The organism is Sinomonas soli (assembly GCF_054782415.1).
In genome coordinates this window covers 1-56,261 of record NZ_BAAGSN010000016.1, presented here as the reverse complement: position 1 = coordinate 56,261, position 56,261 = coordinate 1, and the positions used below count along the sequence as shown (strand labels likewise).

At 73.2% G+C, this 56,261-nt stretch carries 52 protein-coding genes and 1 pseudogene (1 of these 53 running past the window's edge); 40 read left to right on the top strand and 13 right to left on the bottom strand.

The window, feature by feature from the left end:
- The 4 genes from ACYVKZ_RS16115 to dapF form a co-directional block, all read left to right on the top strand.
- Window positions 1-1,071, top strand: the 3' portion of a protein-coding gene (locus ACYVKZ_RS16115) for an aggregation-promoting factor C-terminal-like domain-containing protein (RefSeq protein ID WP_460993243.1). The gene continues 270 nt to the left of window position 1, outside the view; 1,071 of the gene's 1,341 nt are visible here — the last part of the coding sequence; its start codon lies off the left edge, out of view; the stop codon is at window positions 1,069-1,071.
- 74 nt (window positions 1,072-1,145) lie between these two features.
- Window positions 1,146-2,678: a tRNA (N6-isopentenyl adenosine(37)-C2)-methylthiotransferase MiaB gene (gene miaB / locus ACYVKZ_RS16110; protein WP_460993242.1), complete on the top strand. Its 1,533-nt coding sequence runs from the start codon at window positions 1,146-1,148 to the stop codon at window positions 2,676-2,678.
- Between the two features lie 71 nt (window positions 2,679-2,749).
- Window positions 2,750-3,745 carry a tRNA (adenosine(37)-N6)-dimethylallyltransferase MiaA gene (miaA, locus tag ACYVKZ_RS16105; protein ID WP_460993241.1) on the top strand — a complete coding sequence of 332 codons (996 nt, stop codon included), beginning with the start codon at window positions 2,750-2,752 and terminating at the stop codon, window positions 3,743-3,745.
- A 10-nt stretch (window positions 3,746-3,755) separates the two neighbouring features.
- Complete coding sequence (gene dapF, locus ACYVKZ_RS16100) at window positions 3,756-4,697, top strand: diaminopimelate epimerase (protein ID WP_460993240.1); 942 nt, start codon at window positions 3,756-3,758, stop codon at window positions 4,695-4,697.
- Window positions 4,698-4,735: 38 nt separating this feature from the next.
- Here the strand turns inward: dapF and ACYVKZ_RS16095 are convergent, their stop codons facing one another.
- A complete protein-coding gene (locus tag ACYVKZ_RS16095) occupies window positions 4,736-5,278 on the bottom strand; it encodes a DUF488 domain-containing protein (RefSeq protein WP_460993239.1) in 543 nt (180 codons plus the stop codon).
- Between the two features lie 7 nt (window positions 5,279-5,285).
- A complete protein-coding gene (locus ACYVKZ_RS16090) occupies window positions 5,286-5,897 on the bottom strand; it encodes a class I SAM-dependent methyltransferase (RefSeq protein WP_460993238.1) in 612 nt (203 codons plus the stop codon).
- A gap of 331 nt (window positions 5,898-6,228) precedes the next feature.
- Here ACYVKZ_RS16090 and hflX point away from each other — a divergent pair, with 331 nt between their 5' ends.
- Window positions 6,229-7,830 carry a GTPase HflX gene (hflX, locus tag ACYVKZ_RS16085; protein ID WP_460993237.1) on the top strand — a complete coding sequence of 534 codons (1,602 nt, stop codon included), beginning with the start codon at window positions 6,229-6,231 and terminating at the stop codon, window positions 7,828-7,830.
- Complete coding sequence (locus ACYVKZ_RS16080) at window positions 7,823-9,907, top strand: ATP-dependent DNA helicase (protein WP_460993236.1); 2,085 nt, start codon at window positions 7,823-7,825, stop codon at window positions 9,905-9,907. Before hflX ends, ACYVKZ_RS16080 begins: the two co-directional genes overlap by 8 nt.
- A gap of 8 nt (window positions 9,908-9,915) precedes the next feature.
- On the opposite strand, the gene lexA is transcribed toward ACYVKZ_RS16080, so the two are convergent.
- Window positions 9,916-10,623, bottom strand: a complete 708-nt coding sequence (gene lexA / locus ACYVKZ_RS16075) for a transcriptional repressor LexA (RefSeq protein WP_066497283.1) — start codon at window positions 10,621-10,623, stop codon at window positions 9,916-9,918.
- 359 nt (window positions 10,624-10,982) lie between these two features.
- Here lexA and ACYVKZ_RS16070 point away from each other — a divergent pair, with 359 nt between their 5' ends.
- From ACYVKZ_RS16070 to ACYVKZ_RS16035, 8 genes are all read left to right on the top strand, one after another.
- Window positions 10,983-11,354, top strand: coding sequence for a LysM peptidoglycan-binding domain-containing protein (locus ACYVKZ_RS16070; protein ID WP_460993235.1), 372 nt, complete (start codon window positions 10,983-10,985; stop codon window positions 11,352-11,354).
- A gap of 89 nt (window positions 11,355-11,443) precedes the next feature.
- Window positions 11,444-12,565 (top strand): histidinol-phosphate transaminase, encoded by a 1,122-nt coding sequence (locus ACYVKZ_RS16065; RefSeq protein ID WP_460993234.1) that lies wholly within the window; start codon window positions 11,444-11,446, stop codon window positions 12,563-12,565.
- 47 nt (window positions 12,566-12,612) lie between these two features.
- Window positions 12,613-13,245: an imidazoleglycerol-phosphate dehydratase HisB gene (gene hisB, locus ACYVKZ_RS16060; protein WP_460993233.1), complete on the top strand. Its 633-nt coding sequence runs from the start codon at window positions 12,613-12,615 to the stop codon at window positions 13,243-13,245.
- Between the two features lie 83 nt (window positions 13,246-13,328).
- Complete coding sequence (gene hisH, locus ACYVKZ_RS16055) at window positions 13,329-14,000, top strand: imidazole glycerol phosphate synthase subunit HisH (protein WP_307006124.1); 672 nt, start codon at window positions 13,329-13,331, stop codon at window positions 13,998-14,000.
- 3 nt (window positions 14,001-14,003) lie between these two features.
- The gene (locus ACYVKZ_RS16050; protein WP_460993232.1) at window positions 14,004-14,162 is read left to right on the top strand and encodes a hypothetical protein; all 159 of its coding nucleotides are present in this window, start codon (window positions 14,004-14,006) and stop codon (window positions 14,160-14,162) included.
- 30 nt (window positions 14,163-14,192) lie between these two features.
- A complete protein-coding gene (priA, locus tag ACYVKZ_RS16045) occupies window positions 14,193-14,933 on the top strand; it encodes a bifunctional 1-(5-phosphoribosyl)-5-((5-phosphoribosylamino)methylideneamino)imidazole-4-carboxamide isomerase/phosphoribosylanthranilate isomerase PriA (RefSeq protein WP_460993231.1) in 741 nt (246 codons plus the stop codon).
- Window positions 14,934-15,824 carry an SseB family protein gene (locus tag ACYVKZ_RS16040; RefSeq protein WP_460993230.1) on the top strand — a complete coding sequence of 297 codons (891 nt, stop codon included), beginning with the start codon at window positions 14,934-14,936 and terminating at the stop codon, window positions 15,822-15,824. It begins immediately after the preceding gene.
- A 45-nt stretch (window positions 15,825-15,869) separates the two neighbouring features.
- Window positions 15,870-17,180: an MFS transporter gene (locus ACYVKZ_RS16035; protein ID WP_460993229.1), complete on the top strand. Its 1,311-nt coding sequence runs from the start codon at window positions 15,870-15,872 to the stop codon at window positions 17,178-17,180.
- 24 nt (window positions 17,181-17,204) lie between these two features.
- Here ACYVKZ_RS16035 and ACYVKZ_RS16030 read toward each other — a convergent pair whose 3' ends face one another.
- Complete coding sequence (locus tag ACYVKZ_RS16030) at window positions 17,205-17,621, bottom strand: DUF1844 domain-containing protein (RefSeq protein WP_460993228.1); 417 nt, start codon at window positions 17,619-17,621, stop codon at window positions 17,205-17,207.
- Window positions 17,622-17,942: 321 nt separating this feature from the next.
- Between ACYVKZ_RS16030 and infC the strand changes: the two genes are divergently transcribed.
- The 5 genes from infC to ACYVKZ_RS16005 all read left to right on the top strand — a co-directional run bounded on the left by infC (window position 17,943) and on the right by ACYVKZ_RS16005 (window position 22,120).
- Window positions 17,943-19,205: a translation initiation factor IF-3 gene (gene infC, locus ACYVKZ_RS16025; protein WP_460993227.1), complete on the top strand. Its 1,263-nt coding sequence runs from the start codon at window positions 17,943-17,945 to the stop codon at window positions 19,203-19,205.
- Between the two features lie 171 nt (window positions 19,206-19,376).
- Window positions 19,377-19,571 carry a 50S ribosomal protein L35 gene (gene rpmI / locus ACYVKZ_RS16020; protein ID WP_066497294.1) on the top strand — a complete coding sequence of 65 codons (195 nt, stop codon included), beginning with the start codon at window positions 19,377-19,379 and terminating at the stop codon, window positions 19,569-19,571.
- Between the two features lie 92 nt (window positions 19,572-19,663).
- A complete protein-coding gene (gene rplT / locus ACYVKZ_RS16015) occupies window positions 19,664-20,047 on the top strand; it encodes a 50S ribosomal protein L20 (protein ID WP_066497295.1) in 384 nt (127 codons plus the stop codon).
- 140 nt (window positions 20,048-20,187) lie between these two features.
- Window positions 20,188-21,051, top strand: coding sequence for a TrmH family RNA methyltransferase (locus ACYVKZ_RS16010; protein ID WP_460993226.1), 864 nt, complete (start codon window positions 20,188-20,190; stop codon window positions 21,049-21,051).
- 115 nt (window positions 21,052-21,166) lie between these two features.
- Entirely contained in the window at window positions 21,167-22,120 is a 954-nt protein-coding gene (locus ACYVKZ_RS16005; RefSeq protein WP_460993225.1) for a cation diffusion facilitator family transporter, read from the top strand.
- Between the two features lie 12 nt (window positions 22,121-22,132).
- Here ACYVKZ_RS16005 and ACYVKZ_RS16000 read toward each other — a convergent pair whose 3' ends face one another.
- The gene (locus tag ACYVKZ_RS16000) at window positions 22,133-23,272 is read right to left on the bottom strand and encodes an MFS transporter (protein WP_460993522.1); all 1,140 of its coding nucleotides are present in this window, start codon (window positions 23,270-23,272) and stop codon (window positions 22,133-22,135) included.
- A 357-nt stretch (window positions 23,273-23,629) separates the two neighbouring features.
- Between ACYVKZ_RS16000 and ACYVKZ_RS15995 the strand changes: the two genes are divergently transcribed.
- A complete protein-coding gene (locus ACYVKZ_RS15995; RefSeq protein WP_460993521.1) occupies window positions 23,630-24,010 on the top strand; it encodes an NUDIX domain-containing protein in 381 nt (126 codons plus the stop codon).
- 30 nt (window positions 24,011-24,040) lie between these two features.
- Here the strand turns inward: ACYVKZ_RS15995 and ACYVKZ_RS15990 are convergent, their stop codons facing one another.
- Window positions 24,041-25,117, bottom strand: a complete 1,077-nt coding sequence (locus tag ACYVKZ_RS15990) for an Rv2578c family radical SAM protein (RefSeq protein ID WP_460993224.1) — start codon at window positions 25,115-25,117, stop codon at window positions 24,041-24,043.
- Between the two features lie 60 nt (window positions 25,118-25,177).
- Entirely contained in the window at window positions 25,178-25,834 is a 657-nt protein-coding gene (locus ACYVKZ_RS15985; RefSeq protein ID WP_460993223.1) for an SIMPL domain-containing protein, read from the bottom strand.
- Window positions 25,835-25,954: 120 nt separating this feature from the next.
- Here ACYVKZ_RS15985 and pheS point away from each other — a divergent pair, with 120 nt between their 5' ends.
- The 3 genes from pheS to ACYVKZ_RS15970 are packed head-to-tail and all read left to right on the top strand — an operon-like array spanning window position 25,955 to window position 30,306.
- Window positions 25,955-27,004, top strand: a complete 1,050-nt coding sequence (gene pheS, locus ACYVKZ_RS15980; RefSeq protein WP_460993520.1) for a phenylalanine--tRNA ligase subunit alpha — start codon at window positions 25,955-25,957, stop codon at window positions 27,002-27,004.
- Window positions 27,005-27,008: 4 nt separating this feature from the next.
- The gene (gene pheT / locus ACYVKZ_RS15975; RefSeq protein ID WP_460993222.1) at window positions 27,009-29,558 is read left to right on the top strand and encodes a phenylalanine--tRNA ligase subunit beta; all 2,550 of its coding nucleotides are present in this window, start codon (window positions 27,009-27,011) and stop codon (window positions 29,556-29,558) included.
- A gap of 19 nt (window positions 29,559-29,577) precedes the next feature.
- Window positions 29,578-30,306: a 4'-phosphopantetheinyl transferase family protein gene (locus tag ACYVKZ_RS15970; protein ID WP_460993221.1), complete on the top strand. Its 729-nt coding sequence runs from the start codon at window positions 29,578-29,580 to the stop codon at window positions 30,304-30,306.
- 22 nt (window positions 30,307-30,328) lie between these two features.
- Here the strand turns inward: ACYVKZ_RS15970 and ACYVKZ_RS15965 are convergent, their stop codons facing one another.
- From ACYVKZ_RS15965 to ACYVKZ_RS15955, 3 genes are read right to left on the bottom strand one after another with little or no spacing between them, the layout of a single operon-like run.
- The gene (locus ACYVKZ_RS15965; protein WP_460993220.1) at window positions 30,329-31,699 is read right to left on the bottom strand and encodes a M1 family metallopeptidase; all 1,371 of its coding nucleotides are present in this window, start codon (window positions 31,697-31,699) and stop codon (window positions 30,329-30,331) included.
- Window positions 31,696-35,613, bottom strand: a complete 3,918-nt coding sequence (locus tag ACYVKZ_RS15960; RefSeq protein WP_460993218.1) for a Pls/PosA family non-ribosomal peptide synthetase — start codon at window positions 35,611-35,613, stop codon at window positions 31,696-31,698. Before ACYVKZ_RS15960 ends, ACYVKZ_RS15965 begins: the two co-directional genes overlap by 4 nt.
- 32 nt (window positions 35,614-35,645) lie before the next feature.
- Window positions 35,646-36,611, bottom strand: a complete 966-nt coding sequence (locus ACYVKZ_RS15955; RefSeq protein ID WP_460993217.1) for a quinone oxidoreductase family protein — start codon at window positions 36,609-36,611, stop codon at window positions 35,646-35,648.
- Window positions 36,612-36,736: 125 nt separating this feature from the next.
- Here ACYVKZ_RS15955 and argC point away from each other — a divergent pair, with 125 nt between their 5' ends.
- The 7 genes from argC to ACYVKZ_RS15920 are packed head-to-tail and all read left to right on the top strand — an operon-like array spanning window position 36,737 to window position 43,186.
- Window positions 36,737-37,801 carry an N-acetyl-gamma-glutamyl-phosphate reductase gene (gene argC, locus ACYVKZ_RS15950; protein ID WP_460993216.1) on the top strand — a complete coding sequence of 355 codons (1,065 nt, stop codon included), beginning with the start codon at window positions 36,737-36,739 and terminating at the stop codon, window positions 37,799-37,801.
- Window positions 37,798-38,964 carry a bifunctional glutamate N-acetyltransferase/amino-acid acetyltransferase ArgJ gene (gene argJ / locus ACYVKZ_RS15945; protein WP_460993215.1) on the top strand — a complete coding sequence of 389 codons (1,167 nt, stop codon included), beginning with the start codon at window positions 37,798-37,800 and terminating at the stop codon, window positions 38,962-38,964. Before argC ends, argJ begins: the two co-directional genes overlap by 4 nt.
- A gap of 5 nt (window positions 38,965-38,969) precedes the next feature.
- Entirely contained in the window at window positions 38,970-39,932 is a 963-nt protein-coding gene (argB, locus tag ACYVKZ_RS15940; RefSeq protein WP_460993214.1) for an acetylglutamate kinase, read from the top strand.
- Window positions 39,929-41,239 (top strand): acetylornithine transaminase, encoded by a 1,311-nt coding sequence (locus tag ACYVKZ_RS15935; protein WP_460993213.1) that lies wholly within the window; start codon window positions 39,929-39,931, stop codon window positions 41,237-41,239. Before argB ends, ACYVKZ_RS15935 begins: the two co-directional genes overlap by 4 nt.
- Window positions 41,236-42,207 (top strand): ornithine carbamoyltransferase, encoded by a 972-nt coding sequence (gene argF, locus ACYVKZ_RS15930; protein ID WP_460993212.1) that lies wholly within the window; start codon window positions 41,236-41,238, stop codon window positions 42,205-42,207. Before ACYVKZ_RS15935 ends, argF begins: the two co-directional genes overlap by 4 nt.
- Window positions 42,208-42,220: 13 nt before the next feature.
- Entirely contained in the window at window positions 42,221-42,739 is a 519-nt protein-coding gene (locus ACYVKZ_RS15925) for an arginine repressor (protein ID WP_307005877.1), read from the top strand.
- Between the two features lie 3 nt (window positions 42,740-42,742).
- Window positions 42,743-43,186, top strand: coding sequence for a VOC family protein (locus ACYVKZ_RS15920; protein WP_460993211.1), 444 nt, complete (start codon window positions 42,743-42,745; stop codon window positions 43,184-43,186).
- A gap of 202 nt (window positions 43,187-43,388) precedes the next feature.
- On the opposite strand, the pseudogene ACYVKZ_RS15915 reads toward ACYVKZ_RS15920, so the two are convergent.
- A pseudogene (locus ACYVKZ_RS15915) lies at window positions 43,389-43,974 on the bottom strand (DinB family protein).
- Between the two features lie 106 nt (window positions 43,975-44,080).
- Between ACYVKZ_RS15915 and ACYVKZ_RS15910 the strand changes: the two are divergent.
- Both ACYVKZ_RS15910 and ACYVKZ_RS15905 read left to right on the top strand, forming a co-directional pair.
- Complete coding sequence (locus ACYVKZ_RS15910) at window positions 44,081-44,545, top strand: phage tail protein (RefSeq protein ID WP_460993210.1); 465 nt, start codon at window positions 44,081-44,083, stop codon at window positions 44,543-44,545.
- A gap of 78 nt (window positions 44,546-44,623) precedes the next feature.
- Window positions 44,624-45,229: a GNAT family N-acetyltransferase gene (locus ACYVKZ_RS15905; protein ID WP_460993209.1), complete on the top strand. Its 606-nt coding sequence runs from the start codon at window positions 44,624-44,626 to the stop codon at window positions 45,227-45,229.
- Between the two features lie 48 nt (window positions 45,230-45,277).
- On the opposite strand, the gene ACYVKZ_RS15900 is transcribed toward ACYVKZ_RS15905, so the two are convergent.
- On the bottom strand, window positions 45,278-45,820 hold the full coding sequence (locus tag ACYVKZ_RS15900) for a DapH/DapD/GlmU-related protein (RefSeq protein WP_460993208.1): 543 nt from the start codon (window positions 45,818-45,820) through the stop codon (window positions 45,278-45,280).
- A 32-nt stretch (window positions 45,821-45,852) separates the two neighbouring features.
- The gene (locus ACYVKZ_RS15895; protein ID WP_460993207.1) at window positions 45,853-46,419 is read right to left on the bottom strand and encodes a GNAT family N-acetyltransferase; all 567 of its coding nucleotides are present in this window, start codon (window positions 46,417-46,419) and stop codon (window positions 45,853-45,855) included.
- Window positions 46,420-46,639: 220 nt separating this feature from the next.
- On the opposite strand from ACYVKZ_RS15895, the gene ACYVKZ_RS15890 reads away from it, so the two are divergent.
- From ACYVKZ_RS15890 to tyrS, 8 genes are all read left to right on the top strand, one after another.
- Window positions 46,640-47,845 (top strand): argininosuccinate synthase, encoded by a 1,206-nt coding sequence (locus ACYVKZ_RS15890; RefSeq protein WP_460993205.1) that lies wholly within the window; start codon window positions 46,640-46,642, stop codon window positions 47,843-47,845.
- Between the two features lie 6 nt (window positions 47,846-47,851).
- Complete coding sequence (gene argH, locus ACYVKZ_RS15885) at window positions 47,852-49,291, top strand: argininosuccinate lyase (RefSeq protein ID WP_460993204.1); 1,440 nt, start codon at window positions 47,852-47,854, stop codon at window positions 49,289-49,291.
- Between the two features lie 66 nt (window positions 49,292-49,357).
- Window positions 49,358-50,149: a PIG-L deacetylase family protein gene (locus ACYVKZ_RS15880; protein WP_460993203.1), complete on the top strand. Its 792-nt coding sequence runs from the start codon at window positions 49,358-49,360 to the stop codon at window positions 50,147-50,149.
- A 36-nt stretch (window positions 50,150-50,185) separates the two neighbouring features.
- Window positions 50,186-50,932 (top strand): maleylpyruvate isomerase family mycothiol-dependent enzyme, encoded by a 747-nt coding sequence (locus ACYVKZ_RS15875; protein ID WP_460993202.1) that lies wholly within the window; start codon window positions 50,186-50,188, stop codon window positions 50,930-50,932.
- Window positions 50,933-50,937: 5 nt separating this feature from the next.
- Complete coding sequence (locus ACYVKZ_RS15870) at window positions 50,938-51,576, top strand: DNA-3-methyladenine glycosylase (protein WP_460993201.1); 639 nt, start codon at window positions 50,938-50,940, stop codon at window positions 51,574-51,576.
- Window positions 51,577-51,738: 162 nt separating this feature from the next.
- Window positions 51,739-52,251: an adenine phosphoribosyltransferase gene (locus ACYVKZ_RS15865; RefSeq protein ID WP_460993519.1), complete on the top strand. Its 513-nt coding sequence runs from the start codon at window positions 51,739-51,741 to the stop codon at window positions 52,249-52,251.
- Between the two features lie 92 nt (window positions 52,252-52,343).
- On the top strand, window positions 52,344-54,605 hold the full coding sequence (locus ACYVKZ_RS15860; RefSeq protein ID WP_460993200.1) for a HelD family protein: 2,262 nt from the start codon (window positions 52,344-52,346) through the stop codon (window positions 54,603-54,605).
- The gene (gene tyrS / locus ACYVKZ_RS15855) at window positions 54,598-55,929 is read left to right on the top strand and encodes a tyrosine--tRNA ligase (RefSeq protein ID WP_460993199.1); all 1,332 of its coding nucleotides are present in this window, start codon (window positions 54,598-54,600) and stop codon (window positions 55,927-55,929) included. Before ACYVKZ_RS15860 ends, tyrS begins: the two co-directional genes overlap by 8 nt.
- The last annotated feature ends 332 nt before the right edge of the window (window positions 55,930-56,261 follow it).

The following is a 56,261-nucleotide window of genomic DNA, read 5'->3' as shown; positions in this document are numbered from 1 at the left end:
TCCGCGGGGGCCGCTTATGCCAAGGCCGCCCAGGCCGTCAAGGACCAGCAACAGGTGGTCGCCGCCCTCGAGCAGGAGTCGGCCAAGCGGGCCGCGGAGCGGGACGCCGCCCAGCGTACTGCGGGCCAGTTCGCGGCCGACTCGTACATGGGCGGCTCGCCCGGCGACCCCATCGAGACCCTCTCCGTCCTCGGCCAGCAGGACGGCATCGGCCGGCTCCAGACCCTGCAGGTGCTCGGCGACCAGGCAGCGCAGGCCGTCACCGACTACCGCGTAGCGGCCAACGCGGCGACGGCCGCCGAGCAGAAGTCGCGGGCGGCCAAGGACGCCCTCGCCGACCTCGCGGCGACCGCGGCCCAGCAGCTCAGCGCCGCCCAGGACGCCCAGAAGCGGGCCCAGGACGCCGTCTCCCAGACCCAGCAGCACGAGAACACGCTGCTCGCGCAGCTCGCCGACCTGAAGGGGACCTCGGCGAACGTCGAACGCGGCTACCGGGAAGGCCAGGCCGCGCAGGCCGCGTACGAGGCCGCCCAGGAGGCCAAGCGCCGCGCCGCCGAGCAGGCTGCCCTCGAGGCCCAGCGCCGGGCCGCCGCGGAGGCTGCCGCGCAGGCCGCCGCCCAGCGGGCCCAGCAGGCAGCCCAGCAGCAGGCCATCCAGCAGCAGAACGCCGCCGCCGCGGCCCAGCAGGCTGCCCCCGTCCCCGCGCCGGTCGTCATCCCGCCCCCGCCCCCGCCGGTCGTCAGCCCCGGGGTCGGGGTCGCGGACGACCCCGGGGGCGCTCAGGCCTACGCGTCCGGCCAGCTCGGTGGGTACGGCTGGGGCGGCGGCGAGTACGGCTGCCTCGTCAACCTCTGGAACAAGGAGTCCAGCTGGATGACGGACGCGACCAATCCCTCGAGCGGCGCCTACGGGATCGCCCAGGCCCTTCCGCCATCCAAGTACTCCACCGCGGGCAGCGACTGGCTCACGAGCTACCAGACCCAGATCACGTGGGGCCTCGGGTACATCAGGGACCGCTACGGCTCACCCTGCGGCGCCTGGGCCCACGAAGTCGCCAACAACTGGTACTGACGCCTCCACCCTGCACCGGGCACGGGTCCGGGCGGCATGCGGAGGCCCCGGTCCGCTGCCGGTACCCTTGACGGGTGAGTTCCACGCTGCCCGCCCCGACCGCCGAGCCCGCCGGCACGGCCGCACCGCGCTCCTACGAGGTGCGCACCTTCGGCTGCCAGATGAATGTCCACGATTCCGAGCGGATGTCCGGCCTCCTCGAGGCGGCCGGCTACGTGCGGGCCACCGAGGGCGCCGAGCCTGACGTGGTCGTGTTCAACACCTGCGCGGTCCGCGAGAACGCGGACAACCGGCTCTACGGGCACCTCGGGCAGCTGCGCCCGGTCAAGGAGCGGCACCCGGGCATGCAGATCGCCGTCGGCGGCTGCCTTGCCCAGAAGGACCGCGACACGATCCTCGCGAAGGCGCCGTGGGTCGACGCCGTCTTCGGCACCCACAACGTCGGCGCGCTCCCCGCGCTGCTCGAGCGGGCGCGCCACAACGACGAGGCCCAGCTCGAGATCCTCGAGTCGCTCGAGGTGTTCCCCTCGACCCTGCCCACCAAGCGGGACTCCGCCTACAGCGGCTGGGTCTCCATCTCAGTCGGCTGCAACAACACCTGCACGTTCTGCATCGTGCCCAGCCTGCGCGGCAAGGAGCGCGACCGCCGCCCCGGTGAGATCCTCGCGGAGGTCCAGGCCCTCGTCGACGACGGCGCGATCGAGGTCACCCTCCTGGGCCAGAACGTCAACTCCTACGGCGTCGAATTCGGCGACCGGCTCGCCTTCGGCAAGCTCCTGCGCGCCTGCGGCGACATCGAGGGCCTCGAGCGGGTGCGGTTCACGAGCCCGCACCCGGCCGCCTTCACGGACGACGTCATCGAGGCCATGGCCGAGACGCCCAACGTCATGCCCCAGCTGCACATGCCGCTCCAGTCGGGCTCCGACAGGATCCTGCGTGAGATGCGCCGCTCCTACCGCAGCGCGAAGTTCCTCGGCATCCTGGACAGGGTCCGCGAGCGGATCCCGCACGCGGCCATCACCACCGACATCATCGTGGGCTTCCCGGGGGAGACCGAGGAGGACTTCCAGGCGACCCTCGACGTCGTCGAGCGCTCCCGCTTCTCGAGCGCCTTCACGTTCCAGTACTCCCAGCGCCCCGGCACCCCGGCGGCGACGATGGCGGACCAGCTGCCCAAGGCCGTGGTCCAGGAGCGCTACGAGCGCCTCATCGCGCTCCAGGACCGGATCGCCGCGGAGGAGAACGCCGCGCAGGTTGGCCGCACCCTCGAGGTCATGGCCACGGCGCAGGCCGGCCGCAAGGCGGGGGAGACCCACCGCCTCTCCGGCCGGGCGCGGGACAACCGCCTGGTGCACTTCTCCGTCCCCGGGGGCGCCCAGGCGCCCCGGCCGGGCGACCTGGTCACCGTCACGGTGACCGAGGCGGCCGCCTTCCACCTCATCGCGGACCCCGCCGGCCCCGCCGACTACTCGCTGCGCCGCTCGCGCGCGGGCGACGCGTGGGAGCGCGCGCAGGCCGACTCGTGCGGGGTGCCCGCGCCGGGGGCCGGTTCCACGGGCCGCGGCGTCAGCCTCGGAATGCCGGCGCTGCCCGTCCGCGGCGCATGACCCCAGCGGGACAGGCGGCGCCGCGCGAGCAGGGAGGTCCAGCGGACGACGCCGGCCGCCCACCCGCCGTTGTGCCCCCACCCGAGGCGCCGGCCGGTGGTGCGCCCGTCCCGGCCCCGCCGGTCATCGCGGTCGTCGGGCCGACCGGCTCGGGCAAGTCGGACCTCGCCGTGGACCTCGCGCTCGCCCTGGACGGCGAGGTGGTCAACGCCGACGCGCTGCAGTTCTACCGCGGCATGGACATCGGCACGGCCAAGGCCACCCTGCGGGAGCGCCGCGGCGTCCCGCACCACCTCCTCGACGTGCTCGAGGTGACCGAGGAGGCCTCGGTCTCGCGCTTCCAGGGCTGGGCGCGGAACGCGATCGCGGACATCCACGCCCGCGGCCGGCGCGCGGTCCTCGCCGGCGGATCCGGCCTCTACGTCCGCGCCGCGCTCGACGTCCTCGAGTTCCCCGGCACCGACCCCGCGGTCCGCGCGCGCCTCGAGGCCGAGGCCCGGGAACGCGGACTGGAGCCGCTGCGCGAGAGGCTGCGCCGCGTCGACCCCGTCTCGGCGGGGCGGCTGGGCGACGCACGGCGGGTCATCCGCGCCCTCGAGGTGCATGAGCTCACGGGGCGCCCGTTCAGCTCGTTCATGCCCGAGCGCCGGTACGCCGCCCCGGCCGTCCAGATCGGCCTCGACCTCGACCGGGCCGAGCTGCACCGGCGGCTCGCCGCCCGCGTCCACCGCATGGTCGACGCCGGCCTGCCGGCGGAGGTCGCCCGGCTCGCCGCCGCGGGGCTCCGGGAGGGCCGGACCGCCTCGCGCGCGCTGGGCTACGGCCAGTTCCTCGCGGTCCTCGACGGGACCGCGACCGCCGAGCAGGCCACGGAGGAGACCATCGTCGCGACCCGGCAGTTCGCGCGCCGGCAGCTGACCTGGTTCCGCGCGGACCCCCGGGTGCACTGGCTCGACGCGCAGGCCCCGGACCTCCTGGACCAGGCGCTCGCCGTCGTGCGCGAGGCGGATGCCGCCCGCCCGGCGTCCGCCCACTCCCGGCCCGGGGCCTCCGGGGCGGCCCGGTAGGCTTGGGCGCATGACCGTTCCGGCGACCTCGGCCCCCCATGTCCTCGCATCCCTCAAGGGCGTGCCCTTCGTCAAGGGGCACGGCACCGGCAACGACTTCGTTCTCGTCGCCGACCCCGACGGTGCGCTGCACCTCGGGGAGGCCGAGGCCGCGGCCCTCTGCGACCGGCACCAGGGCCTCGGTGCCGACGGCCTGATCCGCGCCATCCGCTCGCGCCGCCTCCCCGAGGGCGAGGCGGTGCTCGTCCAGGAGCCGGCGGCCGAGTGGTTCATGGACTACCGCAACGCGGACGGGTCCCTCTCGGAGATGTGCGGCAACGGGGTGCGCGTCTTCGTCGCGTTCCTGCTCGACGCCGGCCTCGTCGAACTCGCACCCGGCGAGATCCTCCCCATCGGGACGCGGGCCGGGGTGAAGCGCGTGGAGCGGCGGGAGGACGGCTTCGCGGTCGACATGGGCCCATGGACGTTCATCCACCCCGAGCAGGCCGCCGCAGAGGCCAGCGATGCGACCGTGACGGCCGTGGGCCTCGACGTCGCCCGTCCCGGCCTGAGCGTGAGCATGGGCAACCCCCACACCGTGGTGGCCCTCGCCGAACCGGGCGAGCTGGCCGGACTCGGCCTCCACACGGCCCCGCTCGTCGACCCCATGCCGCCGCACGGGACCAATGTCGAGTTCGTCGTGCCCTCGGACCCGCTCGTGGCGTCCGGCGTGGGCAGCATCACCATGCGCGTGCACGAGCGCGGAGTCGGCGAGACCCAGTCCTGCGGGACCGGCGCCTGCGCGGCCGCGGTCGCGATCCGCTACTGGGCCGGCGCCGGCGCCCCCGACCGCTGGGCGGTGGCCGTCCCGGGCGGCACGGTCGGGGTCGCGTTCGTGCCGGGCACGGACGGCCGCGAGCACGTCGAGCTCTCCGGACCGGCCGTCATCGTGGCGCGCGGGACGCTCGCCTGAGGCCTCGCCCATCCTCGGGCAGGGTGTCAGGCAGGGGCTCAGCCTGAGCCAGCCCCGTCCGGGGGCGGGTAGGTGATGCGCCCGTCCGCGTCGACCCGGGCGAACGGGGTGAGCCGGGCCCGCTCGTGGGACGTGGGCGAGATGAGGTGCACCACCTCGGCGCCGGCCACGAGCAGTGCGTCGGTGATGAGCCTGCGGTGGCAGCGCCACGGGACCGCCTCGCTGCACATGATCGCCGGGACGCGCTCCTCGGCCAGCCCGAGGAGTTCCGTGAGGCCCTCGTGGAACTCGCTGCCGGCCATGTAGTCGGCGTAGTCGCGGAAGCCCTTGACCCGCCACCCGCCGTTGGGGGTCGGGGTGCCGGCAGGGGTGTGCCGGCGGCCGCCCAGGGCCGGCAGCCACCGGTAGCCGAGCCCCGCGGGGAGGCCCTCGCGGACCGCCTCCTGGTTCCACTGCGGGTGCTTCCTCGAGGCCGGGAACGAGCGCACGTCCACCAGCTCCGTCACCCCGTGCGGGCGCAGCATGGCCACGAGCTCGGAGAGCTGGCGGGTCGAGTGGCCGATCGTGAAGACCTCCGTCACGGTGTCCCTAGCGGCGGCGGGTGAGGCGCAGCACGCGGAAGCCCTTCGACGTCGCCGGCCGCTCGACGTCGAACGCGTCACCGAGCTCCTCCGCGAGCCAGCGGGCGAGCGAGTCCGCCCCGAGGTTCTTCTGCACCACGAGCCACGCCTCGCCGCCCACCTCGAGCCGGGGAAGCCACGTGCCCAGCAGCTCGTGCAGGGCGGCCTTGCCGATGCGGATGGGCGGGTTGGACCAGATGGTGGCGAAGCGGATGCCGGGGTCGACCTCGCCCGGGAGCTCGGCCGCCACATTCGCGAGCCCGAGCAGGCCGGCGTTCTCGGCGGTGAGGGACAGGCTGCGGGTGTTGACGTCCACCGCGTGGACGCGCGCCGCGGGGGAGCGCAGGGCCATGGTGAGGGCGATCGGGCCCCAGCCGCAGCCGATGTCGAGCAGGTGGCCTTCGCGGGCCGGGTCGGGCGCCTCGGCCAGGAGCACCGCCGTGCCCTTGTCGATCCCGTCCGGGCTGAAGATGCCAGCCGAGGTCCGCAGCGTCACCTCGCGCCCGTCCAGGACGACGGCGAGCGGCCGGCGCACGTCCGGGGTGTCCGGGTCGGCGTTGAAGTAGTGAGCCTGGTCCATGGGAATCGAGCCTAGTGCGAATCCCTCGGGTGCGTGAGCCGTGCACAGTGCGGCCCAGCGCGTCCGCTCCACGGCGTCCGGTATACTTGATCCATGCGCCTGTTCAAGTGACCCGATGACGCCTCCTGCTGCCCCCGAAGGGCTGCGCAGCGGGGGATTTCCGGGCGATCCCCGAGCCGATGGACCTTCCGGCCGGACCCACGAACAGAGACATCCAAGGAGCACCGTGCTACCCGAGCACCCTCAGGGCGCTTCTCCACAGCCCACCACGCCTCGCAGTGGCGCCTCCGCGCGCCCGCACTATTCTGGAACTGCATCCTCGAAGGAGACCATGACCGACGAACAGCACACCACGGGTTCCTCCCGTGCAGCAGGGGGCAGCGACGCGCCCCAGGACCTCAGCCCCGCCGACATCCAGGCGGTGATCGACAGGATCCTCGCGAAGGAGGAGGCCGCGACGGCCAAGGGCGCCGAGCAGCGCCCCGAGCGACCGCGGAGCGCGCTCGGCGACGGCCGGGCGCTGGCGATCTCCGACGTCGAGACCGAGCACGGCGACTATGACGGCGACCAGCAGGACCTCGCCGAGCGGCGCGCACTGCGGCGCGTGGCGGGCCTGTCGACCGAACTCGAGGACATCACCGAGGTCGAGTACCGGCAGCTGCGCCTCGAGCGCGTCGTGCTCGCCGGGCTCTGGTCCGAGGGCACGCTCGAGGACGCCGAGAACTCCCTCCGCGAGCTCGCCGCGCTCGCAGAGACGGCCGGCTCCGAGGTGCTCGACGGCGTCGTCCAGCGCCGCCAGAAGCCCGACGCGGGGACGTTCCTCGGCTCGGGCAAGGCGCTCGAGCTGCGCGACATCGTCGCCGCGACCGGCGCCGACACGGTGGTCGTGGACTCGGAGCTCTCCCCGTCGCAGCGCCGCGGGCTGGAGGACATCGTCAAGGTCAAGGTCATCGACCGGACCGCGCTCATCCTCGACATCTTCGCCCAGCACGCGAAGAGCCGCGAGGGCAAGGCCCAGGTCGAGCTGGCCCAGCTCGAGTACCTGCTCCCGCGCCTGCGCGGCTGGGGTGAATCGATGTCCCGGCAGGCCGGCGGCCGCGTCGGAGCCGCGGGCGGCGGCATCGGCTCCCGCGGACCGGGCGAGACGAAGATCGAGCTCGACCGGCGGCGCATCCGCACCCGCATGGCCAAGCTGCGCCGCGAGATCGCGGGCATGAAGCCGGCCCGCGAGACCAAGAGGGCCAACCGCAAGCGCAACGAGGTCCCGTCGGTGGCGATCGCCGGCTACACGAACGCCGGCAAGTCCTCGCTGCTCAACCGCCTCACCGACGCGGGCGTGCTCGTGCAGAACGCCCTGTTCGCGACCCTCGACCCCACCGTGCGCCGGGCCGAGACGCCGGACGGGCTGCCGTACACGCTCGCGGACACGGTCGGGTTCGTCCGCTCGCTGCCCACGCAGCTCGTGGAGGCGTTCCGCTCGACTCTGGAGGAGGTCGCCGACGCCGACCTGATCCTCCATGTCGTGGACGCGTCGCACCCTGATCCCGAGGGGCAGATCGCCGCGGTGCGTGCGGTCCTGGCGGACGTCGATGCCCGGAAGGTCCCGGAGATCATCGTCCTGAACAAGGCCGATGCCGCGGACCCGTTCGTCCTCGAGCGGCTCCGCCAGCGCGAGCCGCGCCATGTCGTCGTCTCGGCCCGGACCGGGCAGGGCATCGCCGAGCTGAAGGAGGCCATCAGCGACGCGATCCCGCGCCCCGACGTGGCCCTGACGATCCTGGTGCCCTACAGCCGCGGCGACATCCTCAACCGGCTGCACACCTCGAGCTCGGAGATCCGGTCCCTCGAGCACGTCGAGGCGGGCACGCGCGTCGAGGTCGTGGTGCGGAAGGAGTTCGCGGCCGAGCTCGAGCCGTTCGTCGTCCATGACTGATCCCGTCCACACCGCAGGGCACGACGGCGGGGGCGCGGCCGCCGTCGTGCGCCCGCCGTCCGCAGGCTCGGAAGGGGAGCGCGAGGCCCTCGGCCTGCTGGACGCGGCGGTCGCCGCGATGGGCGGCCAGCAGCGCGACGGCCAGCACGAGATGGCCCGCCAGGTCGCCCGGGCGATCGCCGACGGCCAGCACCTCCTCGTCCAGGCCGGCACCGGCACCGGCAAGTCGCTCGCGTACCTCGTGCCGCTGATCGCCCACGCCCAGGCCAGCGAGCGCCCGGCCGTCGTGGCGACAGCGACGCTCGCCCTCCAGGCCCAGATCGTGGGCCGCGACCTGCCACGGCTCCTCGAGGCGGTCACGCCGCACCTGGACCGGCCGGTCGACGTCGCGCTCGTCAAGGGCCGCTCGAACTACCTCTGCCGGCACAAGCTCGAGGGCGGGTTCCCGACCGACGAGCCGGCCGAGGGCCAGCTCTTCTCCCTCGGCGAGGACGCGGTCGCCCACCCCGGTGCCGGGCCGGCGACCCAGCTCGGCCGCGAGGTTCAGCGGCTGCGCGAGTGGGCGGGGGAGACGGACACGGGAGACCGCGACGACCTCGTCCCGGGCGTGACCGACCGCGCGTGGCGGCAGGTGTCCGTCACGGCGCTCGAGTGCCTCGGATCCCAGAAGTGCCCCTTCGCCGCCGAGTGCTTCAGCGAGCTCGCCCGCCAGCGCGGGTCCGAGGCCGACCTCGTGGTGACCAACCATGCGATGCTCGCCATCAACGCCTTCGAGGGCCTCAACGTCCTGCCCGAGTACGACGTGGTGGTCGTGGACGAGGCCCATGAGCTCGCCGACCGCGTCACCGGCGCCGTGAGCGCCCAGCTGTCCGGGCAGATGATCCAGGCCGCGGCCTCGAGCGCGCGGCGGCACTGCGCAATCTCGGTCGAGGCGCTCCAGGGCGCCGCGGCCGCACTCGAGCTCTCCCTGACCTCGGCGCCCACCGGCCTCCTCCCACGGGGCCTGAACGAGGAGCAGTCCCAGAACGTCGCCCTCGTCCGGGACGCCTGCCGCGTGGCCCTCTCCGAGTCGAAGCCCGGCGACTCCCAGTCTGCTGACGGAGCCCGCCAGGTCGCGCGGTCCCGGCTCATGGCGGTGCTCGAGGTCTGCGAGCGGCTCCTCGATGCCGAGGCCAACCGCGAGGTCGTCTGGGTCACCCGCATGGGCGCCCCGGACCCGGTCACGGGCTACTCCGCGCCCGACGACGAGGCGCCGGCGATGCTCCACATCGCCCCGCTGAGCATCGGGGGCAGGCTCCGCGACGGGCTGTTCGACGGGCACACCGTGGTGCTCACGAGCGCGACGCTCGCCATCGGCTCCGCCTTCGAGCCCACGGCGGGCGCCCTCGGCCTCCTCGGCCCGGGGGCGCCCACCTGGACCGGCGTGGACGTGGGCTCGCCGTTCGACTACCCGAAGCAGGGCATGCTGTACGTCGCCCGGCACCTCCCCAAGCCCGGCCGCGGCGTCTCACCCGAGGCGCTGGACGAGCTCGAGGCGCTCCTCGCGGCCTCGCACGGCGGGGCGCTGTGCCTCTTCTCCTCGCGGCGCGCGGCCGAGGAGGCCGCAGACGAGCTGCGCACGCGGCTCGACACCACGATCCTGTGCCAGGGCGAGTCGTCCATGAGCGCGCTCGTGAAGCAGTTCGCGGCAGAGCCGGACACCTGCCTGTTCGGGACCATGTCCCTGTGGCAGGGGGTCGACGTCCCCGGCCAGTCGTGCCGGCTCGTCGTGATCGACCGGATCCCGTTCCCCCGTCCTGACGACCCGCTCATGTCTGCCCGCTCGCGGGCGGTCGCGCAGGCAGGGGGGAACGGCTTCATGAGCGTCTCCGCGACCCACGCCGCGGTCCGCCTCGCCCAGGGCGCCGGGCGGCTCATCCGCACGACGGCGGACCGCGGGGTCGTCGCCGTGCTCGACTCGCGTCTCGCTACCGAGCGCTACGGCGCCTTCCTGCGCGGGGCGCTGCCGCCGCTGTGGGGGACCACCGACCGCCGGGTCGTGCTGGATGCGCTCGGAAGGCTCGCGCAGGCGGGCTGACGCCGGGCTCAGACGGAGCGCAGCACCGAGACGACCTTGCCCATGACGGTCGCCTCGTCGCCCAGGATGGGCTCGTAGCGGGTGTTCTGCGGCAGGAGCCACGTGTGCCCGTCCCGCTGCCGGAACGTCTTGACCGTGGCCTCGTCATCGAGCAGGGCGGCGACGATGTCGCCGTTCTCGGCGCTGTTCTGCCGCCGGACCACGACCCAGTCGCCGTCGCAGATCGCCGCGTCGATCATCGAGTCGCCCTTGACGCGGAGCATGAACAGCTCCCCGTAGCCCACGAGCTGGCGGGGAAGCGGCATGACATCCTCGACCGCCTGGTCCGCGAGGATCGGCCCGCCGGCGGCGATGCGGCCGACGAGCGGGACCATGGCCGTGTCGGCTGCGGACGCCATCGTCTCCAGCGTGGCCCCGCCGGCGCCGAGCAGCGCCGCGGCGCCCTCGCCGCTGACGCTGAGCTCGCCCTCGTCGAGCGTGAGCGGCATCAGCACCTCCATGGCGCGCGGCCGCTTGGGGTCGCGCCGCAGGTAGCCGAGCTTCTCGAGCTGGGACAGCTGGTGGGTGACGCTCGAGAGGCTCGCGAGTCCGACCGTGTCGCCGATCTCGCGCATCGAGGGCGGATACCCCTTGAGCTGTACGGAGCGCTGGATCGTCTCGAGGATCCTCTTCTGGCGCGCGGTCAGCCCCTTCGCCGCCTTAGTCCGTGGTGCCATGCCGTCCCTGTCCCTTCGCCCGCCCGCGGGATTCCGCGGCCTGTGCCGGCTCGGGACCAGAACTGTCGGACCCCCTCCGCACCATGGATCCATGGCCTCCGGAGGGAGCAGCCGGACCGATGTTCGGGCCCGTGCCCCGTGCTGCTCCCACCGTAGGACAGTTCAGGGCACCTTTCAAACACATGTTCGAGCGAGTCTGGACATGCTTCGCCGACAGGTGCTAAGAAGGATCACAACAGTTCGAAGATGCATTCGAAAAAACTGCACATCCGGACTCCGGCCCTGCGTCGGAGCTTCGAAGAACATGGTTCGGAGGCCGCGCGTTGGCGGGGCCCGGGTCGTGCAGGGGAAGGCAGACCATGGCACACGCGATCCATCTCGGCACGCTCCCGGCGCCCCGCACGGCGCGGGCCCCCCGTCCGGCACTGCGCCTGACGCGGCGGGGCCGCATCGTCCTCGTCGTCATCCCGCTCTTCCTCGCGACCCTGGCGGTGCTCGTCGCGTGGGCGGCGCTCACTGCGCCAGCCCAGGCCTCCGCCCAGCCCCTCACCGGCCCCGGCGGCGCCGTGACGGTGACGGTGCAGCCGGGGGAGTCCCTGTGGACGATCGCGGCGCGGCGCGTGCCGAACCAGGACCCTCGGGTCACCATCAGCCAGATCCAGGACCTCAACGGGCTCACGGGCGTCCGCGTGCTCCCCGGCGAGCAGATCCTCGTCCCGGTCCTGCGGTAGCCGCGCCCGCTCCGGCGGGAGCGTCACGGACGCCCCTCCCGGCCGCCCCCGAATGGGGACGGCCGAGGGCGCTGGCGTAGGCTGGAGCGGTGGACGACCAGCTTCAACGACTCAACCGGCTTCCCCTTCGCGATGACCTCCGCGGCCAGCATCCCTACGGCGCGCCGCAGATCGACGTCCCCATCCAGCTCAACGTCAACGAGAACACCCACGGGGTCCCGCAGGACGTCCAGGATGCCATCGTCGAGGCCGTCCGCGGGGTGGTCGGAGGCCTGAACCGGTACCCCGACCGGGAATTCACCCGGCTGCGCGAGTCCCTCGCGGAGTACCTCGGTCATGGCCTCGTCCCCGAGCAGCTCTGGGCAGCCAACGGCTCGAACGAGGTGCTGCAGCAGATCCTCCAGGCCTTCGGCGGCCCGGGACGTTCGGCGCTCGGCTTCCCTCCCACCTACTCGATGTATCCGCTGCTCGCCGCCGGCACCGGCACCGCGTATCTGAAGGGCACCCGCGAGGAGGACTTCGAGCTCACGGCGGCCTCGGCTGCCCGCCAGGTGCGCGAGCTCGCGCCCCATGTGGTCTTCCTGTGCTCGCCCAACAACCCGACCGGCACGGCGCTCGGCCTCGACGTCGTCGAGGCCGTCTACGAGGCAGGCGAGGCGAGCCAGGCCATCGTCATCGTCGACGAGGCGTACGCCGAGTTCGCACAGCTCGGCACCCGCAGTGCTCTGACGCTCCTGCCCGGCCGCCCCCGGCTGATCGTCACCCGCACGATGAGCAAGGCCTTCGCCCTCGCCGGAGCCCGGCTCGGCTACCTCGCCGCAGCGCCCGAGGTCATCGACGCCCTGCGCCTCGTCCGGCTGCCCTACCACCTCTCGGCCGTCACCCAGGCCACCGCACTCGCCGCGCTCGAACACCGCGCCTCACTCATGGCGGAGGTCGAGGAGATCAAGCACCAGCGGGACCGCATCGTGAAGGAACTCGAGCGGATGGGCCTCGCCCCGGCGTCCTCGGACTCGAACTTCGTCTTCTTCACGGGCCTCGACGACCCGCAGAGGACCTGGCAGGGGCTGCTCGAGGCCGGCGTGATCGTTCGCGACGTCGGAATCCCGGGCAGCCTCCGGGTCACCGCGGGCACCGAGCGGGAGACGACTGCGTTCCTCACCCGCCTCGAGGAGCTCCTCGCCGCGGACGGGCGCCTGCCCGCCGCCTAGAATAGAGAAGCACCCCCCGCAGACGCCTGATCGAAGGACACACACCCATGAGTACCGAGCTGCAGACCGCGCCCGTGACCCAGCGGACCGCGCGGATGGAGCGCACCACGAGCGAGTCGTCGGTCCTCGTCGAGGTCAACCTCGACGGTACCGGCCGCTCCGAGATCTCCAGCAGCGTCCCGTTCTACGACCACATGCTCACGGCGCTGTCCAAGCACTCGCTGATCGACCTGACCGTGAAGGCGACCGGGGACACCCACATCGATGTGCACCACACGGTCGAGGACATCGCGATCACGTTCGGCGAGGTCCTCAAGCAGGCACTCGGGAACAAGGCCGGCATCCGCCGCTTCGGCGAGGCCTCGGTGCCGCTCGACGAGGCGCTCGCGCACGCTGTCGTCGACGTCTCGGGACGGCCCTACCTCGTCCACAGCGGCGAGCCTGCTGGGCAGGAGTACCACCTCATCGGCGGCCACTTCACCGGCTCGCTCACGCGGCACGTGTTCGAGGCCATCACGCTGCACGCCGGGATCTGCCTGCACATGAACGTCCTCGCGGGCCGCGACCCGCACCACATCGTGGAGGCCCAGTTCAAGGCCTTCGCCCGTGCACTGCGCGCGGCCGTCGAGCCGGACCCGCGCATCGGCGATGCCATCCCGTCCACCAAGGGGGCCCTGTGACCACCGCGCCCGACGCGCTTCCGCCGGCCCCCGAGGGCACCCCGGGCGCGGTCGTCGTCGATCCGCGGCACGCCGCGGAGAAGGTGCCGGACCCGCAGGGGCGCCCCACCGTCGTCGTGCTCGACTACGGGTCCGGGAACGTGCGCTCGGCGGTCCGCGCCCTGGAGCGCGCCGGCGCCGCCGTGACGCTGAGCGCCAAGGCCGAGGACGCGCTCGCCGCGGACGGCCTCGTCGTGCCCGGCGTCGGGGCCTTCGCCACCGTCATGAAGGAGCTCGCCGCGGTCGACGGCCTGCGCATCATCGGCCGCCGCGTCGCCGGGGGACGGCCCGTCCTGGCCATCTGCGTCGGCCTGCAGATCATGTTCGAGCGCGGCATCGAGCACGGCGTCGAGGCCGAGGGCCTCGGCGAATGGCCCGGCACCGTCGAGCTGCTGCCCGCCGAGGTGGTCCCGCACATGGGCTGGAACACCGTCAAGGTGCCCGAGGGCTCCACGCTGTTCGCCGGGGTCGAGGACGAGCGCTTCTACTTCGTGCACTCCTACGGGGTGCAGAAGTGGGACTTCGAGGTCGCCCAGCCGCGCATGGCGCCCCCTCTCGTGACCTGGAGCGAGCACGGCGCGCCGTTCATCGCCGCCGTCGAGAACGGCCCCCTGTGCGCCACCCAGTTCCACCCCGAGAAGTCGGGCGATGCCGGAGCCCGGCTCCTGCGCAACTGGGTCGAGTCGCTCGCCAAGCCTGCCGCCGGAGCGTCCTGACGCATGTGGTCCGTGCTGCTGTTCGGCCTCGCGGGGCTGCTCGTGGGCGGCGCCGTCTCGTTCCGCCGCCAGGGCCTGCCGAACTGGACCTGGATCGCGTTCGGGGCGCTCGCCGCGGCCGCCCTCGTGGCGGCGTACCTGCTGACCCTGCCGGCCTCGTGAGCCGGCCGAGACGACACTGAGGGAGACACCATGACCGACGAGGCCCCCATCCTCGAACTGCTGCCCGCCGTCGACATCGTCGACGGCCAGGCCGTCCGGCTGGTCCAGGGCGAGGCCGGCAGCGAGACCGGCTACGGCTCGCCGCTGGACGCGGCCCACGCATGGCAGGACGCCGGCGCCGAATGGGTCCACCTGGTGGACCTCGATGCGGCGTTCGGCCGCGGCGACAACCGCGCGCTCATCGCGGAGGTCGTGCGCGGCCTCTCGCTCAAGGTCGAGCTCTCGGGCGGCCTGCGCGACGACGCCTCCCTCGAGGCGGCCCTGGAGCTGGGGGTGGCACGGGTGAACCTGGGCACGGCGGCGATCGAGGACCCCGAGTGGACCGCCAAGGCGATCGCCCGCCACGGCGAGCGGATCGCCGTCGGCCTCGATGTGCGCGGCACGACCCTCGCCGGCCGAGGCTGGACCAAGGAGGGCGGGGACCTCTGGGAGGTGCTCGCACAGCTCGAGGACGCCGGCTGCGCCCGCTATGTGGTCACGGACGTCACCAAGGACGGCACGCTCCGCGGACCGAACGTGGAGCTCCTGCAGCAGATGTGCGCCCGCACGGACAAGCCTGTCGTCGCCTCCGGCGGCATCTCCAGCCTGGACGACCTGCGCGCCCTGCGCGGCCTCGTGCCCCTCGGCGTCGAGGGTGCGATCGTGGGCAAGGCGCTGTATTCCGGCCAGTTCACGTTGCCGGAGGCGCTCGACGTCGCCGGGCGGCGCTGAGTGGCCCGGACGCACGACGACGGCCCGTCGGCGGCGCCGGGACGTCACCTGCCCGGCCACATCGCCGCGGCGCTGGCCCGCGCGGGAAGCGGCGCCGACTCCGCCGGCCAGCCCTGGGAAGGACGTGACCTGAGCGGCGACGGCAACCCCCTCCACCAGTTCGACACCGACGACGGCCGGCCCGACCCCGCCGTGGCCGCCGCGGTCGCCGACCTCGTTGCAGGCACCGGCGGCGAGGACGGCGTCCATCGCGCCCTCGCCGCGGCGCGCGTGTTCGTCGCCGTCGTGGCGAGCCTCGCCGAGGGAGGGCTCGGGGAGCACGGCTTCGCCGAGGACAAGGAGGCGGACATGGCCCTCGTGACCGTCGCCGCCCCCGACGGCCGCAAGGCGCTGCCGGTGTTCACCTCGGTAGAACGCCTCGAAGCGTGGCACCGGGACGCGCGCCCCGTCGCCGTCTTCGCGCCCCGTGCGGCGCTCTCCGCAGTCTCGGAAGGGGCCGAGCTGCTGGTCCTCGACCCGGGCGCGGACTTCACCCTCGTGCTGCGGCGCCCCGCCGTCTGGGCGCTCGCCCAGCAGAAGGAGTGGACCCCCTCCTACGCCGACCCGGCCCTCGTGGACGAGGTCGGGAAGGCCGCCGAAGGGCTCGCCCCGGTCCGGGGCATCGCGATCTCCGCGGGCGCAGGGGTGGCGTCGCGGGACGCGGCGGGGCGCGTCGTGGCGGGCGGCGGCTCCGGGCCCGAGCTCCGCCTCACCGTCTCCCTCGCCCCGGGTTTGCCAGCGGAGGCGGTGCGTGAGACGGTGTCAGAGCTGAACGGCAGGCTCGCCGCCAGCGCGCGCTTCGCGGAAGCCGTCGACTCCATCGAGGTCAAGCTCCGCGCTGCGGATGGCTGAGTTCCGCCCTGCCACCGCCGGGCGGTGCGCACGGAAGAGGGACCCATGGACTTCGCCCAGTACGGGCACCTGTGGCGCCGGAAAGAGGTCCGGCGCCTGCTGCTCGTGGCGATGGTCGCCCGGCTGCCGCACTCTGCGGCCGGCGTGCTCCTGACCCTCCACGTCGTCCAGACCCTCGGCCTCGGCTACGCGGCAGCGGGCGCCGTCGCGGCGGTGCTGACCATCGGGATCGCCCTCGGCGCACCCTGGCGCGGCCGCCGGGTCGACACGGCCGGGCTGCGGACCGCGCTCATCCCCTCGATCGTGGCCGAGGCCGTCGTCTGGGGCGTCGCCCCCCACCTGGACTACCCGTGGCTGCTCGTCGCCGCGCTCGTCGGCGGGCTCTTCGCCCTCCCGATCTTCTCCGTGGTGCGCCAGTCCCTCGGCGTCATGACCCACGCGGGGCAGCGCCGCACGGCCTTCGCCCTGGACTCGATCTGCACCGAGGTCACCTTCATGGTCGGCCCCGCGCTGGCCGCCTTCGTCGCCGTCAACGTCTCCACCGTCTGGGGGCTCACGGGGGTCGGGGCCTCGGCCGCGCTGGCAGGCCTGTCCCTGCTGTGGTTCAACCCGCCCACGCGCACGGGGCAGCCCGGCGCGGTGCCCGGCGCCGGAGCCGACGATGCCGAGCTCGTCGAGGTGGCCTCCGGACCGGAGTCGGCGGAGTCGCCGGCCCCCACCGAGGTCGCCGCCGGGCAGGCGGACGGCGCCTCCGGCCTCCGGCGCCTCCTCGGGCGCGCCCGGGGCGGTCCCGCGTGGGCGGGCGTCGCCGTCGTCGTCGTCATGGCCGTCGCCGCCGGCGCCGGCATGGTCCTCTCCGGCACCGACGTGGGCATCGTGGCGATCCTGCGCGAGCACGGCCAGGGGGGCGAGCTCGGCGTAGTGTTCTTCTTCTGGTGCTTCGCCTCGCTCGTGGGCGGGCTGCTCTACGGGGCGATGCACCGCCCGGTCTCCCCGCTGGTCCTGCTCACGGCGATGAGCGTGCTGACCATCCCGATGGGCCTCGCGCACGACACCGTGACCCTGAGCCTGCTCTCGGTGCTGCCCGGACTCCTGTGCGCACCGACCCTGTCCGCAGCGTCGGAGCGGGTCGCCGAGCTCGTCCCGGAGCGCCGCCGCGGGGAGGCGATGGGCTGGTACGGCTCCGCGCTCACGGCGGGGACGGCGCTGGGCTCGCCCCTGACCGGCACCCTGATCGACGCCGTCGGGCCGTGGTCCGGCTTCGTGGGCATCGGGGCCGCCGGCACCCTCCTGTGCGTGGGCGGCATCGTCGCGCAGAGCGCACGACGACGCCGCTCGCCGCAGTCGGTCGGCTGAATCACCCGGACGGGCGCGCCGCGGTCAGTTGACGGGGCCGGTGTACTTCTCGCCCGGGCCCTTGCCCGGCTCGTCCTGGATCACGGACGCCTCGCGGAAGGCGAGCTGGAGGGAGCGGAGGCCGTCCCGCAACGGACCCGCGTGCTGCGAGCCGATCTCGGGGGCTGCGGCGGTCACGAGGCCGGCGAGTGCCGTGATGAGCTTGCGGGCCTCGTCGAGGTCCTTGAGCTCCGCGGCGTCCGCGCCGTCGGCCAGCCCGCACTTGACCGCGGCCGCGCTCATGAGGTGGACTGCCGTGGTCGTGATGACCTCCACGGCCGCGACCTCGGCGATGTCGCGCACCTGGGCGTCGACGTCCGGGGCGCCGGAGGGGGCCGTGTCGAAGCTGTGGCGGTGGGCGCCGTCGGAGGGCATGGGGGCGTTGGGGCTGGTGCTGCTCATGCTGATAAGCTTGGCACAGACCGACTGGATGTCGTTATTCACGCGCGAGCCGCTCGGAAACCCGGCCAGCCCCCTCCGTGGGCGCTGGTGAGGGTTTTTGTGCGCCTACCCTGTATACTTGACTGACAGTTTGCAAGCGGAGATCACCTCCCACCTGTCGGCGTCCGGGCCTCACGGCCGGAAAGCTGCCGGGTACCAGGTTGGCCGGTCCGGCATCACGCCGGGCCGAGAAGGCTCGCCCCGACGGGGAGGGCGCCATCCGAGGCCTCCGATTGCACCGGCAATCGGGGGCCTTCCTTGTTGCCGGGGCACTTCCGTCACATGTACAGGAGCTTGAACATTAGCGATCCACGCATCAATGAGCGAATCCGCGTTCCCGAGGTTCGCCTCGTAGGCCCTGCGGGCGAGCAGGTGGGCATCGTACGCATCGAAGATGCGCTGCGACTGGCTACGGAGTCAGACCTCGACCTCGTCGAGGTGGCGCCCCAGGCCAAGCCACCGGTATGCAAGCTGATGGACTTCGGCAAGTACAAGTACGAGGCCGCGGTCAAGGCACGCGAGGCGCGGAAGAACCAGACGAACACCGTTCTGAAGGAGATCCGGTTCCGCCTCAAGATCGACAAGCACGACTACGAGACGAAGAAGGGCCACGCGCTCCGCTTCCTCGGCGCCGGCGACAAGGTCAAGGCCATGATCCAGTTCCGCGGCCGTGAGCAGCAGCGCCCTGAGATGGGCATCCGGCTGCTCCAGCGGTTCGCGGAGGACGTCGCCGAGGTCGGTTTGATCGAGTCCACGCCGCGCATCGATGGCCGCAACATGGTCATGGTGATCGGCCCCCTGAAGAACAAGGCGGAGGCGAAGGCAGAGGCCCGCCGCTCGGCGCAGCGCGCTGCCGACAAGGCCAAGGCAGAGGAGGCGAAGTCCGCATCGGTCACGGCCGGGCAGGCGCCGCTGACCCAGTCGCTGGGCGACGCCATCCCGGCCGAGTTCCTCCAGGCCGCCCAGGCCCGCGAGAACGCTGAGCCGGAAGCGGCCGAGGCACCGGAGGAATCCGTCGCCCCAGCAGCCGAGGCCGAGGAGGCTCCCAAGGCTGAGGCCGCTGCCCCCGAGGCTGAGGCGCCCAAGGCCGCTGCCCCCGAGGCTGAGGCGCCCAAGGCCGCTGCCCCCGAGGCTGAGGCGCCCAAGGCCGCTGCCCCCGAGGCTGAGGCCCCGAAGGCTGAGGCTCCGAAGGCTGAGGCTCCCAAGGCCGCTGCCCCCGAGGCTGAGGCCCCGAAGGCTGAGGCTCCGAAGGCTGAGGCTCCGAAGGCTGAGGCTCCGAAGGCTGAGGCTCCCAAGGCCGCTGCCCCCAAGGCTGAGGCGCCCAAGGCCGCTGCCCCCAAGCAGCCGGGCGCGCCGAAGCCGGCGGCTGAGGCCGCCCCGAAGCCGGCCCAGTCCGCACCGCGGCCGGCGGCGGCGCCCAAGCCGGTGGCAGCACCCAAGCCGTCGGTCCCGAAGCCGGGTGCGCCTCGCCCGTCGTCGGCGGCGCCCAAGCCGTCTGCCCCGAAGCCGACGGCGCCCCGGCCGTCCGGCCGCCGGGGCAACTAGACCAGACCCGGCCGGGCCGGGCCGCTCGCCCCTGGCGAGCGGGCTGCCCGCCGAGTCCGCCGCCGCGGGCCCAGCGCCCGCGGGCGGCACGCAACGAGTCGGCCTGCGCGAGCAGGCCGCCAACGAAATCCGCGGCCCCGTGCCGCGGGAAGCAAAAGGAGATCGGTTCCCATGCCGAAGATGAAGACGCACAGCGGCGCCAAGAAGCGCTTCAAGCTGACCGGTTCCGGCAAGCTCAAGCGCCAGCAGGCCAACCGCCGCCACTACCTCGAGCACAAGCCGACGACGCTCACGCGCCGCCTCGCCGCGGACAAGATCGTCTCGGGCGGCGACGCCAAGGTCATCAAGCGCATGCTCGGCATCTGATTTCTTCCACCCACCGGCCCTGAGAGGGGCCACGAGCCATCCCGGCCGGGCAGAGCCCGGGTGTCTGGGAGAGATTCAAAAGGAGTACGCACGTGGCACGTGTGAAGCGGGCAGTCAACGCCCTGAAGAAGCGCCGTACCGTCCTCGATCGGGCGTCCGGCTACCGTGGTCAGCGCTCGCGCCTGTACCGCAAGGCCAAGGAACAGCTGCTGCACTCGTTCGTGTACAGCTACCAGGACCGCCACAAGCGGAAGGGCGACTTCCGCCGCCTGTGGATCCAGCGCATCAACGCTGCCTCCCGCGCCAACGGCCTGACCTACAACCGCCTCATCCAGGGCCTCAAGGCCGCTGAGGTCGAGGTGGACCGCCGCATGCTCGCCGAGCTGGCTGTCTCCGACGCCGCCGCGTTCGCGGCCCTCGTCGAGGTTGCGAAGAAGGCCCTCCCGGCCGACGTCAACGCCCCGGTCGCCAAGTAGCACCGCAGGGCAGCCCTGCCGGGCACGCCCCGGCGGAAGCGCCCTCCGCCCAGCGCCCGCACAGCCCCAGGCTGTGCGGGCGCTGCCGCGTCCGGGGCCGGACGGCTCGCTAGAGTTGGTGCGTGATACCGAGTCCGACCATGACCAATCCTCGCGCCGACCGCGTCCGCGATGTCGCCAAGCTGGCCACCCGGGCCGCTCGGAACCGCCGGCGGCAGTTCCTCGCCGAGGGCCCCCAGGCCGTGCGCGAGGCGCTCCGGCTGGACGCCGAGCGCCGCGCCCAGGGGGCCGCACCGGTCGTCGTCGAGCTCTACGCGAGCGAGCCCTGCCTCTCCCGCCATCCCGAGATCGCCCACCTCGCCGAGGCCACCGGCAGGCTGCGCCTCGCGGACGACGAGGTCCTCGCGGCCATGGCGGACACAGTGAATCCCCAGGGCATCGTCGCCGTGTGCACCATGCTCGACGTCCCGCTCGCCTCCGTCCTCGCACCGCGGCCCCGGCTGCTCGCCGTCATGTGCCGGGTGCAGGACCCGGGCAACGCGGGCACGATCCTGCGCGCCGCAGACTCCGCCGGCGCCGACGCCGTGGTCCTCACCGCCGGGAGCGTCGACATCTACAACCCCAAGGCCGTCCGCAGCACCGCGGGCTCGATCTTCCACGTGCCGGTGGTGCTCGGCGTCGATCCGTCGGACTTCGCTGCCGCGGCCCGCGCTGCGGGCCTCGGCATCCTCGCGGCGGACGGCGGCGGGCCGCTCGACCTCGACAGTCTCCAGGACGCCGCGGCCGGGCGCAGGGCCGGCGGGGACGGGGACGCGGGGGAGTACCGCCTCGAGGACCCCACCGCGTGGCTCTTCGGCAATGAGGCGCAGGGCCTCAGCGAGGCCGAGAAGGGCCTCGCCGACCACCGGGTCGCGGTCCCCCTGTACGGACGGGCCGAGAGCCTCAACGTCGGCACCGCCGCGACGGTCTGCCTGTACGCGAGCGCCAGGAGCCAGCGGCGCTGAGCGGGGGGGCGGGTGCCCGTAGGGTAGGACCGAGCCGCCCGTGCGCACCTCACGGGACCGGCAAGCACATCAGTCTGGGTCCAGCACCTCAGTGCGGACCGTGAAGGAGGGGACCATGTCGTCCGGTGGTGGGACCAAGGCCGTCGTGGCGGCGCTGACAGCGAACCTGTCGATCGCGGTGATGAAGTTCCTCGCCTTCGCGCTCACGGCGTCCTCGTCGATGCTCGCCGAGGCGATCCACTCGGTGGCCGACTCAGGCAACCAGCTCCTCCTCCTCGTCGGCGGGAAGCGCTCCCGCAAGCAGGCGAACCCGGAGCACCCGTTCGGCTACGGGCGAGAGCGGTACATCTACGGGTTCATCGTCTCGATCGTGCTGTTCAGCGTCGGCGGCCTGTTCGCCCTCTTCGAGGCCTGGGAGAAGTTCAAGGACCCCCACGGCATCGAGGGACCCTGGTGGTGGGTGCCCCTCGTCATCCTCGTGGGAGCCGCGACGGCGGAGGGCCTCTCCTTCCGCACTGCTGTCCGGGAGGCGCACCATCTCCGCGGCGGCCAGTCCTGGGTGGCCTTCGTCCGCAACGCGAAGCAGCCCGAGCTGCCCGTGATCCTCCTCGAGGACTTCGGCGCACTCCTCGGCCTCCTCTTCGCCCTCGTCGGCGTCTCCCTCACGCTCGTGACGGGCAACGGCCTCTGGGACGCTGCGGGGACGGCCATGATCGGACTGCTCCTCGTGGTGATCGCCGCCGTGCTCGCCCTCGAGACCAGCTCGCTCCTGCTCGGCGAATCGGCCACCCGCTCGGACGTGCGGCGGATCGAGGCGGCGATCATCGCCGACGGGACCCGGATCATCCATCTGCGCACCATGCACCTGGGCCCGGACGAGCTGCTAGTCGGTGCCAAGATCAGCGTGGCCCGCGGGGCGAGCGGCGCGGAGATCGCCCGGACGATCGACGAGGCCGAAGCCCGGATCAGGGCCTCGGTCCCGAGCGCACGGGTCATCTACCTCGAGCCGGACATCCACCGGGACGGGGACGCGCGGCCCCCGGCCATCACGGAACCGCCCGCCGGATAGCGCCCGGCGCCCTCAGCGGGCCTTGCGCCGCTCGAGGGCGCCGCTCAGCAGCGCGATCCCGAGGCCCAGCACTGCGAGGACCGCCCCGACGTACGCGGGCGCGACGAAGCCCCAACCCGCCGCGATGACCGCTCCTCCGAGGAACGCGCCGAGGGCGTTGGCCACGTTGAGGGCCGAGTGGCTCAGCGAGGTGGCGAGGGTCGCGGCGCCTGGGGCGGAGTCCAGCAGCCGCGCCTGGAGCGCGGGGATGAGGATCGAGCCGGAGCCTCCCACCACAAACACCATGAGCAGGGCGAGCGGCCAGACGGGCGCGGCGAGGCCGTAGAGCACCATCACCCCGGCCACGGCGGCGAGCGCCCAGTAGATCGTGCCCATCACGGAGCGGTCGGCGAGGCGGCCGCCGGCCATATTGCCCGCGACCATCCCGAGCCCGTACAGCGCCACGACCACCGGCATCAGCGCCTCGGGCAGCCCGGCGACGGACGTCATCGTGTGGGCGATGTACGTGTAGGTGGCGAAGAAGCCGCCGAAGCCCACGACGCCGACGGCGAGGGCGAGCCACAGCTGCCCCCGGCGGAGCGCCGAGAGCTCCCTGCGGATGCTCGCCTCCGGATGCGGCGGCTCGTACGGGACGAAGCGGGCGACCATCGCCACGCAGGCGACGGCGATCACCGCGGTCACGACGAACAGCAGGCGCCAGCCCAGCGACTGCCCGAGCCAGGTGGCCGCGGGCACCCCGAGGACGTTCGCGATCGTCAGGCCGGACATGACCGTGGCGATGGCCCATCCCCTCTTCGTGGGCGCCACGAGCGAGGCTGCGATGACCGCGGCCGTGCCGAAGTAGGCCCCGTGCGGAAGGCCCGCGGCGAAGCGCGAGAGGAGCATCGCGCCGTAGCCGGCGGCCACGAACGAGGACAGATTCGCGAGCGCGTAGAACGCCATGAGGCCGAGGACCAGGGCCTTGCGCGGAAGCCGGGCGCCGACCGCGGCCAGCAGCGGTGCACCCACCACGACGCCGAGGGCGTACGCGGAGATGAGCTGGCCGGCCTGCGGGGTGCTGATGGCGAGCCCGCGCTCGATCTCCTTGAGCAGCCCCATGGTCGCGAACTCGACGGTCCCGATCGCGAAGCCGCCGAGGCCGAGGGCCAGCATGGCCCAGAAGAGGGGCTTGGGGGCGAGCAGCGTGGAGCGATGCCCCGCCACCGCCCCGGGGTGGCCGGTGGGGCTGGCAGGGGGGACGCCCTCGGCGGGCGCCGTGGGGGCGTGCGGGAGGGCGGGCGGTTCGGGCGTGGGCACGGTGGCATTCCTGGTGTCGGGGGCCGGATGAGGTCTGGGGAGGATCGCCGTCGGCCCTCGTCTCGTGCCAACAGTACGGGAGGCGCTCCCATTCCGTACGGCCCCTGGACCGGGCCCTAGACTGGGCCGGTGCAGACGCAGACCGACGGAGCCGGCCCCCAGTTCGTCCAAGTGGTCGGGGGAGCGATCGTCGATTCGCTCGAGCAGCCCACCATGCTCTTGGCGGCGCGCAGGACGGCGCCGCCGGCCTTTGCGGGCCTCTGGGAGTTCCCGGGGGGAAAGGTCGAGGACGGAGAGTCGGCCGAGGAGGGCCTGCGCCGCGAGCTGGACGAGGAACTCGGCGTGGCCGTGGCCCTCGGGCCCGAGGTGCCCGGCCCGCTGCCTCAGGGGTGGCCCCTCAACGACCGGGCGGCGATGCGGGTGTGGCTCGCCGAGGTGCGCGCGGGCGTGCCCGAGCCCCTGCAGGACCATGACGAGCTGAGGTGGGTCGGACTCGAGGGGGATGCCCTGACGGAGCTGGACTGGATCCCCGCGGACTTCCCGATCGTGGACGCGGTCCGCCGCCGCGCCGTCCGCCGCCGCGCCGTCCGCTGACACTCCGGGCCGCAGCGCTCCTGCCCGGGATCAGAAGAGGGCATCCTGCCGCGGGGTGCGGGCGGACTCTTGCGCCGCCGGGCCCCCGGCGGCGAGGACATCCCCGTCGCGGTGGCCGAAGGCCTCATCGCGCTCGAAGCCCCGGCCGAAGCCATGGCGGGCCTTGGCGGCCGCGACGCGCCGGCCCAGCCACGCGCGGTACTCGGACGGGGCGTAGGAGCCCTTCGCGTAGAGCCTGCGGTAGCGGCCGACCAGCTGCGGGTGCGTCTTCGCGAGCCATCCCATGAACCACTCGCGGGTCCCCGGGCGCAGGTGGAGCGCGCCGGCCGTGACCCCGGTCGCACCGGCCTCGGCGAGCTTGCCCATGAGCGCGTCGAGGTGCTCCTCGGAGTCGGTGAGCCAGGGGAGGATGGGCATCGCCATGACCCCGCACGGCAGGCCCGCGTCGCGCAGCCTCGACACCAGGTGCAGCCGGGCGCCGGGGGAGGGTGTCCCGGGCTCGAGGGCGGACTGGAGCTCGGGGTCGAGGACGGCGAGGGAGATCCCGGCGCCGATCGGCACCTGGGCCGCAGCTGCCTTCAGGAGCGGGATGTCACGGGCGAGCAGCGTTCCCTTGGTCAGGATGGAGAACGGGGTTCCGGAGTCCGCGAGGGCGCGGATGATCCCGGGCATCAGGGCGTAGCGGCCCTCGGCACGCTGGTAGGGGTCGGTGTTGGTCCCGAGCGCCACGTGCTCCCGCGCCCAGGAGCGCCTCGAGACCTCGGCCCGCAGCACCTCGCCGACGTTGACCTTGACCACGAGCTGCCGGTCGAAGTCGAGGCCGGAATCGAGGTCGAGGTACGTGTGGGTCTTGCGTGCGAAGCAGTAGACGCAGGCATGGCTGCACCCGCGGTAGGGATTGACGGTCCAGTGGAACGGCATGGAGGACGCCGGCGGGACCTTGTTGAGCGCCGATTTCGCGGCGACCTCGTGGAAGGTGATTCCCTGGAACTCCGGCGTCCTCACCGTGCGCAGCGCGCCCGCAAGGGACAGGAGGGGCGGCTGGGCCGGGGTGCCGTCGTCCGGCCCGGAGAGCGGCTCGGCGACCGACTGCGTGTTCCATCGCATGCCACTCATTCGAATACATCTTCGAATCAGTGTCAAGGGGCGCTGGGGCCGAGGCCGCCGCTACGCCTCCTCCGCCAGGGTCCAGGTCACCGTCACGCTCGCCCGCACCTCGGTCTCGCCGGCCTCGAGCGGTGCGCTCGGCTCGGCTGCGGTGAAGGAGGCCCGCCGCAGCGGCATGGGTGCCCCCGGCGGCGCGGCGGCCGGCGCCCCGCCGGCGTCGATGCGGACTGCGGCGCCCAGCGCCCGCCCGGCCAGGGCGGCGAGCCGCCTGGCCGCCCCCTCGGCCTCGTGGAAGGCGGCGGCCTGGGCCGAGGCCTCCGCGGCCGAGGGGTCCGAGACTCCGAGGGAGATGCCGTGGATGCGCACCGCGCCGCCGCCGGCCGCGACGACCGCGTCGAGGAGCTCGCCCGTGCGGGCCAGGTCCCGGGCCCCGATCGTCAGCCCCCGGCTCGCGACGTAGCCCACGAGCTGCTGGCCGCGGCCCTCCTCCCAGGTCAGCTCCGGCGCCACCGAAAGCGAGGAGGAGACGATGTCGGAGCGCGTCACCCCGGAACGCAGCGCCGCGGCGACGATCGACTCGGAAGCCCGGGAGGCGCCGTCGTACGCCTCGCCCAGGCGGGGGGAGCGGACCTCTGCACCCACGCGGAGCACCGCGATGTCGGGAACCACGGTCACCGCTCCGGTGCCGGTGACGGTGATGGAATGCGGACTGCTCATGGCTATCAGGTCCTTCCGCCGGCGGCGGCGCGCCCCGGCGCGCACAGGGGCATCGTAGCCGTGAACTAGACTTGACGGGTGCCCGAGACTACGCCCCCATCCGCCGAGACAGAGCTTCCCGTGAGCGAGACGAGCGTCCCCGACCCCGTGGACGAGGCCGCCGTCGCCGCCGCCGTCGAGAGGGCCCTCGAGGCCGTCGCGGGTGCCGCCGACCTCGATGCGCTCAAGTCGGCGCGCATCGCCCACACCGGGGAGAAGTCTCCCCTCGCCCTCGCCAACCGCGCGATCGGCTCCCTCCCCAAGGAGTCGAAGGCCGCGGCCGGCAAGCTGGTCGGCGGGGCCCGGGGGAGGGTCAACAAGGCCATCGCCGAGCGGCAGTCCGTGCTCGAGGCCGAGGACGCGGCCCGCATCCTCGTCGAGGAGACCGTCGACGTCACGGCGGCGCCCCGGCGCAGGCGCGCCGGCGCCCGGCACCCGCTCTCGACACTGCAGGACCGGGTCAGCGACATCTTCGTGGGCATGGGCTGGGAGATCGCCGAGGGGCCCGAGCTCGAGTCCGAGTGGTTCAACTTCGACGCCCTCAACTTCAAGCCCGACCACCCCGCGCGCGAGATGCAGGACACGTTCTTCGTCGACCCGCCCGAGGCGCACCTGCTCCTGCGCACGCACACGTCGCCGGTGCAGGTCCGCTCGATGCTCGAGCGAGAGGTCCCCCTCTACGTGCTCTGCCCCGGCAAGGTGTTCCGCACGGACGAGCTCGACGCGACCCACACCCCGGTGTTCCACCAGTTCGAGGGCCTCGCGATCGACAAGGGCCTGTCGATGGCGGACCTGCGCGGGACCCTCGAGCACTTCGCGCGGCTGATGTTCGGGGCCGAGGCCCAGATCCGCCTGCGTCCCAACTACTTCCCGTTCACCGAGCCGAGCGCCGAGCTGGACATCTGGCACCCCGGCGCGAAGGGCGGGCCCGCCTGGATCGAGTGGGGCGGGTGCGGGATGGTCAACCCGAACGTCCTGCGGGCGGCGGGCATCGACCCCGAGCAGTACTCGGGGTTCGCGTTCGGGATGGGCATCGAGCGCACCCTCATGTTCCGCAACGAGGTCGCCGACATGCACGACATGATCGAGGGCGACGTCCGCTTCAGCCAGCACTTCGGGATGGAGATCTAGTCCAATGCGAATCCCCCTTTCGTGGCTGCGCGAGTACACGCAGCTACCCGCGGACGCGACCGCCGAGGACCTCATGGCCGACCTCGTCAAGGTCGGCCTCGAGGAAGAGGCCGTCCACCGGCCCGCCGACTCGATCCGCGGTCCCATCGTGGTCGGCCAGGTGCTCAGCGCGGTCAAGGAGCCGCAGAGCAACGGGAAGACCATCAACTGGTGCCAGGTGCGCGTGGTCCCCGAGGGCCAGGAGCAGACCCTCACGGGCAAGGGCATCGAGCCGTCGGGCGTCCAGGGGATCGTGTGCGGCGCGCACAACTTCGCCCCGGGGGACAAGGTCGTCGTGACCCTGCCCGGGGCCACGCTTCCCGGCGACTTCCACATCGCCGCCCGCAAGACCTACGGCCACGTCTCGGCCGGGATGATCGCCTCCGTGCGCGAGCTCGGGATCGGCGACGACCACGACGGCATCCTCGTCCTCTCCCGCATCGGGCTCGACCCGGAGGTCGGGACGGACGCCCTCGAGCTCCTCGGGCTCACCGACGAGGCCGCCGAGATCAACGTCACCCCGGACCGCGCCTACTGCTTCTCCATCCGGGGGATCGCCCGCGAGTACTCGCACGCGACCGGCACCGAGTTCACCGACCCGGCCGAGCTCGTGGAGGCGCCCCAGACGCTCGCGGGCGGCTACGACGTGGTGCTCGACGACCGGGCGCCGATCTACGGCGTGCCCGGCTGCGACCGCTTCGTGGCGCGCACCGTCCGCGGCATCGACCCGACCCGGCCCACCCCCCAGTGGATGGTCTCGCGGCTGCGCCTCGCCGGCGTCCGGTCGATCTCCCTGCCCGTGGACATCTCGAACTACGTCATGTTCGAGCTCGGCCAGCCCACGCACTGCTACGACCTCGACACGCTCACCGGGCCCATCACGGTCCGCCGCGCCGCGCCGGGGGAGAAGATCACCACGCTCGACGACAAGGTCCGGGCCCTCGATCCCGAGGACCTGCTCATCACGGACGAGTCCGGCCCGATCGGCATCGCCGGCGTCATGGGCGGCGCCGCGACCGAGTGCTCCGACGCGACCGTGAACGTCCTCATCGAGGCCGCCCACTTCGACACCGTGAGCATCGCCCGCTCGCGCCGCCGCCACAAGCTGCCCTCGGAGGCGTCCAAGCGCTTCGAGCGGGGCGTCGACTGGAACGTCGCCGGGGTCGCCGCGCAGCGCGTCGTCGACCTCCTGGTCCAGTACGGCGGCGGGGTCGCCGACGAGGCGGGCACCGACGTCGGGACCGCGCCCACCCCCGTGCGGATCGAGCTGCCCGCCGGGTTCGCGTCCTCGCGGATCGGCATGGAGTTCAGCGAGGAGCTCATCACGCGCGCCCTCGGCGACCTCGGCGCCGACGTCGAGCGTGCCGGCGAGGACTTCATGGTCACCCCGCCGAGCTGGCGCAACGACCTCGAGACCAAGGAAGACCTGTCCGAGGAGATCGCCCGGCTCGTCGGCTACGACAAGATCCCGGCGACCCTGCCGACCGCGCCCCCGGGCCGCGGGTTCACCCGCAGCCAGCAGCAGCGCCGCCGGCTCGTCCAGGCCCTGGCCGACGCGGGCCTGACCGAGGTGCTCGCGTACCCCTTCGCCACGAAGGCCGAGAACGAGACCTTCGGCGTGCCAGCGGAGGGCGCCCCGCGGCCCGCCGTCAAGCTCGCCAACCCGCTCAGCGAGGAGCGCGGCTGGTTGCGCACCTCCCTGCTGCCGGGGCTCCTGGAGACCGCCCGGCGCAACCACGGGCGCGGCTTCCGCGACCTGGCACTCTACGAGGCCGGCCTCGTCTTCCTCCCCGGGGACGGGCCGCTCGGCACCGCCGTCATCCCGCCCCTGGGCGTGCGCCCCGCGGACGAGGTCCTCGACTCCCTCTACAACGGGCTCCCGGACCAGCCGCTCCACGTCGCGGGCGTGTTCACCGGCAAGGACATGCCCGAGGCCCCTGGCAGCGCGCCGCGGGCCTGGGACTGGGCCGACGCACTGGACTACGCCCGCATGGCCGGCGAGGTCCTCGGCGTGGAGCTCGTGGTCTCGCAGGGCTCGCACCAGGCGTTCCACCCCGGCCGGACGGCCCAGCTGGCCCTGCGCTCCGGCGAGACGGTGGGCTATGCCGGAGAGCTGCACCCGAAGGTCCTGGCCGGCCTCGACCTCCCCGCCCGGTCCGTGGCCTTCGAGCTCGACGCCGACGCCCTCTTCGAGGCCGCCGCGGACGTCGTCGTGGCCCGCCACCTCTCGACGTTCCCCGTGGCGACGCAGGACGTCGCGCTCATCGTCGACGCGGCGCTCCCTGCCGACGCCGTGCTCGGCGCCCTCCGCGAGGGTGCCGGCGACCTCCTCGAGGACGTCCATCTGTTCGATGTGTACACCGGCAAGGGCATTGACGAGGGCAAGAAGTCCCTCGCGTTCGGCCTGCGGTTCCGCGCCGACGACCGCACGCTGACGGCCGACGAGGCCTCCGAGGCGCGCGCCGGTGCCGTGGCACGCGCCGCCGAGCGGTTCGGCGCGGTCCAGCGCGGCTAGACGCCGCTCCGCCGCCGCGATGCGCCTGCGGGCAGTTCCGCTCGGTCACCCCGGGTCGGGGCTGCCCGCCGGCGTCTGCACTCCGGGCGAGCTCGAGCGGGCCGCGGCGATCCTCGACCCGGTCCGCAGCCGCGAGTACGTCGCGGGACGGCTCGCGCTGCGGTGCCTCGTCGCCGAGCTCGCCAGGACGGATCCGCGGCTCGTCGTCCCCGCCTACCGCTGCCCCGCGTGCGGGCCGGGGGAGCACGGCGCGCCGGGATTCGCCCTCGTCCGAGAGGCTCCGTGCGCCGGGGCGGACACCGCGCACGACGACGGGGTGCGGCTCCCGCTGGACGTCGCCGCGAGCGTGTCCCGGGCCGGCGGGTGGGCCCTCCTGGCCGCCGAGGTCGCTCCGTGGGAGCGCGAGGTCGCTCCGTGGGAGCGCGAGGCCGCCCCGTGGGGGCGCGAGGTCGGGGCCACCCCGGCGCGGATCGGCGTCGATCTGGCCCACGTCGCGGACTTCCGGGGGACGCTGCCGGACGCGGCCTTCACGGCGGACGAGGGCCGCCGCGTCTGGTCGGCACCGGATCCGCCGGCTGAGGCGGCGCGGCTGTGGGTGCGCAAGGAGGCCCTGCTCAAGGCCATGGGGACTGGCCTCCGCACCGATCCGGCAGCGGTCAGCACCAGCGGCGACCCGCGTGTGCGCGACCTGGATGCGGTGGAGCTCGGCCTTCCGGAGGGCTTCGTCGCCGCCGTCGCCCGGACCTGATCCCGGGCCTGTGGGGGAGGGACTACGCCGGCAGGGGCGGCAGCGGACCCTCGAACAGCCACGGGCGCAGGACCGCGTGCGCCTCGAAGCCGGGCGCCCCGGCGCCCACGCGGTCGAGGAGCTCGAGGAAGTCTGCCGTGGACGCGTTCGCGTGCCGGTTCTCCTCGCAGAAGGCCCGCAGGGCACGGAAGAACCTGTCGTCCCCGAGCACGCGCCGCACGGCATGCAGGGCGAGGGCGCCGCGCTTGTACACGCGGTCGTCGAACATCATCGCCGCCCCGGGAGCGCCGACCAGGAGGTCCTGCCGCTGCGTCGCCACGAGCGTCCAGGCTGCCGCGGCCCGCGAGGCCACGGAGCCCTGGCCCGCGTGCTCGCTCCAGAGCCACTCCGCGTAGCACGCGAATCCCTCGTGGAGCCAGATGTCCTCCCACGTCCTGGCGGTGACGGAATTGCCGAACCACTGGTGCGCGAGCTCGTGAGCGAGGAGCCGCTGCGACTCCCAGCTGCGGGTGATGTGGTTGCGGCCCACGATGGAGAGCGTCTGCGCCTCGAGCGGGATCTCGAGCTCGTCCTCGGTCACCACCACGGTGTAGTCGCGGAAGGGGTAGGGCCCGAAGAGGTCGGTGAACAGGGCGAGCATGGCCTGCTGGTCGCGCAGCCCTGTGAGCGCGTCCTGGCGCAGGGCCGGCGGGACGGCCGCGAACACCCCGACCGCGGGGGACTCCCGGCGGGGGAGGCGCCCGAGCTCGAGCAGCTGGAACCGGCCGATCAGCAGGGTGGCCAGGTAGGGCGCCATCGGCTCGTGGACCTCGTAGATCCAGGTCTCCCGGCTGGCCTTGCGCCGGTGCCCCACCACGAGGCCGTTCGAGACGACGCGGTACCCGGCGTCGGCCGAGGCGGAGATGCGGAAGGTGGCCTTCTGGCTGGGGTGGTCGTTGCAGGGGAACCACGTGGGCGCGCCGATGGGCTGACCCGCGACGAGGATGCCGTCCTCGAGCTCTTCCCAGCCCACATCGCCCCACTCGCCGTCGGTGGGGCCCGGGCTGCCCTCGTACCGGACCTCGAGCGAGAAGTCCCGGCCCTCGGGCACGGGGGTGGCGGGCGTGATGCGCAGCTCGTCTCCACGCTGGACGGCCTTGGCCCTCGCCCCCTCGACCTGTGCCTTGAGCACGCGGAGTCCGGCGAGGCTGAGGGTGATCGTCTCGAGCCTCCGGTTCGCCGTGCCGCGCAGCCGCGCCCTGCCTGCGAGCCGGTTGCTCGCGAGCTTGACCTCGAGTTCGAGGTCGTAGTGCGCGACGGTGTAGTCGGGGCTTCCGTGCCCGGGCGTGTAGGGGTCGGGGAGGGCGCCGCCGCCGGGCGGCGCGGCCGGGGTAGCGCGACGGTCCTGTCTCACCTGGTGGGTGCCTCCGGTTCCTTCCACGGCACCACGGGGTTGCCGCGCCAGTGTGATCCCGCGGGCACGTGCTCGCCCCGCATGACGAGCGACGCCGGCCCAACCGTCGCGCCGTCGTCGATCCTCGCGCCGGGGAGGACGACGCCGTGCGGCCCGAGCGTCGCCCCCTCGCCGAGCGCGGCGGTGTCGATCGCCATGATGCGGTCGTGGAACAGGTGCGTCTGCACGACGCAGCCCCGGTTCACGGTCGAGCTGCGTCCGAGCGAGACGAGGTCCGCCTCAGGCAGCCAGTAGCTCTCGCACCAGGCGCCGGAGCCGATCTTCGCCCCGAGGGACCGCAGCCACCACACGAGCGCCGGGGTGCCGGCCGCTGCCCGCGCGAACCAGGGGGCCGCGACCATCTCCACGAACGTGTCCTGGACCTCGTTGCGCCACACGAACGAGCTCCACAGGGGGTGCTCGCCGGCATGGATCCGGCCCACGAAGAGCCACTTCGCGGCGGTTGCGGATGCGGCCGCGACTGCCCCGGCCGCGAGCATGACCGCCCCGCACAGCAGCGCCGCGGCCAGGTACCCCCATGCGGCGGCGAGCCAGTCGAGGGCCGCGAGCACGGCGACGGCGATGGCCACGGTGAGCACCACCGGAACCGCGCGGCACAGCTCCCACAGGGCGCGCGCGACCTTCAGGCGCCGTGCCGGCCGGAAGGTCCGCTCGGCGTCCGTCGAGATCGCCGTGCGGCGCAGGCGCACGGGAGGGCTCCCGAGCCAGGACGAGCCGGACTTCGCCTTCTTCGGTGCGGCGGAGAGGACGGCGACGAGTCCATCCTTCGGCACGGACCGGCCCGCGGCCGTCATCCCGGAGTTGCCGAGGAAGGCGCGCTTCCCGATCTTCGCGGGCGCGATCTTCATCCAGCCTCCGCCGAGCTCGTAGCTGGCCACCATGGTGTCATCGGCCAGGAAGGCCCCGTCGGCGACCGTGGTCATCGAGGGCAGCAGCAGCACAGTGGACGCCTCGACGTCCTTGCCGACCTTCGCGCCGAGGACCCGCAGCCAGACGGGCGTGGCGAGGCTCGCGTAGACCGGGAACAGGACCTCCCGGGCCAGGTCGAGGACCCGCTCGGTGGCCCAGACCTGCCAACCGGTCCGCGAGCGGACGCGGTGGTACCCGGCAGTGAGCCCGAGGCCGAGCAGACGGGTGGTGCCGGCGATGAGCAGGAGGTTGAGGACGAACCACGCGGCCGCCGCGAGGGGCGTCGCCGCGAGCATCGGCACCAGCGCGGCATGGAGCGAAGGGTGTCCGCGCGCCGCCCAGGCGAGCAGGACGCCGGCCGCCGCCGCAGAGGCGAACGGGATGAGCGCGAGCAGCGCGGAGCCCGCCGCGAAGGCGCCGATCCACAGGGCCTCGGCCGCCCGGGAGCGCCGCGCCGCAGCCTCCGGCCATCCGGGCTTGGCCTTGCCCACCCGGCTCGCGGGCGATCCTGCCACCCGTAGGCCCGCCTTGACCTTGCCCGAGACGGCGGAACCGGGGTCGACGACGGCGCCCGCGCCGATGCGGGCACCGGGCAGGAGGGTGCTGCGCGCCCCGACGGCCGCGCCGGCGCCGATGCTGATCCCGCCGAGGTGGACCCAGTCGCCGTCGATCCACCAGCCCGAGAGGTCGACTTCGGGCTCGACCGAGGCGCCCGGCCCGACGGAGAGCATGCCGGTGACCGGCGGGACGGAGTGCAGCACGGCATCCCGGCCGATCTTCGCCCCGAGGGCGCGGGCGTAGTACGGGACCCATGGCGCGCTCGCGAGGCTCACGGCCTGGGCGAGGTCGGCGATCTGCTCGGCCAGCCAGAGCCGCAGGTGCACGGAGCCCGTCCGCGGATAGCGGCCGGGGGAGACCCCGCGCAGGAGGAGCCGGGCCGCCGCCACCGAGACGGCCATCCGTCCCCAGGGGCTGACGAACACCAGCCAGGACGCCGCGACCCACCACCAGGAGACCGTCGGGGCGGCCGAGAACCCCGCGCCGGCGGCGAGGACGTTGTTCGCGGCCGCGAGGTAGGTCAGCCACCGCATGCCCACGAGGATGAAGAGCGGGAGGCCCATGAGCGTCTGGAGCCACTGGATCCGCGCGGGCGTGGGGCGCACGGCGCGGGCCCGGGCGGGCTCGGCGGAGCCCGTGCCGACCACGGCGTCGACGAGGGCGCCGACCCTGGGGTGCGCGTACACGTCGGCGACGGTGACGGTGGGGTAGCGCCGGCGCAGCGCGGAGACGAGCTGGGCGGCCGCGAGGGACCCGCCGCCGTGGGCAAAGAAGTCGGCATCGAGCCCCGGGGCGGCGCTGCCGAGGACGGCGCCCCACTGCTCGACGATCCACGCGGCGTCCTCGGGGAGCTCGAGGTCGGGGCCCTCCTCGTTGTCCTGCCCCGGCAGCGGCCAGGGCAGCGCCTTGCGGTCCCCCTTCCCGCTCGTCGTGGTCGGGAGGGAGTCCACGACGGCGAGCAGCGGCACGAGCGCGGCCGGCAGCTCCCGCGCGAGCCGCGCCCGGCACGCGGCGAGGTCCGGCGCCGTGCCGCGGGCCGGCGCGAGGTACCCGACGAGGATCTGGTTCCCGGCCGCCGTCGTGCGCACGGCCGCCGCCGCGCCGGCGATGCCGGGGAGCGCCTGCAGCGCCGCGTCGACCTCGCCGAGCTCGATCCGGCGGCCGCCGAGCTTGACCTGCTCGTCCGCCCGTCCTTGGAAGGAGAGGCCGTCGGGCTCGAACCGCACGAGGTCGCCCGAGCGGTAGGCCCGGTCCCACCCCAGCGTGGGGACGGGGGCGTACTTCTCGGCGTCCTTCACCGGGTCGAGGTAGCGGGCCAGGCCCACGCCGCCGATGATGAGCTCGCCCACCTCCCCGGCGGCCACGGGCGCCCCGGCCGTGTCGACGACCGCGAGGTCCCAGCCGTCGAGCGGGAGCCCGATCCGCACCGGCCCCGAGCCGTCCATCAGCGCCGCGCACGCGACGACCGTCGCCTCGGTGGGCCCGTACGTGTTCCATACCTCGCGGCCCTCCACGGCGAGCCGTGCGGCGAGCTCCGGGGGGCACGCCTCGCCGCCGAAGATGAGCAGGCGCACGTTCTCGAGGGCCTCGGCGGGCCACAGGGCGGCGAGGGTCGGGACGGTCGAGACGACGGTGATCCCGCGCTGCACGAGCCACGGGCCGAGATCCATGCCGGTGCGCACGAGCGCCCGGGGAGCGGGCACGAGGCACGCTCCGTGCCGCCAGGCGAGCCACATCTCCTCGCAGGAGGCATCGAACGCCACGGAGAGCCCGGCCAGCACACGGTCGTCGGGGCCGATCGGCTCGCCCTGCAGGAAGAGCCGGGCCTCGGCGTCGACGAAGGCCGCGGCCGAGCGGTGGCTGACCGCGACCCCCTTGGGCGTGCCGGTCGAGCCGGAGGTGAAGATGATCCAGCAGTCGTCCTCCGCTTCGGGCAGCCGGGGCGCCGGGAAGGGCTTGGGCCGGTCCTTCGCGACCACCATGGAGCCCCCGCCGCGCAGGATCCCGGCGACCTTCGCCTCGCTGAAGACGAGCTTCGCCCGCTCGTCCGGGTCGTCGGCGTCGACCGGCACGTAGGCGGCGCCGACCAGCAGCGTGGCGAGGATCGCCACGTACAGCTCGGCGGTGCCCGAGGGGATGCGGACGCCCACCCGGTCCCCGGCGCCCAGGCCCGCGGCGTGGAGCCTGCGCCCCATGGCCCGGACCTCCTCGAGCAGCTCCGCGTAGGAGAGGGAGGCCGAGCCGTCGTCGAGCGCGGGGGCGTCGGGGAAGGCCTCGGCGCTCGCGGTGAGGATGTCGATGAGGGTGCGGGGCTCGGGTGCCCGGTCCGCACTCCTCAGCTGGGCCGCGCCCCCGGCCCGGGGCAGGGGCTCGTGCGTCTCGGTCACTGCCGTGCCTTCTTCGCTCGTGGGGTGGACGGCTACGGGACGAGGAGGACCTTGCCGGTGGTGGCACGGCCCTCGAGCGCGGTGTGCGCCGCGGCGGCCTCCCACAGGGGGAACTGGGCCCCGATGCGGACGTTGAGCGAGCCGGCGGCCACCGCGCCGAAGACCTCGGAGGATCGCCAGCGCCGCTCGGCGGCATTGAGGAGGTGGTGGGCGAGCGTGGGGCGGGTCAGGAAGAGCGAGCCGCCGGCGTTGAGCCGCTGCGGGTCCACCGGGGGCACCGGGCCGGACGCCGCGCCGAACAGCACGAGCATCCCGCGGATGCGCAGGCTCGTCAGGGAGCCGTCGAAGGTGTCCCGGCCCACGCCGTCGTACACCACGTCCACGCCGGCCCCGCCGGTGAGCTCCCTGACCTGCTCGGGGAAGCCGTCGTAGCGGATCACGTGGTCCGCGCCGGCGCCCGAGGCGAGCTCGGCCTTGGCGTCGTTCGAGACCGTGGTGATGACGCGCGCGCCCTTGGCCTTGAGCATCTGGATCATGAGCAGGCCCACCCCGCCCGCGCCGGCGTGGAGCAGCACCGTCTGCCCGGGCTCCACCCGGAAGGTCGAGTTGATGAGGTAGTGGGCGGTCATCCCCTGCAGGGGGAGCGCGGCGGCGGTGAGCAGGTCCACGCCCTCCGGGATGGGGAGGGCCTTGTCCGCGTCGATCAGGGCGTACTCCGCGTAGGTCGCCGCGCCCTCGGCGGTCGCCACCCGGTCGCCCTCGGCGAAGTCGGCGACGCCCTCGCCCACGGCGGCCACGACCCCCGAGGCCTCCGCGCCGGGCGTGAACGGGAAGGACATCGTGTAGAGGCCCTGACGCTGGTAGGTCTCGATGAAGTTGATGCCGGTCGCGGCGACGCGCACCAGGATCTGCCCCGGGCCCGGCTCGGGCCTGGCGATCTCGGTGGGCTTGAGGACTTCAGGGCCCCCGGGGGCTGTGGCGACGATGGCGTTGATCATGGTTCTCCTGCGTGTCTCGAAGTCCAGTGTCGTTCGGTTCGCACCCCCATCCTAGGGAAGCTGCCCGCGAAGAACCCGATGCATAAATATTGACTGCAATGCATAAATTTGCCTAGAGTGGGGCGGTGACCATTACTGCAGCCGTCTCCGGAGCCAGCGGCTACGCCGGGGGAGAGGTCCTCCGCCTGCTGGCCAACCACCCCGAGGTCGAGATCGGGGCCATCACCGCCCACTCGAGCGCGGGCGGCCGGCTGGGGGAGCTCCAGCCGCACCTGCTCCCGCTCGCCGACCGCGTCATCGTCGAGACCACCGTGGAGAACCTCGCCGGCCACGACGTCGTGTTCCTCGCGCTCCCGCACGGGGCGTCCGCCGAGGTGGCCGCCGCCCTGCCCGAGGACACCCTCGTGATCGACGCCGGCGCGGACCACCGCCTCGAGGACCCCGAGGCCTGGTTCCGGTTCTACCGCTCCGAGCACGCCGGCACCTGGCCCTACGGGCTGCCCGAGCTCCCGGTCGGTCCCGGCGCGGGCACGGGCAGCGGCCAGAAGCAGCGCGAGAAGCTGCGGGGCGCGCGGCGGATCGCCGTCCCCGGCTGCTACCCGACCTCCGTCCTGCTCGCCCTCACCCCGGGCTTCGCCGCCGGCCTCCTCGAGCCGGAGGACGTCGTCGTCGTCTCGGCGTCCGGGACCTCCGGGGCAGGCAAGAGCGTCAAGCCGCACCTGCTCGGCTCCGAGGTCATGGGGTCGATGAGCCCGTACGGCGTGGGCGGCGGCCACCGGCACACGCCCGAGATCGAACAGGGCCTCTCCAACGCAGCCGGAGAGCCCGTCACCGTCTCCTTCACCCCGACCCTCGCGCCCATGAGCCGCGGCATCCTCACCACCGCCACGGCCCGCGTCAAGGACGGCGTCGGGCCCGCGTCGCTGCGCGCCGCCTGGGAGTCCGCCTACGGGGACGAGCAGTTCGTCCACCTCCTGCCCTCCGGCCAGTGGCCCGCCACGCAGATGGTCCTCGGGTCCAACAACGCGGTCCTCCAGCTGGCCTTCGACGAGCACGCCGGGCGCGTGATCGTGAGCTCGGCCATCGACAACCTCACCAAGGGCACCGCCGGCGGCGCGGTGCAGTCCATGAACATCGCGCTGGGCCTGAACGAGGGCACCGGCCTCGCACAGCTGGGAGTCGCACCGTGACCGTCACCGCACCCAAGGGCTTCCGGGCCGCCGGCGTCACCGCCGGCCTCAAGGCCTCCGGCAAGCCGGACATGGCGCTCGTCGTCAACGACGGCCCGGACCGCCACGCCGCCGCCGTGTTCACCACCAACAGGGTCATGGCCGCCCCCGTGCGCTGGTCGAAGCAGGTCGTCACGGACGGGCGCGTCGACGCCGTCGTGCTCAATTCCGGCGGGGCGAACGCCTGCACCGGCCCGCAGGGGTTCCAGAACACCCACACGACGGCCGAGAAGGCCGCCGACGTCCTCGGCATATCGGCCGGCGACGTCGTGGTCTGCTCGACCGGGCTGATCGGGGAGCAGCTGCCCATGGACAAGATCGTCCGCGGCGTGGACGAGCTCGCGGCGGCCCTCGCCGACGACGGCGGCCACGACGCCGCCCTCGCGATCATGACCACCGACACCGTGGCGAAGGAGTCCGTCTTCACCGGCACCGACGCGGCCGGGATCGAGTACACCATCGGCGGCATCGCCAAGGGCGCCGGCATGCTCGCCCCGGGCCTCGCAACGATGCTCGTGGTCCTCACCACCGACGCCGCCGCCGCTGCTGAGATGCTCGACGCCGCCCTCCGGGACGCGACCCGCGTGACCTTCGACCGGGCCGACTCCGACGGCTGCATGTCCACGAACGACACCGTCGTGCTGCTCTCCTCCGGCGCCTCCGGGGCGGTCCCGGACGCTGACGCGTTCGCCGCCGGCCTCACCCAGGTCTGCGCCGAGCTGGCCCGCAAGCTCATCGGCGACGCCGAGGGCGCCGCGCACGACATCGCCGTGCGCACCTTCAACGCCGCCAGCGAGCGGGACGCGGAGACCGTCTCCCGTGCCGTGGCGCGGTCGAACCTCTTCAAGACCGCGATCTTCGGCAAGGACCCGAACTGGGGCCGCGTGCTCTCCGCCGTCGGCACCACCGACGCGGCGTTCGAGCCCGACTCCCTGAACGTCTCCATCAACGGCGTCGAGATCTGCCAGAACGGCGGGATCGGCAAGGACCGCTCGCTCGTCGACCTCGAGCCGCGCGAGGTGCTCGTCGAGATCGACCTCGCCGCCGGGGACGCCGAGGCGACCATCTGGACCAACGACCTCACGCACGACTACGTGCACGAGAACTCCGCCTACTCGAGCTGAGACCCATGACTGACGCACGCACCGACCCCCAGAGCCCCAACCTCCGCCTCGCCATGGACAAGGCCGAGACCCTCATCGAGGCGCTGCCCTGGATCCAGAAGTTCGCCGGCACCACCATGGTGGTCAAGTACGGCGGCAACGCGATGGTCAACGATGAGCTCCGCCGCGCGTTCGCCGAGGACATCGTGTTCCTCCACCACGTGGGCATCCGCCCCGTGGTGGTCCACGGCGGCGGGCCCCAGATCAGCGCGATGCTGGGTCGGGTGGGCATCGAGAGCGAGTTCAAGGGAGGGCTGCGCGTCACGACCCCCGAGGCCATGGACATCGTCCGCATGGTCCTCACCGGCCAGGTGGGCCGCGAGCTCGTGGGCCTGATCAACTCCCATGGCCCCTACGCCGTGGGCCTCTCGGGCGAGGACGCGGGCCTGCTCCGTGCCGTCCGCACCGGCGCGGTCGTGGACGGCGAGGAGGTGGACCTCGGCCTCGTCGGCGAGGTGGTCGGCGTCGAGCCCGGCGCCGTCCTGGACATCCTCGAGGCCGGCCGCATCCCCGTGATCTCCGGCGTCGCGCCCGAGGTCGAGGACGCAGAGGCGGCCGACGGCGCTCTCTACCAGCCCACCGGCCAGGTCCTCAACGTCAACGCGGACACGGCCGCCGCGGCGGTCGCGGTGGCGCTCGGCGCCTCGCGCCTCGTGATCCTCACCGACGTCGAGGGCCTCTACCGCAACTGGCCCGACCGGGACTCGCTCGTCTCCCAGATCTCCGCCTCCGAGCTGCGCGAGATGCTGCCGGGCCTCGCCTCGGGCATGATCCCGAAGATGGCCGCGTGCCTCAAGGCCGTCACCGAGGGGGTCGACCGCGCCGCGATCGTGGACGGCCGCAGCCCGCACACCATGCTCCTCGAGATCTTCACGAACGCCGGCGTCGGGACCCAGGTGGTCCCCGACGGGGAAGGAACGCGCGCATGAGCCAGGACAGCACGAACACCACCGAGAGCCGTCCGGAGGTCCGCCCCGCGTCCGAGCTGGCGGGGACCTCGAGCGGGAGCGAGTGGCTCTCCCGCTACTCGGACTCGCTCATGGGCGTGTTCGGGACGCCGCAGCGCGTCCTCGTCCGCGGCCAGGGCTGCTACGTGTGGGACGCCGACGGGAAGCAGTACCTCGACCTCCTCGGCGGCATCGCCGTCAACGCCCTCGGCCACGCCCACCCGTTCGTCACGTCCGTGATCTCCTCGCAGCTGGCCACGCTCGGGCACGTCTCGAACTTCTTCACGAGCCCCACCCAGGTGGCCCTGGCCGAGAAGCTCCTCGAGGTCACCGGCGCCCCGGCCGGGTCGAAGGTGTTCTTTGCGAACTCCGGGACCGAGGCCAACGAGGCCGCGTTCAAGCTGGCCCGCCGCAACGCCGGCACCGCCGAGCAGCCCCGGACCAAGGTCGTCGCCCTCGAGGGCGCCTTCCACGGCCGCACCATGGGAGCCCTGGCCCTCACGGCGAAGAAGGCCTACCGCGAGCCGTTCGAGCCCCTTCCCGGCGGCGTGGTCCACGTGCCGTTCGGCGACGTCGACGCCCTCGCGGCCGCAGTGGGCGGGACCACGCAGGCCGTCTTCCTCGAGCCGATCCAGGGCGAGGCCGGCGTCGTGCCCCTCCCGCCCGGCTACCTCGCCGCGGCCCGGAAGATCACCCGCGACGCCGGCGCCCTCCTGATCATCGACGAGGTCCAGACCGGCATGGGCCGCACCGGCACGTGGCTCGCGATCGAGGGCGCGGGGATCGTGCCCGACGCCGTCACCCTCGCCAAGGGCCTCGGCGGCGGCTTCCCGATCGGCGCCCTCGTGACGTTCGGGGAGGAGAACAGCGCCCGCCTCACCGCCGGCCAGCACGGCACCACGTTCGGCGGGAACCCCGTTGCGACGGCGGCCGCGCTCGCCACCCTGCACGCGATCGAGACCCAGGGCGTCCTCGCCAATGTCCGTGCCGTGGGAGAGCGCCTGCGCGACGCGCTCGCGGACCTGCCGGAGGTCGCCGAGGTCCGCGGACGCGGCCTGCTCATCGGCGTCGACCTGGCGACCCCCGCCGGGGTGCCCGACGGCGCGAACCTGGCCGGCGCCGTCGTCGACGCCGCCCTCGACGCGGGCTTCATCGTCAACGCGCCGGGCCCGCGCACCATCCGCCTGGCCCCGCCCCTCATCCTCACGGCCGAGCAGGCCGATACGTTCGTCGCCGCGCTGCCCGCGCTCGTCGCAGCAGCCGCCACCACCCTGAAGGAGGCGAAGTGACCACCCGGCACTTCCTCAAGGACACCGACCTCAGCCCCGCCGAGCAGGCCGAGGTCCTCGACCTCGCCGTGCGGATGAAGGCAGCGCCGTACTCGGTGCAGCCGCTCGCCGCCGAGGGCGCCGGCCGCAAGACGGTCGCCGTCATCTTCGACAAGACCTCCACCCGCACCCGCGTCTCCTTCTCCACCGGCGTCTCCGACATGGGCGGGACCCCGCTCATCATCAACCCGGGCGAGAGCCAGATCGGGCACAAGGAGTCGGTCGAGGACACGGCCAGGGTCCTCGAGCGCATGGTCGCCGCGATCGTGTGGCGCACCGGAGCCCACCAGGGCCTGGTCGACATGGCCGCGAACTCCCGCGTGCCCGTGGTCAACGCGCTGTGCGACGACTACCACCCGTGCCAGCTCCTCGCGGACCTGCTCACGGTCAAGGAGCACAAGGGCGAGCTCGCGGGCCTGTCGATGGCCTACCTCGGCGACGCGGCGAACAACATGGCCAATTCCTACCTCCTCGCCGGAGTGACGGCGGGCATGCACGTGCGCATCGCCGGGCCCGAGGGCTACCTCCCCGCCGCCGAGGTCGTCGCCGAGGCCGAGGCCGTCGCCGCCCAGACCGGCGGATCGGTGCTCGTCACGGTGGACCCCGTCGCCGCCCTCGAGGGCGCCGACGTGGTCACCACGGACACCTGGGTCTCGATGGGCCAGGAGGCGGAGAAGGAGGCGCGCCTGTCCCTCTTCCGCGACTACTCGGTCGACGCCGCGGCGATGGCCACGGCCGCCCCCGGCGCCGTGTTCCTCCACTGCCTCCCGGCCTACCGCGGCTACGAGGTGGCCGCAGAGGTCATCGACGGCCCCCAGTCGGTCGTGTGGGACGAGGCCGAGAACCGCCTGCACGCCCAGAAGGCCCTCCTCGCGTGGGTCCTGCACTACTCGGGCCAGGCCGTGGTCGAGGGCCTCCCGGCCCTCTGACGAGACGGTGACCATGACAGCGGTTCCGGGCGCCGCCCCGCAGACAAAGGCCGCCCGCCAGGCGCGCATCCGCGCGCTCCTGGCGGGGCAGCCGGTGCGCTCGCAGGCCGAGCTCGCCGCGCTCCTCGCGGACGACGGCGTGCAGGTCACCCAGGCGACCCTCTCCCGCGACCTCGTGGAGATCGGGGCCGTCCGGGTCCGCGGCGCCGACGGCGGCCTCGTGTACGCGGTGCGGGGCGAGGGAGGGGACCGCAGCCCCCGCCTGGGGCAGGCGCCCGAGGTCCTCGACGCGCGGCTCGCGAAGCTGTGCGCCGACCTGCTCGTGACCGCCGAGTCGAGTGCCAACATCGTGGTGCTGCGCACCCCGCCCGGCGCGGCGAACTTCCTGGCGCTCGCGATCGACCATTCGGTGATCCCCTCGATCCTGGGCACCATCGCCGGGGACGACACGGTCATGATCGTCACCCGCGACCCGTCCGGGGGAGAGGCCGTCGCCGCGCGCTTCCTCGAACTGGCCTCCCAGGGGGCCTGAGCCGTGGGCCGGGTGCAGCGCCTCGACCACGTGGGCATCACCGTGGCGGACCTCGACGCGGCCACGGCATTCTTCGTCGGCCTGGGCCTCGAGGTCGAGGGCCGGACGGCCATGGAGGGCGAGTTCGTGGACACGGTCATCGGCATCCCCGGCTCGCGCAGCGAGATCGTCATGCTCCGGCCGCCCGACGGCGGTGCCGGGGTGGAGCTCTCCAGCTTCGTCCGGCCCGCCCACGAGCCGGGTTCACCCGGCGCGATGTCCACCGAAGTGGGGCTGCGCAATGTGGCCTTCGAGGTCGAGGACCTCCCGGCCGCCGTCGAGCGGCTGGCCGCGGACGGCTACGGCCTGGTCGGCGGCGTGGGCGAGTACGAGAACGTCTGGCGCATGGCGTACGTGCGCGGCCCGGAGGGGATCCTCGTGGCCCTGGCCCAGCGGATCGGTCCCTAGCGCGGGGTGCGCTTCCACCAAGGGGAGCGGGAAGGCACCGGCGGTATCGGGCGCTTGGCAGGCAACGGCACCTTGGTGGACCTCCCGGCCCACACGGCGCCCACGTCGCGGCCCTCATCGGCATGGTGGCCCAGCGGCCCTGGCGCTCGGCTACCGCCCCGCGGGGCGGGCGGTCGATCTTCTGGCGGACGAGGTTGGCCGGTCAGAACCGCTGGGCCAGCGCGGTGAGCTTCTGCACGTACTCGGACCAGTCCTGGTCCGGGAGGTTGCTGCTGTCCGCGACGAGGCCCGCCTCGCCGTCGACCGATTCGCGGAGGATGTCGGTGTGGCCGGCGTGCCGGGCGAGGTCTGTGAGGACGTGCACGAGGACGCGGCCGAGGGTCACCTCGCTCTTCTCCTGGGGCCACCAGGGCACCCGGCCGGTGGCCTCCAGGGGCAGGGCATCGATGGTGGCGTCGGCGAACGCCCAGACGCGACGATAGAGGTCGACGATGCCGGCCGCGCTCTCGTGCTCCGTCGCGTACCAGTCGGCCTGCGGGTCCGCGTCGACCTCGGCGTCCGAGACCCGCTCCTGGGGGCGTGGGCCACGGACGGCCGAACGTGTCGCCGAAGTACCCGATCTCCACGTTCGCCGCATGCTTGACGATGCCGAGCAGGTTGGTGCCGGTCGGCGTGCGCGGCATCCTCAGCTCCCGCTCGCCCAGCCCCTCGAGTTTCCACAGGAGCGCCTCGCGGGCCTCCTGGAGGTAGTGCCTGAGCGCGTCCTTGGCGTCGGTGAGGTCCGTCATGGCTGCATTCTGCTACAGCGGCATCCGATCGATCAGGAATCGAGAAGGGGCGTCGTGGGTCCGGCCGTAGTGTGGGCGGTGCAAGGACCACTTCGAGGAGCGACAGATGCCGTACACCGTAGATTTCAAGGACGTGTCCACCGTGGGACTCGAATCGTCCCCCGTCGCGGAGGCCCTGGCCGGGCTGAGGGCCAACGAGTCCCGCTACTTCAAGAACAAGTACGACCACGACTTCACCGTCAGCCCGGCCAGCGAGGCACCCGAGACCCTGGAGTGGATCCAGCGGATCCTCGCCGAGGAGCGCAGCCTCACCATCGCCTCCCGCCCCCTGGAGGTCACCTCGTTCGAGGTGGACGGCCTCAGGATGGCTTATGTGTTCTATGAGTCGGGCCTCTCGATCAACGTCATGTACTCCCTCGAGGACGGCGGCAAGCGCGCGGTGGGCTTCAAGCTCTCCCAGGGGATGGAGGTCCCGGAGGAGCTCGCGGGCACCTTCAAGTTCGCCCGCCAGAAGTCCAAGCTCGCCGGCGAGATCCGGGGCTCGTACTTCGTGATCAAGGGCGAGTACTGACGGGACCGGCGCCCGCGGCCGTGGCAGTGCCGCCGGCGGGGCATGTACAGGGCCTGGCACGCGTCCTAGCCTGAGGCGGTGGACATCCCCGGCATCGTCACGGCAGGGGCGGAGCCCGGCGGCCTCACCGTCGTGGCACTCGGCCCAGCGACCTGGGATGCCTTCGCGGACCTGGCCGGGCGCAACAACGGCGTCTTCGGCGGGTGCTGGTGCATGTGGTTCCAGACCTTCTACGCCGAGAAGCGGCTCGCCGAGGAGGACAACCGCACCCAGAAGCGCCGCCTGGTCGACGAGGGCCGGGCGCACGCGGCGCTCGTCCTGCAGGGCGGGGAGGCCGTCGCGTGGTGCGAGTACGGCACGCCGGAGGAGCTGCCGAACATCTACCACCGCAAGCAGTACGAGGCCGAGCTCGACGTGCTGCCGGACTACCGGCTCACGTGCATCTTCGTCGACGGGAGCCACCGCCACCGCGGCCTCTCTGCGGTCGCCGTCCGGGGCGCGCTGCGGCTGATTGCGGAGGCGGGCGGCGGCGTGGTCGAGGGCTATCCGCACGACACCGGCGGCGCACGCCAGGCGGTGCTCTACAACGGCACGCGGCGGCTCTTCGAGGCCGCGGGGTTCGAGTACGTGCGCCCCAAGGGCAGCAAGAACTGCGTCATGCGCACGGTCGTGGCGCGCGCCTGAACCGCGGCTCTGCCACGACGCGCGCCAGGGGAGGCCGGCCGCCGTGGATCACCACTGCCGGCGCACGGTGCCCTTCGGGCCCGTCACCAGGGTGGCCGGTGGGACGTCGTCGGCCACGACGGCGCCCGCTGCGATGACGGCGTCCTGCCCGATGCTGACGCCGGGCAGGATGGTGGCGCCGGCGCCGATCCACACGTTCTCCGCCACATCGATGGGCGCCCCGGTCAGCCACTGCCGCCGCTCGGCGGGATCGACCGGGTGGCCGTTCGTGATGAACGTGGCCCCGGGCCCGACCATCACGCGTTCTGCCAGCCGGATCCCGGCATAGTCCAGGAACGTGCAGTTCTGGTTGATGAACACCCGCTCCGCGAGTTCGAGCCCCAGGCCGTGGTCGGTGTAGAAAGGCGGGTAGACCGTCACACGCGGCGGAAGCGGACGGCCCAGGATCTGCTCGAAGAGCGCGGCCTTGCCCTCCTCGTCGTCGAACGGCAGGACGTTCAGCCGGGAGGTCAGCTCGGTGACGCGCAGCACCCGCTCGCTCATCGCCTGGAACTCGGGGCTGTCGATGCGCATGAACCTCTCGCGGGACATCGCCCCATCCTCTCGCGCCAGCACAGCCGCGGCTACCCGAACCGCGCGAACGGCGCGGCGTAGCGGAAGGTGCCCCGCGCGCCGTCGTGCGCCGGGAGCAGGCGGACCTGGAACAGCTCGCCCCATGCCGGGTCCGGTGCGGCGATGCCGTGCCGGGAGGCAGGCTCCCAGCCGTGGGCGCCGTAGTACGCGGGATCGCCGAGGAGCGCGATGAGCCGCTCCCTCCGGTCCTCGGCGGCGAGGACGGTCGCCTCGAGCAGGGCCGCGCCGATGCCCCGGCCCTGCCGGTCCGGCCGCACGGAGATCGGCCCGAGCCCCAGCGCCGGCACCGGGTCGCGGCCGGCTGTGTCGATCCACCCCCGGGTCGTGATGGCGTGGCCGACGACGGCGCCCCCTTCCTCGGCGACGAGGGCCAGCCACGGCAGGTACCCGGCATCGGCGCGGAGCCACGCGACGAGCGCCGCCTCGCCCGGATCCTCGGTCTCGTCCACGGGCGGCGCGGAATGCGCGGCGTGGGCGAACGCCGCCGCGGTCACGGCGCGGACGGCGGGGAAGTCCCCGGGACGCTCGGGACGGACGACGGCGAGGGGACCCGTCACGCGGTCCCGCCGGGGGAGGAGGTGGGCCGGGGCAGCATGGGACCACCCTCGCACCGGACCCGGCCCGCTGCCAAGCGCTGTACGACGGGCCGGCGGACGGCGGAGAATGCCTCCAGTGCCTCTCGGCCCAGATTGCGGTCTATGCATATCTATGTAGACTGATGCATAACAATTCGTGCTGGCCATGCCGCCATGCATTCCCGTGCTGAAGGAGAACACCGTGAAGGATCGCATCGTCCTCGCCTACTCGGGCGGTCTGGACACTTCCGTCGCGATCGGCTGGATCGCCGACGCGACCGGCGCCGAGGTCGTCGCCGTCGCGGTCGACGTCGGCCAGGGCGGCGAGAACATGGAGACCGTCCGCCAGCGCGCCCTGGGCTGCGGCGCCGTCGAGGCCTACGTCGCCGATGCGCGCGACGAGTTCGCGGACGAGTACTGCATGCCCACCCTCAAGGCGAACGGCCTCTACCAGGGCCACTACCCGCTCGTCTCCGCGATCTCCCGCCCGGTGATCGTCAAGCACCTGGTCAAGGCCGCCCGCGAGTTCGGCGCGACCACGGTGGCGCACGGCTGCACCGGCAAGGGCAACGACCAGGTCCGCTTCGAGGTCGGCATCCAGACCCTCGGCCCCGACCTGAAGTGCATCGCCCCGGTCCGGGACCTGGCCCTCACCCGCGACAAGGCGATCGCCTACGCGGAGGAGAAGCACCTCCCGATCGTGACCACGAAGAAGAACCCCTACTCGATCGACCAGAACGTGTGGGGCCGCGCCGTGGAGACGGGCTACCTCGAGGACATCTGGAACGCCCCCACCAAGGACATCTACGACTACACGGCCACGCCGGAGTTCCCCCCGGCCCCCGACGAGGTGACGATCACCTTCGTCCAGGGCGTGCCGACGGCGCTCGACGGCGTGGCGATGACCCCGCTGCAGATCATCCAGGAGCTCAACCGCCGCGCCGGCGCCCAGGGTGTGGGCCGCATCGACGTGGTCGAGGACCGGCTCGTGGGGATCAAGTCCCGCGAGATCTACGAGGCCCCCGGCGCGATGGCCCTCATCACCGCGCACAAGCACCTCGAGGACATCACGATCGAGCGCGAGCACGCACGCTTCAAGGCGGGGGTGGACCGCCGCTGGAGCGAGCTCGTCTACGACGGTCAGTGGTTCTCCCCGCTCAAGCGCGCCCTCGACGTCTTCATCGACGACTCGCAGAAGTACGTCTCCGGCGACATCCGCATGGTCCTGCACGGCGGCACCGCGGTGGTGAACGGCCGCCGCTCGGACACCTCGCTGTACGACTTCAACCTCGCCACCTACGACACCGGCGACACGTTCGACCAGTCGAACGCGAAGGGCTTCATCGACATCTGGGGCATGTCCTCCAAGGTGGCCTCGACCCGCGACCAGCGCGCCGCGGGGGAGTGAGCGAGGGTGGCTGAGGAGAGCGGAGCGTCGCAGCAGCACGGGACGAACGAGGGCGCGCTCTGGGGCGGCCGCTTCGCCGGGGGACCGGCGGACGCGCTCGCCGCGCTGAGCAAGTCCACGCACTTCGACTGGCGGCTGGCCCGCTATGACATCGCCGGCTCCCGGGCCCACGCCAGGGTCCTGCACCGCGCGGGGCTGCTGGACGATGCCGAGCTCGCCGGCATGCTGGATGCGCTGGACCGGCTGGACGCCGATGTGGCGTCCGGAGCCTACGTCCCGGCCGAGTCGGACGAGGACGTGCACGGCTCGCTCGAGCGAGGCCTCATCGAGCGTGCGGGGGTCCATCTGGGCGGCAAGCTGCGGGCCGGGCGCTCGCGCAACGACCAGGTGGCCACCCTCGGGCGGATGTTCCTGCGCGACCACGCGCGGGTGATCGCCCGCGGCGTCCTGGCTGCGGTCGACGCGCTCGTGGCCCAGGCCGAGGCGCATCCGGAGGCCGCTATGCCCGGCCGGACGCACCTCCAGCACGCCCAGCCGGTGCTGCTCAGCCACCACCTCCTCGCCCATGCCTGGGCGCTGCTGCGCGACGTGCAGCGCCTGCAGGACTGGGACCGCCGCGCGGCCGTCTCCCCCTACGGCTCGGGCGCGCTCGCGGGCTCGTCCCTCGGCCTCGACCCCGAGGCCGTCGCCGAGGACCTCGGCTTCGACTCCGCGGTGCACAACTCGATCGACGGTACCGCCTCGCGCGACGTCTTCGCCGAGTTCGCGTGGGTCGCGGCGATGATCGGCGTGGACCTCTCCCGCATCTCCGAGGAGGTCATCCTCTGGGCCACGAAGGAGTTCTCCTTCGTGACCCTGGACGATGCGTACTCGACCGGGTCGAGCATCATGCCGCAGAAGAAGAACCCGGACGTGGCCGAGCTCGCGCGCGGCAAGGCCGGCCGCCTCATCGGCGACCTCACGGGCCTGCTTGCGACCCTCAAGGGCCTCCCGCTCGCGTACAACCGCGACCTGCAGGAGGACAAGGAGCCGGTCTTCGACGCCGCGGACACGCTCGAGCTCCTTCTCCCGGCCGTTTCCGGCATGGTCGCCACGCTCGTCTTCAACACCGAGCGCATGGCCTCCCTGGCTCCGCAGGGGTTCGCCCTCGCGACCGACATCGCCGAGTGGCTCGTGCGCCAGGGGGTGCCCTTCCGGGAGGCCCACGAGCTCTCCGGGGCCGCCGTCAAGCAGGCGGAGTCGCGGGGGGTCGAGCTGTGGGACCTCACGGACGAGGAGTACGCGGCGATCAGCCCCGCGCTGACCCCCGAGGTCCGCTCCGTGCTCTCCACGGAGGGGTCCCTGGCAAGCCGGAGCGCCCAGGGCGGTACGGCGCCGTCGGCCGTCGCCCGCCAGCTGGACGCCCTCAGGGCGCAGCTCGCCGACGCCCGGGCCTTCGCCGCCTGACCACCGCGCGCAACTCCGAGGCGGCCGTCCCTTCCCGGGGCGGCCGCCTCGGCGCATCATCAGTGCGTGCCCCCGCGCACCCTCATGCTCGTCGTGGCGCACCCTGACGACGACGCCATCGGCATCGCCGGCTCGATCGCCCTCCACGCCGCCGAGCCGGGGTTCCGGTTCGCCCTCGTCCATGCGACGGACGGGGCCGGGGGGATGATCGCGCCGGGGACCGCGACGACGCGCGCCGACCTCGGGCAGTACCGCCGCGGCGAGGACGCGCGGGCGTGGTCCGCCCACGGGCGCGGACCCGATCGCCACGAATGGCTCGGCTACGAGGACGGATGCCTCTGCGACGCCGACTTCGACGGGCTGACAGCACGCATCCGGGCCCTGCTGGAGGAAGAGCGCCCGGACGTGGTGGCCACCTTCGGACCGGACGGCGTGACGGGGCACCCGGACCACATCACGATCGGCCGGGCGACGGACGCCGCCTTCCTCGCGCTCGCCGGCAGCGGGGGCCCCGGACTGAAGCGGCTCCTGCACTGGGCCCTGAAGGAATCGACCTGGCTGCGCATCAACGCGGCCCGCACCTCGAGCGGGCTGCCGCCCTGGGACCCCGCGCAGGTCTACCACTTCCGCGGCATCCCCGACGCGCTCGTCGACATACGGGTGGACACCCGCAGCGTCGCCGAGCGGGTCGTCGCCGGGCTCGCCGAGCACCGCAGCCAGCGGCTGTCCCTGTTCGAGCACCCGCTCGCGCGCGCCGCCTGGCTCGCGGCCGCCTCGCACGAGCACTTCGTCCAGGTCTGGCCCCCGCGCGAGCGGCGCCGTCCACTCCTGACCGACATCTTCGAGGGCCTCGGCTAGGCCCCGCCCGGGCCCCGACTGACTAGGCTGGAGAGCATGGGAACCGACGCCGCAGCCCCGACCGACCCCGAGCTCCTCGCCGCCCTCCGCGCCGCGGCAGAGGGGATCCACCACGAGATCGGGGGCCTCGGGGAGGACTCCGTCGCTGCCCCGTCCGAGCTGCCCGGATGGACCCGTGGGCACGTCCTCGCCCACATCGAGGGGATCTCCGCGGCGCTGGCCCGGCAGGCAGAGCTCGCCCGCCGGAACGAGCAGGCTGACCTCTACGACGGCGGCAAGACTGCCCGCGACCGAGCCATCGACACCGGCGCGCGGGCCTCCGCCGAGGTGCACCGGCGGCGCACCGGGGCGGCCGTCGACCGCGCCGTCGCGGCGTTCGCCGCGCTCGGGCCGGCCGAATGGGACACCCCGGTCAGGTTCCGCGACGGCGTGGTGCGGGACGCCGGGCTCGCCCTCTGGCGCGAGCTGGTGGTCCACCGCAGCGACCTCGGGACTGGGTGCACCCAGCAGGAGTGGACTGCCGCGTTCTGCCGCCACCTGATGGACTTCCTGGCCCCGCGCGTCCCCGAGGGCCAGGTCTTCGTCCTGCGCCCCGCGGGCGGCGAGCAGATCCGCGTCGGCGGCGGCAGCGACGCCGTCGTGCTCGCCGGGCGCCTGCAGGACCTCGCAGCGTGGCTCGCCGGCCGGCCCGTCTCCCACGGCGCCGTCCGCGCCGAGCGCGACGGCCAGGCGGTCCCGCTGCCCGAGCTCGGACCGTGGCCGTCCGCGCTCCCCGCGGCGTAGCGCCTGTGGACTTCGACGCCCTGGTCCACTGGCTCCTGCGCGATCCTGTCGCCGTCGCCCCCGACCTCCTCGGTGCCGTGCTCTCGCACACGACGCCGGAGGGGACCGTTGCCGTGCGCCTCACCGAAGTGGAGGCCTACCGCGGGCACCGGGACTCCGACCACCCCGACCCCGGATCGCACTCGTACACCGGGCGCACCCCGCGCAACGAGGCGATGTGGGGCCCGCCGGGGCGCCTGTACGTCTACTTCACGTACGGGATGCACTTCTGCGCGAACATCGTGTGCGGACCGGCGGGCAGCTCTTCCGGCTGCCTGCTCAGGGGCGGAGAGGTGGTCGAGGGCCTCGAGCTGGCACGGTCGCGGCGCCCGGCCGCCAAGCGGGACGCGGACCTCGCGCGGGGCCCGGCGCGCCTCACCCAGGCGCTCGCCATCGGCCGCGCGGACAACGGGGAGGCGCTCGACGGCGGCCGGTTCCGGCTCGAACCCCCGCCCCACCGCGCCGCCGGGGTGCTCTCGGGGCCCCGCGTGGGCGTGGCGGGGCCGGGGGGCTCGGCCGACTACCCCTGGCGGTTCTGGCTCCCGGGGGAGCCGAGCGTCTCGCCGTACCGTCCGGCGAAGGCCCGCCCGCCCCGTCCCCTCTGAAGGTCACCTCGTGAAGGCCGCCTCCCGCGGGTCCCCGTGCCGGGCGGCGGCCCGACGACCGACATTCGGTAACGTTGAGCCGTGAACGAACCCAGCCCAGAGACGACCCCGAACTCCCAGGACCCCGCCGCGGCACCCCCGCCCGGCGCCTCGGTGGGGGAGCTGCTCGACCGCCTCTGCGCGACGGTGCCGGACTATCCGAAGCCCGGGATCATCTTCAAGGACCTCACCCCGGCGTTCGCCGACCCGCAGGGCCTGCGCGCCATCGTCGACGCGATCGTCGCGCCCTTCGTGGGCCAGTTCGACCTCGTCGCCGGCATCGAGGCGCGCGGGTTCCTGCTGGCCGCCGCCGCGGCCTATGCGACCGGCACGGGAGTCCTCACGGTCCGCAAGGCGGGGAAGCTCCCGCGCGAGACCTTCCTGGAGGAGTACGCCCTCGAGTACGGCACGGCCGCGCTCGAGGTGCACACCACGGACATCCCCCCCGGCGCCCGCGTCCTCGTGCTCGACGACGTGCTCGCCACCGGCGGCACGGTCGGTGCCGCGGTGCGCCTCGTGGGCCGGTGCGGCGGCGACGTGGTGGGCGTGGGAGTCGTGCTCGAGCTCGAAGGGCTGGGCGGCCGCGAGGCCCTCGCGGGGCACCGCGTCCACTCGCTCCAGCGCCTCGGCGACTGACCCGCCCGTCCCCGCCGCGCCGGTGCACGCTACGTTCACCGGAATCGCAGTAGAATGGACGGTCAAACTTTTCTTGTTAGGGGAAGGCAAGGATGCTCGACGCCGATCTCGCCCATGAACGGGACTACGTCAGGGGTCTGTACACGCGACTCGATGAGCTGCGCGAGGAGAAGCGCGGCCAGCTGGCGGCGGTCCGCAAGGCCGGCGCCATCGGCTCGATCCAGAATGTGTCGGAACGCGACGCCTTCGCCGCGATGTACGAGGACCGCCTGGCCCAGCTGGACGCGGTGGAGAACCGCCTCGTGTTCGGCAGGCTCGACCTCGACGGCGGTGAGTCCCAGTACATCGGCCGCATCGGCCTGAGCACGGACGACCTGCGCCGCCTGATGGTCGACTGGCGCGCCCCGGAGGCGAGCCACTTCTACCAGGCCACGGCGTTCGACCGGCAGGGAGTGCGCCGGCGCCGCCACCTCATCCTGCAGGGCCGCGAGGTCGTCGCGATCGAGGACGACGTCCTCGACTCCGACATGCTCACCGAGGGCACCGCGCACCACCAGGGCGAGGGCGCGCTGCTCGCTGCGCTGAACTCGAAGCGCACGGGCCGCATGGCGGACATCGTCAGCACCATCCAGGCCGAGCAGGACCGCATCATCCGCGCCCCCATGGCCGGCGCCCTCGTCGTCCAGGGCGGCCCCGGCACCGGCAAGACCGCGGTGGCCCTGCATCGGGCGGCATACCTGCTCTACTCGCACCGCGACCGCCTCAAGAGCGCCGGGGTGCTGCTCGTGGGCCCGTCGTCGTCCTTCATGAAGTACATCGAACGCGTCCTGCCCTCACTCGGCGAGACCGGCGTCGTGATGTCCAGCGTCGGCCGGCTCATGCCCGGCATCAGGGCCGTGCCGGAGAAGGACCCCCGCATCGCCGCGCTCAAGGGGAGCCGACGCATGGTGCCGCTCATCGCGGCCGCCGTGGCGAACCGGCAGCGGGTCCCCTCCGCGGACCGGGTGCTCGAGGTCGAGGGCTATCGGCTGCTGCTCACCACCCGTCAGGTCCGCCGCGCGCGGGACAAGGCCCGTGCCACCGGCAAGCCGTACAACGAGGCCCGGAACACGTTCGTGAAGATCCTCCTGCGCGAGCTCACCGAGCAGCTGCAGTCCAAGGTCGAGGCGAGCGGCTCGGGCAACACGACGGACCGCTCGTACCTCGCCGAGGACGTGCGGCAGTCCCGCGACGTGCGCGTGGCCGTGAACCTGTGCTGGATGCCCATGACCGCGGAGAAGCTCGTCGCCGAGCTCCTGGGCCGCCGGAGCATCCTCGACGCGGTCGCCCACGAGTTCACCGAGGAGGAGCGCGACCTGCTGCACCGCCCCGAGGACGCACCCTGGACCGAGGCGGACGTGCCCCTGCTGGACGAGGCGTGGGAGCTGCTCGGCGAACTCGACGCGGCCACGGGGCACGAGGCGGCCCGCCGCGAGGCCGAGCGCCGGCGCGACCTCGAGAACGCCCAGCAGACCCTGAAGAACATCGACGCTGCCCTGCGCGAGCAGGGGATCGACGGCGTGGTCGAGGCCGAGGACCTCGTGGCCTTCCAGCAGGAGCCCGAGGTGCGCCTCACCGCGGCCGAGCGCGCGGTCGGCGACCGCACGTGGGCCTACGGGCACATCATCGTCGACGAGGCGCAGGAGCTCTCGTACATGCAGTGGCGCCTGCTGGTGCGCCGCTGCCCGCTCAAGTCGTTCACGATCGTCGGGGACATCGCCCAGACCTCGTCGGCGGCCGGCGCGTCGTCCTGGGGCCGAGCCCTGCGCCCGTTCTTCGGCGACCGCTGGACGCTCGAGGAGCTCACGGTCAACTACCGCACCCCGGCCCAGATCGCCGAGGCAGCGGCGCGCATGGCCGCGGCCGCCGGGCTTGTGGTCTCGGCGCCCAAGGCCGTGCGGGAGGGACGCTGGGACCCGATCGTCGAACGGGTGGGAGCCGGCGCCGTCGTGCCCCGCCTCCTCGAGGTGCTCCCCGAAGAGCTCGAGGCGGCCGACGGCGGTCTGGTCGCCGTCATCGCCGAGGCGCCGCTGCTCGGGGCGGCGCGGGACGCCCTGCGCCAGGTGTACGGACCACGGGTCGGCGGGGGAGCGGGCAGCTTCGAGCAGGACATCGTGGTCCTCGATCCGCGGGAGGCCAAGGGCCTCGAGTTCGACGCCGTCGTGGTCCTGGAGCCCTCGGCCCTGCTTGACCACGAGTACGGCAAGGTGGGCGACCTCTACGTGGCCATGACGCGCCCGACGCAGCGGCTCCGGCTCATCTCGGAGGGGCCGTTGCCGGCCGGCATCGAGCAGGGGAAGGACGGGCGTGGCTGATACCGTAGAGGCCGTGCCGCAGACAGCAATCCTCGACTCCCAGAAGAACGATCCGAGCTTCCCGAACATCTGGCAGGAGCTCGTGTGGCGTGGCCTCATCCACGTCTCGACCGACGAGGGCGAGCTCGAAGAGCTCCTCGCCGGGGAGCCGATCACGTACTACTGCGGGTTCGATCCCACCGCCCCGAGCCTTCACCTGGGCAACCTCGTCCAGCTGCTTGTCCTGCGCCGTCTGCAGCTGGCCGGCCACAAGCCGCTGGGCCTCGTCGGGGGCTCCACGGGGCTGATCGGCGACCCCCGGCCCACCGCGGAGCGGACGCTCAACACCAAGGACACGGTCGCCGAGTGGGTCGGCTACCTCAAGGCGCAGGTGAGCCGCTTCCTGTCCTTCGAGGGGGCGAACGCCGCACGGATCGTGAACAACCTCGACTGGACCGCGCCCCTCTCGGCCATCGACTTCCTCCGTGAGATCGGCAAGCACTTCCGCGTCGGCACGATGCTGCGGAAGGATGCCGTGGCCTCGCGCCTGAGCTCGGACGAGGGCATCTCCTACACCGAGTTCAGCTACCAGATCCTGCAGGGCATGGACTACCTCGAGCTGTACCGCCAGTACGGGTGCGTGCTCGAGACGGGCGGCTCCGACCAGTGGGGCAATCTCACGAGCGGGACAGAGCTGATCCGCAAAGTCGAGGGCAGGACCGTCCATGCGCTCGGCACGCCGCTGATCACGAACGCGGACGGCACCAAGTTCGGCAAGAGCGAGGGCAACGCCATCTGGCTCGATCCGGCCATGTGCTCGCCGTACACGTTCTACCAGTTCTGGCTCAACACCTCGGATGCGGACGTGGTCGACCGCCTCAAGGTGTTCACCTTCCTCACCCGCGCCGAGATCGGGGGGCTCGAGGCCGCGGTCGCCGAGCGCCCGTTCGCCCGGGAGGCCCAGCGACGCCTCGCCTTCGAGGTGACCTCCCTCGTGCACGGCGTCGATGCCACGGAGAAGGTCATCGCCGCCTCCGCGGCGCTCTTCGGCAACGGCGACCTCGGCGTCCTCGACGAGGGCACCCTCTCCGCGGCCACCGCGGAGCTGACGACGGCGGCGGTGACGGCCGAGCAGCTCGGTGTCGTCGAGCTTCTGGTCGCCACGGGACTGGCGGAGAGCAAGTCGGCGGCGCGGCGCACGGTCGGGGAGGGCGGCGCATACGTGAACAACACCAAGATCACCGATCCCGACGCCGCCGTGACCGTAGAGGACGCCCTGCACGGGCGCTACTTCCTCGTGCGGCGGGGCAAGAAGCACGTGGCCACCGCCGTCCTCGAAGGCTGAGGCGCGGGCTCGGACGCCGAGAAGGGCCCCCACGGCAGCCGCCGTGGGGGCCCTTCTCGTGTGGTCAAGGCGACACGCCCGGGTGCCCTCCACGAGTTGCGCGCGGACGGGGCCGCGGGTAATGTATTCCGAGTCGCCAACGCAGAGCGGAGGCGGAAAACCTCGATCTTCCCTTCGGGAAATGCTCGGAGTGCTGGCCGTTTGAGGCCAGGACGGCCTGCAGCGCCTCGAAAGGAAAAACGGAAAGCCGATTTGAAAACGGCCGCCCGGATCGGGTAGGATTGAATCTTGTTGCTCCGGGAGGGCCTGGCCGGTTGGTTGGTCTGGTTGTT

Excerpts from the sequence above, each read along its gene's own strand:
- dapF (WP_460993240.1), top strand. The coding sequence starts at position 3,756 with ATGACCGTTCCGGCGACCTCGGCCCCCCATGTCCTCGCATCCCTCAAG.
- ACYVKZ_RS16090 (WP_460993238.1), bottom strand. The coding sequence starts at position 5,897 with ATGGACCAGGCTCACTACTTCAACGCCGACCCGGACACCCCGGACGTG.
- hflX (WP_460993237.1), top strand. The coding sequence starts at position 6,229 with ATGACCGACGAACAGCACACCACGGGTTCCTCCCGTGCAGCAGGGGGC.
- ACYVKZ_RS16080 (WP_460993236.1), top strand. The coding sequence starts at position 7,823 with ATGACTGATCCCGTCCACACCGCAGGGCACGACGGCGGGGGCGCGGCC.
- lexA (WP_066497283.1), bottom strand. The coding sequence starts at position 10,623 with ATGGCACCACGGACTAAGGCGGCGAAGGGGCTGACCGCGCGCCAGAAG.
- ACYVKZ_RS16070 (WP_460993235.1), top strand. The coding sequence starts at position 10,983 with ATGGCACACGCGATCCATCTCGGCACGCTCCCGGCGCCCCGCACGGCG.
- hisB (WP_460993233.1), top strand. The coding sequence starts at position 12,613 with ATGAGTACCGAGCTGCAGACCGCGCCCGTGACCCAGCGGACCGCGCGG.
- ACYVKZ_RS16050 (WP_460993232.1), top strand. The coding sequence starts at position 14,004 with ATGTGGTCCGTGCTGCTGTTCGGCCTCGCGGGGCTGCTCGTGGGCGGC.
- priA (WP_460993231.1), top strand. The coding sequence starts at position 14,193 with ATGACCGACGAGGCCCCCATCCTCGAACTGCTGCCCGCCGTCGACATC.
- ACYVKZ_RS16035 (WP_460993229.1), top strand. The coding sequence starts at position 15,870 with ATGGACTTCGCCCAGTACGGGCACCTGTGGCGCCGGAAAGAGGTCCGG.
- ACYVKZ_RS16030 (WP_460993228.1), bottom strand. The coding sequence starts at position 17,621 with ATGAGCAGCACCAGCCCCAACGCCCCCATGCCCTCCGACGGCGCCCAC.
- infC (WP_460993227.1), top strand. The coding sequence starts at position 17,943 with ATGTACAGGAGCTTGAACATTAGCGATCCACGCATCAATGAGCGAATC.
- rpmI (WP_066497294.1), top strand. The coding sequence starts at position 19,377 with ATGCCGAAGATGAAGACGCACAGCGGCGCCAAGAAGCGCTTCAAGCTG.
- ACYVKZ_RS16010 (WP_460993226.1), top strand. The coding sequence starts at position 20,188 with ATGACCAATCCTCGCGCCGACCGCGTCCGCGATGTCGCCAAGCTGGCC.
- ACYVKZ_RS16005 (WP_460993225.1), top strand. The coding sequence starts at position 21,167 with ATGTCGTCCGGTGGTGGGACCAAGGCCGTCGTGGCGGCGCTGACAGCG.
- ACYVKZ_RS16000 (WP_460993522.1), bottom strand. The coding sequence starts at position 23,272 with ATGCTGGCCCTCGGCCTCGGCGGCTTCGCGATCGGGACCGTCGAGTTC.
- ACYVKZ_RS15995 (WP_460993521.1), top strand. The coding sequence starts at position 23,630 with ATGCTCTTGGCGGCGCGCAGGACGGCGCCGCCGGCCTTTGCGGGCCTC.
- ACYVKZ_RS15990 (WP_460993224.1), bottom strand. The coding sequence starts at position 25,117 with ATGCGATGGAACACGCAGTCGGTCGCCGAGCCGCTCTCCGGGCCGGAC.
- ACYVKZ_RS15985 (WP_460993223.1), bottom strand. The coding sequence starts at position 25,834 with ATGAGCAGTCCGCATTCCATCACCGTCACCGGCACCGGAGCGGTGACC.
- pheT (WP_460993222.1), top strand. The coding sequence starts at position 27,009 with ATGCGAATCCCCCTTTCGTGGCTGCGCGAGTACACGCAGCTACCCGCG.
- ACYVKZ_RS15970 (WP_460993221.1), top strand. The coding sequence starts at position 29,578 with ATGCGCCTGCGGGCAGTTCCGCTCGGTCACCCCGGGTCGGGGCTGCCC.
- ACYVKZ_RS15955 (WP_460993217.1), bottom strand. The coding sequence starts at position 36,611 with ATGATCAACGCCATCGTCGCCACAGCCCCCGGGGGCCCTGAAGTCCTC.
- argB (WP_460993214.1), top strand. The coding sequence starts at position 38,970 with ATGACTGACGCACGCACCGACCCCCAGAGCCCCAACCTCCGCCTCGCC.
- ACYVKZ_RS15935 (WP_460993213.1), top strand. The coding sequence starts at position 39,929 with ATGAGCCAGGACAGCACGAACACCACCGAGAGCCGTCCGGAGGTCCGC.
- ACYVKZ_RS15925 (WP_307005877.1), top strand. The coding sequence starts at position 42,221 with ATGACAGCGGTTCCGGGCGCCGCCCCGCAGACAAAGGCCGCCCGCCAG.
- ACYVKZ_RS15910 (WP_460993210.1), top strand. The coding sequence starts at position 44,081 with ATGCCGTACACCGTAGATTTCAAGGACGTGTCCACCGTGGGACTCGAA.
- ACYVKZ_RS15900 (WP_460993208.1), bottom strand. The coding sequence starts at position 45,820 with ATGTCCCGCGAGAGGTTCATGCGCATCGACAGCCCCGAGTTCCAGGCG.
- ACYVKZ_RS15875 (WP_460993202.1), top strand. The coding sequence starts at position 50,186 with ATGGGAACCGACGCCGCAGCCCCGACCGACCCCGAGCTCCTCGCCGCC.
- ACYVKZ_RS15860 (WP_460993200.1), top strand. The coding sequence starts at position 52,344 with ATGCTCGACGCCGATCTCGCCCATGAACGGGACTACGTCAGGGGTCTG.